Source organism: Paenibacillus sp. FSL H8-0315, from assembly GCF_038005365.1.
In the GTDB taxonomy this organism is placed as follows: Bacteria; Bacillota; Bacilli; order Paenibacillales; family Paenibacillaceae; genus Paenibacillus_AQ; species Paenibacillus_AQ odorifer.
The window spans coordinates 4,210,015-4,267,685 of sequence record NZ_JBBOTA010000001.1; the positions used below are offsets into that span (position 1 = coordinate 4,210,015).

General features: G+C 47.1%; 39 protein-coding genes (2 of these 39 only partly in view). 31 read left to right on the forward strand and 8 right to left on the reverse strand.

Annotated features, from left to right (window positions below):
• The 5 genes from MHB56_RS18310 to MHB56_RS18330 form a co-directional block, all read left to right on the forward strand.
• A protein-coding gene (locus MHB56_RS18310; protein WP_341143842.1) for an S-layer homology domain-containing protein crosses the window boundary here: on the forward strand, positions 1-2,100 show its 3' end. Its footprint begins 3,492 nt before the window's first position; 2,100 of the gene's 5,592 nt are visible here — the last part of the coding sequence; its start codon lies off the left edge, out of view; its stop codon occupies positions 2,098-2,100.
• 71 nt (positions 2,101-2,171) lie between these two features.
• Complete coding sequence (locus MHB56_RS18315) at positions 2,172-3,161, forward strand: DUF4430 domain-containing protein (RefSeq protein ID WP_341143843.1); 990 nt, start codon at positions 2,172-2,174, stop codon at positions 3,159-3,161.
• Complete coding sequence (locus tag MHB56_RS18320; protein ID WP_076130087.1) at positions 3,161-4,051, forward strand: energy-coupling factor transporter transmembrane component T; 891 nt, start codon at positions 3,161-3,163, stop codon at positions 4,049-4,051. Before MHB56_RS18315 ends, MHB56_RS18320 begins: the two co-directional genes overlap by 1 nt.
• Positions 4,024-5,694 carry an ABC transporter ATP-binding protein gene (locus tag MHB56_RS18325; RefSeq protein ID WP_076305187.1) on the forward strand — a complete coding sequence of 557 codons (1,671 nt, stop codon included), beginning with the start codon at positions 4,024-4,026 and terminating at the stop codon, positions 5,692-5,694. The genes MHB56_RS18320 and MHB56_RS18325 overlap by 28 nt, the downstream gene beginning before the upstream one ends.
• The gene (locus MHB56_RS18330) at positions 5,676-6,404 is read left to right on the forward strand and encodes an ECF transporter S component (protein ID WP_036684891.1); all 729 of its coding nucleotides are present in this window, start codon (positions 5,676-5,678) and stop codon (positions 6,402-6,404) included. Before MHB56_RS18325 ends, MHB56_RS18330 begins: the two co-directional genes overlap by 19 nt.
• A gap of 311 nt (positions 6,405-6,715) precedes the next feature.
• Here MHB56_RS18330 and MHB56_RS18335 read toward each other — a convergent pair whose 3' ends face one another.
• Both MHB56_RS18335 and MHB56_RS18340 read right to left on the reverse strand, forming a co-directional pair.
• Positions 6,716-7,990: an MFS transporter gene (locus tag MHB56_RS18335; protein WP_341143844.1), complete on the reverse strand. Its 1,275-nt coding sequence runs from the start codon at positions 7,988-7,990 to the stop codon at positions 6,716-6,718.
• Positions 7,991-8,059: 69 nt separating this feature from the next.
• The gene (locus MHB56_RS18340) at positions 8,060-8,971 is read right to left on the reverse strand and encodes an ArsR/SmtB family transcription factor (RefSeq protein WP_339281692.1); all 912 of its coding nucleotides are present in this window, start codon (positions 8,969-8,971) and stop codon (positions 8,060-8,062) included.
• Between the two features lie 318 nt (positions 8,972-9,289).
• Between MHB56_RS18340 and MHB56_RS18345 the strand changes: the two genes are divergently transcribed.
• Positions 9,290-10,642 carry an MATE family efflux transporter gene (locus MHB56_RS18345; protein ID WP_339281693.1) on the forward strand — a complete coding sequence of 451 codons (1,353 nt, stop codon included), beginning with the start codon at positions 9,290-9,292 and terminating at the stop codon, positions 10,640-10,642.
• 19 nt (positions 10,643-10,661) lie between these two features.
• Entirely contained in the window at positions 10,662-12,992 is a 2,331-nt protein-coding gene (gene gshAB, locus MHB56_RS18350) for a bifunctional glutamate--cysteine ligase GshA/glutathione synthetase GshB (protein WP_076130092.1), read from the forward strand.
• Positions 12,993-13,072: 80 nt separating this feature from the next.
• Here the strand turns inward: gshAB and MHB56_RS18355 are convergent, their stop codons facing one another.
• Entirely contained in the window at positions 13,073-13,351 is a 279-nt protein-coding gene (locus tag MHB56_RS18355; protein ID WP_341143845.1) for a hypothetical protein, read from the reverse strand.
• A gap of 113 nt (positions 13,352-13,464) precedes the next feature.
• Between MHB56_RS18355 and MHB56_RS18360 the strand changes: the two genes are divergently transcribed.
• The 7 genes from MHB56_RS18360 (at position 13,465) to MHB56_RS18390 (ending at position 20,659) form a co-directional block, all read left to right on the forward strand.
• Positions 13,465-14,019 carry a hypothetical protein gene (locus tag MHB56_RS18360; RefSeq protein WP_076179117.1) on the forward strand — a complete coding sequence of 185 codons (555 nt, stop codon included), beginning with the start codon at positions 13,465-13,467 and terminating at the stop codon, positions 14,017-14,019.
• A 239-nt stretch (positions 14,020-14,258) separates the two neighbouring features.
• Complete coding sequence (locus tag MHB56_RS18365; protein WP_081383601.1) at positions 14,259-15,623, forward strand: Dyp-type peroxidase; 1,365 nt, start codon at positions 14,259-14,261, stop codon at positions 15,621-15,623.
• A gap of 2 nt (positions 15,624-15,625) precedes the next feature.
• Positions 15,626-16,120, forward strand: a complete 495-nt coding sequence (locus tag MHB56_RS18370) for a hypothetical protein (protein WP_076179118.1) — start codon at positions 15,626-15,628, stop codon at positions 16,118-16,120.
• 64 nt (positions 16,121-16,184) lie between these two features.
• Positions 16,185-17,120 carry a catalase family peroxidase gene (locus MHB56_RS18375; RefSeq protein WP_076282591.1) on the forward strand — a complete coding sequence of 312 codons (936 nt, stop codon included), beginning with the start codon at positions 16,185-16,187 and terminating at the stop codon, positions 17,118-17,120.
• Between the two features lie 136 nt (positions 17,121-17,256).
• The gene (locus MHB56_RS18380; RefSeq protein WP_341143846.1) at positions 17,257-18,534 is read left to right on the forward strand and encodes a glycoside hydrolase family 5 protein; all 1,278 of its coding nucleotides are present in this window, start codon (positions 17,257-17,259) and stop codon (positions 18,532-18,534) included.
• 84 nt (positions 18,535-18,618) lie between these two features.
• Entirely contained in the window at positions 18,619-19,266 is a 648-nt protein-coding gene (locus MHB56_RS18385; RefSeq protein WP_340033979.1) for a response regulator transcription factor, read from the forward strand.
• Positions 19,250-20,659 (forward strand): HAMP domain-containing sensor histidine kinase, encoded by a 1,410-nt coding sequence (locus MHB56_RS18390; RefSeq protein WP_081387735.1) that lies wholly within the window; start codon positions 19,250-19,252, stop codon positions 20,657-20,659. Before MHB56_RS18385 ends, MHB56_RS18390 begins: the two co-directional genes overlap by 17 nt.
• 192 nt (positions 20,660-20,851) lie before the next feature.
• On the opposite strand, the gene MHB56_RS18395 is transcribed toward MHB56_RS18390, so the two are convergent.
• The 3 genes from MHB56_RS18395 to MHB56_RS18405 are packed head-to-tail and all read right to left on the reverse strand — an operon-like array spanning position 20,852 to position 23,904.
• Positions 20,852-21,991, reverse strand: coding sequence for a DHHW family protein (locus tag MHB56_RS18395; RefSeq protein WP_341143847.1), 1,140 nt, complete (start codon positions 21,989-21,991; stop codon positions 20,852-20,854).
• 20 nt (positions 21,992-22,011) lie between these two features.
• On the reverse strand, positions 22,012-23,397 hold the full coding sequence (locus MHB56_RS18400; protein WP_341143848.1) for an MBOAT family O-acyltransferase: 1,386 nt from the start codon (positions 23,395-23,397) through the stop codon (positions 22,012-22,014).
• A gap of 6 nt (positions 23,398-23,403) precedes the next feature.
• A complete protein-coding gene (locus MHB56_RS18405; RefSeq protein ID WP_036684911.1) occupies positions 23,404-23,904 on the reverse strand; it encodes a DUF4358 domain-containing protein in 501 nt (166 codons plus the stop codon).
• Positions 23,905-24,131: 227 nt separating this feature from the next.
• Here MHB56_RS18405 and MHB56_RS18410 point away from each other — a divergent pair, with 227 nt between their 5' ends.
• Positions 24,132-24,569, forward strand: a complete 438-nt coding sequence (locus MHB56_RS18410) for a HEAT repeat domain-containing protein (protein ID WP_036684913.1) — start codon at positions 24,132-24,134, stop codon at positions 24,567-24,569.
• Between the two features lie 11 nt (positions 24,570-24,580).
• Positions 24,581-25,159 (forward strand): SMI1/KNR4 family protein, encoded by a 579-nt coding sequence (locus tag MHB56_RS18415; protein WP_076190140.1) that lies wholly within the window; start codon positions 24,581-24,583, stop codon positions 25,157-25,159.
• A gap of 87 nt (positions 25,160-25,246) precedes the next feature.
• Here the strand turns inward: MHB56_RS18415 and mbcS are convergent, their stop codons facing one another.
• Positions 25,247-26,842 (reverse strand): acyl-CoA synthetase MbcS, encoded by a 1,596-nt coding sequence (gene mbcS / locus MHB56_RS18420; RefSeq protein WP_076130100.1) that lies wholly within the window; start codon positions 26,840-26,842, stop codon positions 25,247-25,249.
• Positions 26,843-27,011: 169 nt separating this feature from the next.
• Between mbcS and MHB56_RS18425 the strand changes: the two genes are divergently transcribed.
• Both MHB56_RS18425 and MHB56_RS18430 read left to right on the forward strand, forming a co-directional pair.
• Positions 27,012-27,533 (forward strand): GNAT family N-acetyltransferase, encoded by a 522-nt coding sequence (locus MHB56_RS18425; RefSeq protein WP_036684918.1) that lies wholly within the window; start codon positions 27,012-27,014, stop codon positions 27,531-27,533.
• A gap of 186 nt (positions 27,534-27,719) precedes the next feature.
• A complete protein-coding gene (locus tag MHB56_RS18430) occupies positions 27,720-28,424 on the forward strand; it encodes a hypothetical protein (protein ID WP_076185077.1) in 705 nt (234 codons plus the stop codon).
• 98 nt (positions 28,425-28,522) lie between these two features.
• Here MHB56_RS18430 and MHB56_RS18435 read toward each other — a convergent pair whose 3' ends face one another.
• Positions 28,523-28,648 carry a DUF4023 domain-containing protein gene (locus MHB56_RS18435; RefSeq protein ID WP_051491363.1) on the reverse strand — a complete coding sequence of 42 codons (126 nt, stop codon included), beginning with the start codon at positions 28,646-28,648 and terminating at the stop codon, positions 28,523-28,525.
• A gap of 168 nt (positions 28,649-28,816) precedes the next feature.
• On the opposite strand from MHB56_RS18435, the gene MHB56_RS18440 reads away from it, so the two are divergent.
• The 13 genes from MHB56_RS18440 to MHB56_RS18500 form a co-directional block, all read left to right on the forward strand.
• A complete protein-coding gene (locus MHB56_RS18440) occupies positions 28,817-33,223 on the forward strand; it encodes an S-layer homology domain-containing protein (RefSeq protein WP_341143849.1) in 4,407 nt (1,468 codons plus the stop codon).
• Between the two features lie 625 nt (positions 33,224-33,848).
• A complete protein-coding gene (locus tag MHB56_RS18445) occupies positions 33,849-34,016 on the forward strand; it encodes a hypothetical protein (RefSeq protein WP_341143850.1) in 168 nt (55 codons plus the stop codon).
• A gap of 88 nt (positions 34,017-34,104) precedes the next feature.
• The gene (locus tag MHB56_RS18450) at positions 34,105-39,159 is read left to right on the forward strand and encodes an endo-beta-N-acetylglucosaminidase (RefSeq protein ID WP_339281697.1); all 5,055 of its coding nucleotides are present in this window, start codon (positions 34,105-34,107) and stop codon (positions 39,157-39,159) included.
• A 178-nt stretch (positions 39,160-39,337) separates the two neighbouring features.
• The gene (locus tag MHB56_RS18455) at positions 39,338-41,161 is read left to right on the forward strand and encodes a cache domain-containing sensor histidine kinase (protein ID WP_341143851.1); all 1,824 of its coding nucleotides are present in this window, start codon (positions 39,338-39,340) and stop codon (positions 41,159-41,161) included.
• On the forward strand, positions 41,154-42,674 hold the full coding sequence (locus MHB56_RS18460) for a response regulator transcription factor (protein WP_248549461.1): 1,521 nt from the start codon (positions 41,154-41,156) through the stop codon (positions 42,672-42,674). The genes MHB56_RS18455 and MHB56_RS18460 overlap by 8 nt, the downstream gene beginning before the upstream one ends.
• 175 nt (positions 42,675-42,849) lie before the next feature.
• The gene (locus MHB56_RS18465; protein WP_076130103.1) at positions 42,850-44,352 is read left to right on the forward strand and encodes an ABC transporter substrate-binding protein; all 1,503 of its coding nucleotides are present in this window, start codon (positions 42,850-42,852) and stop codon (positions 44,350-44,352) included.
• Positions 44,353-44,476: 124 nt separating this feature from the next.
• Positions 44,477-45,382 (forward strand): ABC transporter permease, encoded by a 906-nt coding sequence (locus tag MHB56_RS18470; protein ID WP_282579979.1) that lies wholly within the window; start codon positions 44,477-44,479, stop codon positions 45,380-45,382.
• 24 nt (positions 45,383-45,406) lie between these two features.
• The gene (locus tag MHB56_RS18475; protein WP_036684927.1) at positions 45,407-46,330 is read left to right on the forward strand and encodes a carbohydrate ABC transporter permease; all 924 of its coding nucleotides are present in this window, start codon (positions 45,407-45,409) and stop codon (positions 46,328-46,330) included.
• Positions 46,327-48,621: a glycoside hydrolase family 3 N-terminal domain-containing protein gene (locus MHB56_RS18480; protein WP_341143852.1), complete on the forward strand. Its 2,295-nt coding sequence runs from the start codon at positions 46,327-46,329 to the stop codon at positions 48,619-48,621. Before MHB56_RS18475 ends, MHB56_RS18480 begins: the two co-directional genes overlap by 4 nt.
• Positions 48,622-48,625: 4 nt before the next feature.
• Positions 48,626-51,784: an alpha-mannosidase gene (locus MHB56_RS18485; protein ID WP_341143853.1), complete on the forward strand. Its 3,159-nt coding sequence runs from the start codon at positions 48,626-48,628 to the stop codon at positions 51,782-51,784.
• A 36-nt stretch (positions 51,785-51,820) separates the two neighbouring features.
• On the forward strand, positions 51,821-53,140 hold the full coding sequence (locus MHB56_RS18490) for a glycoside hydrolase family 125 protein (protein ID WP_076098666.1): 1,320 nt from the start codon (positions 51,821-51,823) through the stop codon (positions 53,138-53,140).
• Positions 53,137-56,298: a beta-galactosidase gene (locus tag MHB56_RS18495; protein WP_445667746.1), complete on the forward strand. Its 3,162-nt coding sequence runs from the start codon at positions 53,137-53,139 to the stop codon at positions 56,296-56,298. Before MHB56_RS18490 ends, MHB56_RS18495 begins: the two co-directional genes overlap by 4 nt.
• Positions 56,299-56,319: 21 nt before the next feature.
• Positions 56,320-57,671, forward strand: the start of a protein-coding gene (locus tag MHB56_RS18500) for an alpha-mannosidase (protein WP_076130107.1). Its footprint extends 1,396 nt past the window's final position; the window shows 1,352 of its 2,748 coding nt (coding positions 1-1,352); its start codon is at positions 56,320-56,322; the stop codon falls past the right edge of the window.

Sequence of the window (57,671 nt, forward strand, 5' to 3'; positions counted from 1 at the left end):
GCGTATGCTTCCAGTGCAGTACAAACACCTGGCGGCGACGGTGGTAGCGGAAATGGTGAAGGAAATGGCGGCAACAATGGTGGCGAAACCACTCCATCGAAACCATATGTAACCCTGTCCGTGGATAAGCTTACAATTAATAAGGGATATGTTGTTCCATCTGTACAGGTAGAGCTACAATCTGGTGACACGGTGTGGTCTGTACTAAAAAGAACATTAGATAGCCGCGGTATCGAATATCGAGATTCTTGGAGCGGTAAATATGGAAGTGTGTATGTAGAATCGATCGCAGGCGATGGAGAATTTGACCATGGCAGCGGCAGTGGATGGATGTATAATGTGAATGGGAAATATCCTAATTATGGAGCATCTTCATATGACCTAAGTTCCGGGGACAGAATTCAGTGGCGTTATACTACGAATTTGGGTGTGGATCTAAATGCACCGATACCAACTACAAGCCCTACTCCAAGCCCAACGCCTAAGCCTGGTGCTACTCCTGCTCCTGGTGGGGGAGCTAATCCGGAAGCCGGCGTTGATCCAAATGTGAGTCCATCTCCAACAGTGACTCCTAAGGATCCTACCCAGAACACGAATGATATTAAACAACTGTATACAGATGCTGATAAGATCTCTTCCTGGGCCTATTCAGCGATTGAAACAGCTACAGTAAAAGGATATATCCAAGGTAATAATGGCCAGGTGAATCCGAAAGCTTATATCACAAGAGCGGAGTTCACTAAGATTCTCGTTTCTGCATTAGAACTTGATATTAAGAGTGATAAAGGCATTACCTATAAGGATGTCGCTCTAGGCGATTGGTTCTATCCATATGTGAATGCTGCGCATAAGGCAGGTCTAATCACAGGCTTTAATAATGAATTTAAGCCAAATGACAAGATTACTCGTGAGCAGATGGCAGCAATTATCGTCAGAGCATTGGCCATCCCGGCGACGAAGCCAGGAACAGCGATTAAAGATATCAACACCGTATCGGCATGGGCCAAAGCAGATGTAGAGACCGTTGTTGCGACTGGTTTGATGTTAGGTGATGATAATCAATTTAAACCTAAAGAGCTTGTAACTAGAGAAATGGCGGCTGTTGTAGCTACTAGAACCCATGATTATAAGAGTGGGAACAAAGTGGTTAGTCCGACTATTCAGAATAAAGCAGTTAGTTCTTATATTCAGAACACAGCTGCCTTTTTGCAAAAAACAGTAACAAACCCGGTTATCTCCTCGGTTGGCGGGGACTGGACAGTGTTCGGGCTGGCACGTTCAGGCGTGAAGGTTCCAGATAGTTATTACACTAAGTACTACGCGAATGTAGAAGCAACTCTTAAAGAAAAAGCTGGGAAGCTGCATAGCGTAAAATATACGGAATATGATAGAGTTATTTTGGCATTAACTTCAATCAACAAAAATATTGATAAAGTGGCGGGTTATAACCTACTGGAACCGCTCGCGGATTTTGATACTGTAATTAAGCAAGGTATTAACGGACCTGTGTTTGCTCTCATTGCACTGGACAGTAATCATTACGACATTCCAGTGGTTAAGGATGTAAAGACGCAGACGACTAGAGAGAGGCTCATTGATTATATTTTGGGCAGAGAGATCAGCGGTGGTGGATGGGCACTAGGCAGTAATGCTACAGCGGCTGATCCAGATATCACGGGGATGGTCATTCAAGGCTTAACGCCTTATTACAAAACCAACGCCAAAGTAACAGCTGCTGTGGACCGGGGGATTGCTTGGTTATCCAAAACACAGACAGCAGACGGTGGTTTTGCAAGCTGGGAATCTACAAATTCCGAAAGCATCGCTCAGGTGATTGTAGCTTTAACTGGCCTTGGTATTGACCCGCATAAGGATTCCAGATTTATTAAAAATGGACATTCCGCAGTAGACGCATTGCTTAGTTTTGCTGCACCTGAAGGTGGTTTTTATCACGTGAAGCAGGGTGGAGTAGGCAATGGAGGCGCGCAACCAGGAGAAGTAGATCTTATGGCTACGGATCAGGCGATGTATGCACTGGTTTCCTATGATCGGCTCGTTAATGGCCAGACCCGTCTTTATGATATGACAGACGTCAAATAGAATTATATTTAGAGAGATAAGCAAGGGTAGCGTGTATACCCTTGCTTATTATTTAAGGTGGGACTAGAGAAATGAACAAGAAGAAATGGTTAACCGCGATACTAATCATAGGTGTATTGGCTATCGCCTTCTTTTGGGGCGGGGATTACCAGAAGAGCCCAAACAAGGTCGCAAATAGTAGCGTTGAGACACAGGTTATAGAGCCAGAGAACACTGCTTCCGCAACAAATGATGATGTTGAACCCACTGAGGCAATCGCTACCGAGACAACAGAGATAACACCGTCAGCTACGCCAAGTGAAACAGCTAAGCCCATTGAAACCCTAAAACCAAATGAATCGGCAACACCAACGGAAGCTGTAACACCAACAGGAACTGCAGCACCAACAGAAGTTGTAACACCGGTCGCAACAACAAAACCTGCTGCAACGAAGCAACCGACCGCAACGCCGAAAGCGGCTAAAACGTCCGTGCCGGAAACGAAAGCGACGGCAAAACCCGTAACAAAACCTGATTCAAAAGTAGCGACAACAGAAACCAAGCAGGAATCGAAAAAGGATAAATTTCTTACCGATCCAGTGCCGAGCGGGAAACCTAAACCAGTGGAATGGCAAGATGCAACGGTAGATAAGAAGAAGCAATTAACGGCTACCTTGTCCGTCTCAGCGGCAACAATTTTAGATAACATGGATATTTTTAATCAGGATAAGCTTGAAGTATTGCCGGCAGATGGTATCATTTATAAAGCGCAGAAGGTAACTTTTTATGAAGGTGAGTCTGTGTTTGATGTTTTACTAAGAGAAATGAAAAAGAATAAAATCCATATGGAATTTAGCATGACGCCGATCTATAACAGTAATTATATTGAAGGCATAAATAATCTGTATGAATTCGACGCTGGAGAGCTCAGTGGATGGATGTACAAAGTAAATGGCTGGTTCCCTAACTACGGCAGTAGCCGTTATGTTCTCAAAGATGGCGATGTCATTGATTGGGTATACACTTGTGATCTAGGTCGAGATGTGGGTGGTTATGTAGCCACAGGAGGAGCTCAGAAATAATGAAGGATAGCTTTTCTACCTTTCATCCGTTTGTGAATTTTCTATATTTTGTTGTTGTATTGCTGTTTAGCATGGTGTTCATGCATCCTATATTTCAAGTGATTGCCCTTATTAGTGCTGTAGCCTACTCAATTATGTTAAAAGGAAAAAAGGGCATCCGATTTAATCTGCTTTACATGATTCCTTTTCTGCTGTTTATGGCAGTGATGAATCCTGTTTTTAATCATCAAGGGGTAACGATCTTGTTCTATTTAAACAACGGGAACCCAATTACGAAGGAATCGATTCTTTATGGCGTGGCAGCGGCGTGTATGTTTGTGACGGTAATTATTTGGTTCTCCTGTTATAACGTCGTGATGACCTCGGATAAGTTTATTTATATATTCGGAAAAATACTGCCGGCACTGTCGTTGATTTTTTCGATGGTGCTTCGTTTTGTTCCTAGATATTTAGCGCAAATCAAGGTGATTTCTAATGCTCAAAAATGTATAGGTCGGGATGTCTCACAGGGAAATCTCCTCGCGCGTGCGCGGAATGGGATTACGATCCTCTCCATTATGACCACCTGGGCTTTGGAAAATGCGATTGAGACAGCGGATTCCATGAGATCGAGAGGGTATGGATTGCCGGGCCGTACAAGCTTTTCTATCTTTCGGTTAGATGCCCGAGACAAAGTAGCCCTCTTGATCATGACAGGCTTAATTGCGCTGGTAGCCGTAGGGGCAGTGATGGGTGAGAACACCATGAGATTCTATCCGTCGATTAAAGCGAGCGCAATTACGCCTTTTAGTATTCTTATATATATCGCTTATTTTGCGTTATGTATGATCCCAGTGCTCATCAATATGGTGGAGGCAATGAAATGGAAATCTATCGAATCGAAGAACTAAGCTTTACTTTTCCTGAACAAGAGCAAGCGGCTCTTTCGAATATTAATCTAACGATTGAAAGTGGAGACTTCATTACTATTTGTGGAAAGTCAGGCTGTGGCAAAAGCACTCTGCTTAGACAACTGAAAACAATTCTAACCCCACATGGCAATCGCCAAGGGGCAATTTATTATAAGGGTCAACCTGTAGAGGAGATCGATCAAAGAACGCAGGCAGCGGAAATTGGTTATGTACTCCAAAGTCCGGACAATCAAATAGTGACAGATAAAGTATGGCATGAGCTTGCCTTTGGGCTGGAGAGTTTGGGGTATGATCATTCTACTATTCGTCTGCGTGTGGCGGAAATGGCCAGTTTTTTTGGGATCCAGACCTGGTTTCATAAAAGTGTGACTGAGTTATCAGGCGGCCAGAAGCAGCTGCTTAACTTAGCCTCCATAATGGCTATGCATCCCTCGGTTCTAATCCTCGATGAGCCTACCTCCCAGCTAGATCCTATTGCGGCTTCCGATTTTCTGGAGACGGTCAAAAAAATAAATCGTGAGCTGGGAACAACCGTGATCATGACCGAGCATCGTCTAGAGGATGTTCTTCCGCTTACAGATCGGTTGATTGTGCTGAATGAGGGAGTTGTGATCGCCGATGATACCCCGCAAAAGGTGGGCGAGGCTTTAAGTAAGCTGAACCATCCGATGTTTCTGTCCATGCCCTCACCGATGCAGATTGTTGCAGGAGTAGATCATGACTTAGCGTGGCCTGTGACTGTGAAGGAAGGGCGCCAATGGTTGGATGCTTTTCTAAAGGGTAAGACTCCTGCAACGATGGCAGAAACTCAGCCTAGCACGAAAGAGGCCGGCCCTGTAGTCATAAAGTTTAAGGACGTATGGTTTAAATATGATAAAAATGGACCGGATATCATTAAAGATTTGTCGTTTGAAGTGAAGCAAGGGCAATTTTATTGTATTGTTGGCGGGAATGGAACAGGGAAGACATCGACGCTGTCGCTGATGAGCGGGATCCTTCAGCCATACAGAGGGAAGGTTCTTATCGGCGGGAGCAACCCTGCGAAGATGAATGCCAAAGCGTTGTTTACTAACAATCTGGGCATCCTCCCGCAAAATCCGCAAACCTTATTTGTGAAAAAAACAGTCGAGCTAGATTTATATGAAATGTTATCCCAGCTCTCTTTGACGAAGGAAGAAAAAACCGCCAGAGTTGAAGCTGTGGTAAAGTTCGCAGAACTGGAACATCTCCTCTCCATGCATCCGTATGATCTCAGCGGGGGAGAACAACAGCGTGCAGCGTTGGCGAAGGTGCTTTTGTTAGAACCAAAGATTCTGCTGTTGGATGAACCGACCAAAGGACTGGATGGACCCTTCAAAGAGAAGCTAGCCGTATTCCTGCAAAAGCTCAATGCCGAAGGCGTTACTATTGTAATGGTCTCGCATGATGTTGAATTTTGTGCCAAATACGCTGAGGTCTGCGCCATGTTTTTTGATGGAAGTATCATCACTACGAATGAAGCACAGAAGTTTTTTGCGGGAAACAGCTTCTATACAACGGCCGCCAACCGTATGGCGCGTCATGTATGGAATGAGGGAGTAACGATAGAGGGTGTGATTGATTTATGTCAAAGAAGCAGATAACGGATCGTCGTTTGAGTCGTCGAACTTTATTAGCGGCACTACTAATCCTCATAGTCATTCCAGCTACGATTTTATTAGGCATCTTTGTGCTAAATGATCGGAAGTATTATTTTATCAGTCTATTAATTGTTATCTATACGATGATTCCTTTTGCGATGGTATTCGAGAACCGGAAGCCGCAGGCGAGGGAGCTGATCGTTATAGCGGTGTTAGCAGCCATTGCCGTGGCGGGACGCGCAGCCTTTTTTATGTTGCCGCAGTTTAAGCCAGTGGTTGCTATTGTCATCATCGCAGGGGTAAGCTTGGGTGCGGAGGCAGGGTTTCTGGTTGGCGCTGTTGCAGGCTTTGTCTCGAATTTCTTCTTTGGGCAGGGGCCTTGGACGCCTTGGCAAATGTTTTGTTTTGGCATCATTGGCTTCCTGGCGGGCATTTTCTTCAAGAAGGGTCTGCTTAAAAAGAATAAGCTGTCGCTGTGTATATTCGGAGGCTTAGCGACGTTTTTCGTATACGGAGGCATTATCAATATAGGCTCGCTGATGATGTTCACTTCAGAGTTCTCATGGCCGGCTTTAATGACCACTTATATTTCAGGTTTTTGGTTTGATATGGTGCATGCGATCTCGACGGTGGTGTTTTTGTTTTTTATTGCTAATCCTATGATTGAGAAGTTGGATCGGATAAAAACGAAATATGGGTTGATTGAGCCTTAGGTTCTTGGTATTAGCTTTTGGACGTTGTGCGCTTTTTACGCTGGCGGACGCTCCGCTTTTCCACAATCAGTCCGTTCTCTCCGCTGCTATCAGCGCGAATTCCAAAATACAAACACACAAACACAAACTAAAGGCTCAGCGCCTCCCGCTTCAGTTTTTAGCGGAAGGGGGAGGGGAACTAGTGGCTACGAATCAGGCCACTGTGACAAGCCACTGAAAAGAGAATATACCTAGTAGTGATGCTCCTAGGTGAAGACTTATAAAAACAGGCGATGTTCCGGTATCCGGTATCGCCTGTTTTTTTGATTCACTTAACGTTCAGCAACAACTTTGTGCGGGGGAACCCCGGCATCGGGCTGATTATGAGTGGCTTCAAGTGTGGAGAGGTCGCCGTCCAGTGTTTTGAGTCCGGGGAGCAGCAAGGCTGCGCTGGCGCAGAGCATTGGAAGCAAGCCGGCGATGACAAAAAGCGCAGGCACACCATAGAGTTCAGCAATCGCGGCGCCGGCAAAAGCACCAAAAGGCTGTAAACCGCCACCGATTAAAAAACGGATGGAGTTGACTCTTCCTTGCAGATTGCTCGGAACCAGACGTCCATGGAGTGAAGAGCTTAAGGAGCCGAAGAAGGGGCCTATCGTTCCGGTGGCGAATACGGCGGCGAGAGCAAAAGAAAAACTAGGAAACAACCCCCATAATGTTGTAACTAAACCGATGGTCCCCAGACTTCCGAGCATGACAAACCGCCTCTTTTTAATTTCCCCTATCATGGAAATGACGCTTAGCCCGACTAAGGTTCCAAGTGCGAAAACTGTACTAAGTGTGCCCATCGTCGCCGCATCACGGTGGAGCACTTCGCGTACAAAAGGAACCATCATGGTCCAGACGGCAATGGAGCTTAGATTACTAATAGAGGCCATCATCATTATCGTAAGCATGGCGGGGAATTGTTTATAGAAGGTAAAGCCCTCAGCTATTTCGCGAACGTAGATGGCAATGGAGAAACGGCCTGGAGCTGGAGAGGGCTTGGGTAGCTTCTGCAGGCACAGCAAGGTAGTGATGGCCGCAACGTAACATAACATGTTGATGCTAAGGGCTGGCAGCGCGCCACTGGCAGCGGTCAACGCCCCAGCCAGGGCGGGGCCCAGCAAGACTGCTGCACTTTTGCTGCCATCGATGATAGCAAAAGCCCGCACCAGCTTCCGGCTATCGGCAACGCCGGGAATAACAGCCATGGCTGTTGGCATGAACAGGGCGGCGCAGGCCCCGCTGAGACCAGCGGCGACAAACAGATGCCACAGCTGCAGTTGGCCAGCCAGACCCATGCCAAGTGGCAATGCTATAGCCAGCAGGCGAATGGCTGCCAAGCAGGCCATAAAGCGTACCCGGTGGAGTCGGTCGGACAGCGGCGAGCCCAGCAAGCGCAGCAGCAGCTCAGGTATGCCGGAGCTGAGTGCGAGTGCTCCCATCGCTAGTTTGGAACCCGTCAGCTCATAGACGAGCCATTCCATAGCCAACAAGCCAAAAGCATCCCCAAAAGCACTTAAAGTTATGGTTGAGAGTAAACCATAATAGCTGCGTTTTATCATAGCCTGTTCGCTCCTTTCTTATATTTCTCGCATATACGCTTACAGTCCTTATAAGGACGCTTAAGGCGTTTATGCTTGATTCTCTAGATATGACCCAATCTGTTGCGGTAGCCCATTTAAGGCTTCCAATCGCAGGCTATACGATGTGCTTTTAACGTTGGTATGGACAATGACCAGTCCTGCTGCGCGCAGCGCGATCAGATGGTAGTGGATTGTACTTTTAGAAAGTCCGACTTCCCGCACGATTTCCGTGAAATTCAACTGCTTGCCTGTAAGCAAACGAAGGATATACAGCCGCGTCTCATCCGAGAGTGCCCGGGTAAGGCGAAGTAGTGCTGGAGCAGGCCGGCCAGCTTCCGGAGGGAGAACATCACAAGAGTAGCTAGTGAACACGAATTCATCAAACATAGAGGTGGTGACCAGTGGGCGGGCATGATATTGCGGAATGATAATGACCTGCTTCAGACGTTCGGTTGGATAGAGACGCATTCCGTCGGTTGCTGCTTCAAAGACTTCCATATCATTGTTCCCATTCAGTATCGTTCGTCTTGACTCGGCTTCCTGTTCAAGCCCTTTGAGGATATTAGGGTCGATTCCATTGAAGTAACCCGCGTTCCATTCGCGCAGGATGTCAGAGGCAGTGTCCCTTAGCTCGGAAAGATTAGAGGGGACCGATTGGCCGAAACGTCCAGATATTTCATACAGTTCACCCGAAGTTAACCGATCAAACCAATCCAGAAAGCTGCTAACCGAACGTTCTACTGGACAGCACCAAATGTAGGGAGCCAAACTGAAATCATCAAGTTTCTTAACGACCTCTTGCATTTTACGAAGCAACATCGGGGCAAATCTTGCTTGGACTTCACGTACCCAGAGCTTACCGGAATCCATAGCAGTATGGTTCTGCTTGCTTAGAAAAGCAGTCATACTGTTCACACATTCATACATGGGGGCAAAATCGACTTCTACTTTATATTCCATGAGCTTCTCCATCCTTTGAGTAAGTTACTGAAACATTTATTAGTTCTATAATTATAGAACTTTTTATTGGTTTTATTGTAAACGAACTATATTCCATTTTCAATAGCTTTTCGACTGAAAACAAAAGAAATTTTAATTACGAAAAAAAGACAGTTCCGGTAGGCACATTTTGTGCATTAGGAACTGTCTTTTGACGTCTACACAATTTATATACTTTTTAGGAGTTCTGAGTAGATTGCTCAAATATAATCAATTGATTATATAAGTGTTTGGTTATATAATAAATCTGAAACTCAGATGAAGAAGGTGTTTTTAGATTTGAAGGAATTTCAGGGCATGAATGATTTGACTCAGGGTCCTATTATGCCTACCTTAATGAAATTAACGCTTCCCATTATTGCGACGAATTTCATCTCCACAACCTATGGCCTCGTCGATATGATTTGGGTTGGAAGATTGGGAAGTGGTCCTGTTGCCGCGATTGGCACGGCGAGTTTTTTCATTAATCTAGCGATTGCATTGTCGACTATGATTACGATCGGTACAGGGATTAAGGTTGCGTTTTGTATGGGATCTGGCCAGATAGAGAAGGCTAAATCTTATATGAAAAACGGGTTTGCGATGTCTATTTTATTAGGACTTCTCTATATGAGTTTAGTTCTGTTGACCAACAATCAGTTGATTGGTTTTTTTGGTCTTGGAAGTGATGAAGTTGAACGGATGGCACGACAATTTTTAATGATTTCGATCTTCGGGACGGTATTTTCCATCGTAAATACTTTGTTTGCCACACTCTTAAACTCGATGGGAAATAGTAAACAACCGTTTCAGATCTTCTCTGTTGGTCTTATGGTTAATATCGTCCTTGATCCATTTTTAATTTTTGGCTGGGGCAGTTTTGAAGGTTGGGGAGTAGCGGGGGCAGCCACGGCAACATTGACAGCGAACATCTTAGTTACGGCTCTTTTTATCATAAAGACAAGAAAGTCAGAAATCATTTCGAACACATCAGCATGGGACAGTCGTCAAATGAAAGAAGTAATTCGTATGGGACTTCCGATCACAATCCAACGGGTCACCTTTACGCTCATATCGATCGTCATTGCTAAGATCATTGTACGTTTTGGGGCGGATGCGATTGCGGTGCAAAAAGTAGGGATTCAAATTGAATCTATTTCTTATATGACTATTGGAGGACTACAGGGAGCTATTGCTGCCTTTTTTGGACAAAATTATGGAGCACGCCGATTGGACCGTATAGGGCAGGGATATCGTAAGGCTTTGATCTTAACCTCCATCTTTGGCGTGATCATATCGCTTATATTTATTGCGTTCCCGCAGCAGCTATTTTCCTTGTTTTTATCAGATCAGACAAGCCTGGAATTAGGCACTGATTATATGCGCATCATTGGCTACTCTCAATTATTTATGTGTATGGAATTAATGACAGTAGGTGCGTTTAACGGCATTGGCCAAACTCATATCCCGCCGATCTTCAGTATTACATTTACTGCACTGCGAATTCCACTAGCCTTGATTTTATCCGAACCTTTTGGCCTGAATGGGGTGTGGATGTCGATTGCTCTAAGCAGTGTGTTTAAAGGGGTTATTCTTGTGTTCTGGTTTAGAAGATCTTTATTCAAAATGAACAAACAGCAGATAAACTACTAAGCAAAGGATGATCGTTGAAATGGCTTTATTAAATCGTAAACTCATACAGCTTCTGAGGGATAACCATTTGAATAAGGAGCTTTTTCACGGCGAATTTGGACTGGAAAAAGAAAATGTCAGAGTGGATCCAGAGGGAAGGCTTGCGCTGACACCACATCCTAAAGCTTTTGGCAACAAAATGGAGAACCCGTATATTCAAACCGACTTCTCAGAGAGTCAAATTGAAATGGTCACCCCCTCTTTTGATTCTATTGATGAGACTTATAACTTTCTGGAGGCGCTGCAGGATATTGTGTCGCTTGAGCTCAAGGAAGAATATCTGTGGCCAAGTAGTAATCCTCCAAGGCTACCGAATGATCAGGACATCCCCATTGCCAAGATGGGTAATCCGATTGAGGATGAATACAGACATCAGCTAGCAGACAAATACGGTCGCAAAAGACAATTGCTGAGCGGAATCCATTACAATTTCTCTTTTGATGAACAATTTCTGAGACAGCTTCATGACATAGCAGATCCACAGGTGAGCTTTAAAGAATTCAAAGACGCTACCTACTTAAAAATAGCCCGTAACCTATTGCGGTACCGTTGGCTTCTTATCTATTTAACAGGCGCCAGCCCTGTTTTTGATAAGACTTATATGGAACAATGTGTTGCACGCGGGGAATCAGATGACGACAAAAGCTTTTATTATCAGAATATGAATTCACTGCGGAATAGCGAATGTGGGTATCGAAATGAAAAACCTCTTTATGTATCTTTTGCTTCGTTAAGGGATTATGTTCATGATTTACAAGCTTTGATCGAATCGGAAGAATTATTAAGTGTAAAAGAGTTTTATAGTCCGGTTAGAGTGAAGACAGCAAGAGGCAAACACCCTTTAGAGGAACTGATGCAAGATGGGATAGCTTATTTGGAGCTTCGGTTTATTGATCTGAATCCACTCTACAAAATAGGAATCGGCAAAGAAACGATGATTTTCATTCATCTTTTTATCTTGTATATGCTGCTGAAGGAGGACGAACCGTTCGGAGTAGAGGATCAGAAGATGGCGAATCTTAATCATGATCAACTAATCATGGAAGGAATAAAGGGATGTTTGCATGATTACGGGGATTCATGTACAACGATGGAGCAGCAGGCAGTAACTTGTATTCATGAGATGCAGAATATGATCCAACTGTTGAACCCGGAGAATGAAGTGTTTTTGAACGTATTGCATGGAGCTAAGAATAAAATTGTAGAGCCAGACCGGAGTTTTGCAGCTATTGTGAAGTCGGAAGTTCAACAATCCTCTTTTGTACAATACCATCTGAATAAAGCTAAACAATATGCTAAGGAAAGTCTTGCGAATGGATACCGTTTTGTGGGATATGAGGATCTGGAGCTATCTACACAGCTTCTTTTGAAGGCAGCGGTTAAACGTGGCATTAAGTTTCAATTGATCGATCGGGAAGAGAACTTTGTAGTTCTTACGCAAGGTGATCATAAAGAATATATTAAGCAAGCTACGAAGACCTCCCTTGATTCTTATAGTACGGTATTAATCATGGAGAATAAGATCGTTACGAAAGAAGTTCTTAAACAGCAAGGCATTCGTGTTCCCGCAGGAGAAGCTTTTCGAAATCTGGAAGAGGCAATGAATGCGCATGGCACTTACCGTAACAAGGCTATTGTGATTAAGCCCAAATCAACCAATTTTGGACTCGGCATTACTATTTTTACAGACGACTTCTCTAAAGAAGATTATCAAAAAGCCTTCGAAATCGCCTTCGAGTTTGATCGAACAGTGCTACTAGAGGAATTCATGACGGGTAAAGAATATCGTTTTCTTGTCATGGGTGATGAAGTAGTCGGAGTATTGCACCGGGTTCCTGCAAATGTGATTGGAGATGGTGTACATACGATTGAACAACTAGTGCACGAGAAAAATAAGGATCCGTTAAGAGGCCGTGGGTACAAGACACCACTTGAGAAAATTCAGATCGGTGAAGCAGAAGCGATGTTCTTGAACAACCACGCTCAGGCTTGGAGTGATATTCCTCCATTAAACGAAGTCATCTATCTTCGGGAGAACTCTAATATTAGCACGGGTGGTGACAGCCTGGATTTTACGGATGAGATCCCAGATAGTTATAAGGCTCTGGCGATTCAAGCGGCTAAAGCTGCGGGCGCTACTTTTTGTGGAGTGGATATGATGATTGATGACATCAAGGAAGAAGCCAATGATACGAACTATAGCGTTATTGAGATTAACTTTAATCCAGCGATTCATATTCATTGTTATCCTTATAAAGGGAAGAACCGAAAGGCGGATGAACGGATTCTGAATCTATTATTTGGGGAATAAACAGAAGCTCAACCAGTACCTTTGGTTGAGCTTCTGTTTTTAAAGGGGCAATTCGCTCCCTCACCCACTACATGTTCATGTTAGGAGTTACCCGCAGCTGCAACGCCACTAAAGTTTCTGGCTTGGACATTATTAAAGGGATCTGTTGCAGCTGCATTTGTGAAGATCTCTGCTGTGTACTGAATTTGACCTGTTGCGACAGCCGCTGGTGGTGGAATATCTACTGCTGTAAAACCGAAGGCTTCATTTTCTCTGCTGATCGCAACCCCAAATGTCGTGGTGAAAATGATTATATTCACCTCATAGAAATAGAATATGATAGAAGGAGAGTTAACTCTTGGATTTGCTATATAATTCATCAGCTACCTACTTGCATGGCTTGATGATCAAGTGTTAAATGGAAGAAGGCTTAGAAGTTTAAGGAAAGGCGGGAGCTATTATCAAACATAGGAATAAGTCTAAAAGGATATTATTGATTTCATTGATGCTGTTGGCAGTAGTTATCATTGGTGCGGTGGTGCTTGGGGAACGCGGAGGAATAATGAGTAAATCCGAGAGCTCTTTCAAAAGTCCTGCTGAACCGTCGCCCCTTATCATTACACATGAGAATAGTACAGATGCTATAGAGAATTATGTCATTCTAAAGACGAGCTGGAATGGAGCGGACTATGATCGGGCTTCCTTTTACTATACGGCTTGGCATAGTGAACCTACGCTTCTAACGGGGCTGCATCGTTTGAAACCAGGGGAGAAACTGCAGGTCGACTTTGGAGATTACGCACCGAGTGAAGTCACAGTAAAGATGGCCTATCTAACTGAGAGCTTTGATGAATCGCAGCTTCCAATTGTAGAAGTTCCTGTAACACTCGTCGAAGGGAAATATGAATTTGTGAACCCTCCAGCATCCACCAGTGATATTCCCACTTCGGGTCGCGTCTTTAGTGTTATAGCTAGATGGGGTGAGAACATCTGCGAATATGTCTTCGCATCAGATGGCAAGTTTGATAACTATGAATATGATTTGTGAGGTTAGTCGAAGATAAGAGATGTTCTAAAGCCGGTCCGGTTTTAGAATATCTCTTTTTTGTCTCGATTTTAGACAAATCTAACGATATGTCTATTTTTTAGACAATGTACCGTTATTGTCTAGTTGGGGAGGACTGTTAACCTGATTAACCATTTAGGGCTAAGTTTAATTAGATCGAGAGACGGATGAGAGAATACCCGTTTTTAATATTATGAAAACAACTTTAAGACGAGGGAGGAGTGAGCGTCATAGGTACAGAAACGGAAGAACTGAATTATGATGACATTCAAGGAATCGTCTTACAAGAACGGCCTACCCCCTACGTAGGAACCTATGTATTGCTGTCTATCGATCATCAACAGGACGGGAAAGTGATGCTGAAGCGGCTTCTCGACGAAGTGACGTCGGCCGGACAGTGGAATAATCCTCACGAAGGTGCTTGGGTCAACGTTGGTTTTACCTATCAAGGACTCCAGAAGCTGGGGATTCCCAAGGAGTCACTCAACAGCTTCGACCTGGAGTTCCGGGAGGGCATGGCTGCCCGGGCAGCTAAGCTAGGGGATGTAAACGAAAGCAGCCCGGAGCACTGGGAAGACCCGCTGGGTACTGACAAAGTCGATGTGGCACTTGCTCTGTTCGCGCCCACCAAAGAAGCGCTGCTACAAGCAGAAGAAGCAGCCCGTCGAATCCACTGCGAACTGAATGGTGTATCCGTCGTTTACCAGCTGGATGTCGGAATGAATCCTGACGGACGTACTCATCTGGGCTTCATGGATGGAATCAGCAATCCGAGAATCGAAGGAAACCATATACCCAATGCGGTGGGACAGGAAGCGGAGATTAAAGCCGGTGAATTCCTGTTCGGGCATTTAAATGAATCCGGCACTATAACACAGGGACCACAGCCGGCAGAACTTGGCCACAATGGCAGTTACCTCAGTTTCCGCAAATTGCATATGAGGGTCGCGACTTTCCGTCGTTATTTGCGGGAGCATGCGGATAACCGGGAAGAGGAAGAACTTTTGGCCGCTAAAATGGTAGGAAGATGGCCGAGCGGAGCCCCTTTAAGTCTGGCTCCTGAAGCAGATGACCCGGCACTGGGCGAAGACGTCAGCCGACGGAACGCATTTACGTACGGGGATGATCATAAAGGGTTGAAATGTCCGGTAAGCTCGCATATCCGTCGTGCATTTCCCCGAGACAGCTTGCAGGATTCGGTTGTTAATGTGAACATTCACCGGTTGCTCCGGCGGTCAACGATGTATGGCCCTATACTGCCAAAAGGTGTAATGGAGGATGATGGTCAGGATAGAGGCCTTATTTTTGCAGGTATATGCAGCTCATTGTCCCGCCAATTCGAGTTTATCAAGAGCGATTGGTTAAATGGAGGCAATTTCGCGGGCATGTCAACCGAGAAAGACCCTATTACCGGTAAGAATGAGGGGGAAGGGATGTTTACCATTCCGGACAAACCTATTCGCCACCGGATGAAAGAAATTCCAAGTTTTTCAATCACCAAAGGCGGGGAGTATTTCTTTGTTCCCAGCATGACTGCATTGCGGTGGATGGCAGAGTTGGATCAACATACATCTAAGGAGGAATAAACATGTTAGAAAGACAAGATCAGACTAATCCAATTACAAGCGCTGGACGTGCCGGCCTGCGGGAAGGTGAAATATCTGAGCTTACCATCATTGCGCCGCTTAAAGAAGGTGGGGCGGATCGTCTCCGTGAGAAGCTGAAAAAAAGTGCATCGAGACAAGCCGAAACGATGGCGAAGATCGCGACCGTTCACGACATGCGCTTCGTAATCTTTGATAACGACACGCGGCTGTTGTTCGCGACGGCTTATGATGGAGATTGGGATAGTTATATCGATGATTTTGGAACTGAAATTCCAGAGTTGTTGAATAACATGTTTAATGAAGTGAAGGATTTTCCGGGAATTGAATCTTCGGAAGCGAAAGACTTCATCGCCAACCATCAGATCACTGCATCCGGCTGGTACAGTGCTTATCCCGATGCCACGGTCAGAGATATTTGGCGCGGACAGCGAATTACGAAGGCCTGGAATGACCTGCTCGACGCATCACAAAGCTAAAAAACTAGAAAAGGGGGCCTTGTCCCCTTTTCCTTCCTGATAAATTACAAAGAGGTGAACGAAAATGAACAATAATAAATCAGTGTCGTCTGAACTCGCAGAAGAAGCGGTAAACTCCATTGAGGAGGTAGCAGGCAAATATCCGGGTTATCGACGCGCGCACGCCAAAGGTGTTGTCTACCAGGCGGTGTTCACCCCTAACGGCCAAGCGGGTCCTTTAACAACAGCGCCACATTTGCAAAATCATGAGGTGCAAGCTCTTGTACGCTTCTCCAATAGCTCGACTAATCCGTCCATCCCTGATGTTTTTTCGCCTGCAAAAGGAATGGCGGTTCAGTTTGTATTGCCTGATGGGGGCGTGACAAGTTTGGTGACAATTACATTGCCGATCTTTTTTGCCAAAACACCGCAATCCTTTATTAATATCTTACGTACAATTAAAGAAAATTCGTTTGAGGGAGCGACCATTGCAGACAAATTCAAAGCCGTTATGGAGAAGTATTCGGAAAGCCGGGCTGGGCTTCAAGCCGTGAAAATGCTGCAACCGCCACTCAGTTTTGCAACCAACCTTTATCATTCCATTCATGCCTATTACTTCACCAATGCTGCTGGCGAGCGGCGGGCTATTAAATATGAGTGGGAACCGGAAGCGGGTCTGCACTTTCTGGCCCAGGAAGAGGTGGAGAATCGATCTCCCGATTATTTGGAGGATGAACTAATCGAGAGACTGTCCAAAGGTCCGGTGGCGTTTCAATTGACAGTAATCCTCGGGCAGGAGGGAGATCCTACGGATGACCCGACGTCTGCTTGGCCTGAAGACCGGGAACGGATTGTTGTCGGCCATTTGTCGATCACCGGCGTGGCAGACGAGAAGGCTCAAGAGTACGTCTTTGATCCGACAGTTGTACCTGCCGGCATTGAATGCTCTGAAGATCCTATTCTGAACTTTCGTCATGATGCCTATGCGGAGTCACATTCCCGTCGAAGTATTAATCAGTAAGCATTTATTTTATATTCTATGAATATGATCGGGCTGTCCTAGAATGTCTGCCGACATCCTTAGGGCAGTCTTTTTAGGTATGTCTTGTGACACTCTTGTAACAGAGATTGGCTACGATAGGTTACGAGGTGAGAGAATGAAGAAGTTTAAAGGATTTATCGTATTGATTTTGTTGGCAGTCGTAGGATGCAGTGCAGCAACACCACAAGCAAATCTTGAACCGGAGAAGGAGGTGAAGAAAGAGGTCAATGAGAAGATCGCTTTCTGGGATCAACAGCGTAAAGGAACAAATTTCATGAATTCCAAATCTATACCCGAAAATTATGATGCAGCGAAAGAAAATAATATAGAGTTCATTCGACTTGCGCCAGATAAATGGGCAAAAGATAGTGATTTCCTGTTTAACGATCAACCGGATGCCAATCCAGATAAAGACTTTTTAATAGGGAATGCAGATAAATATGAGGGGCTTGTTGAGGATGATTTTACAGCGTTAAAAGCAGACTTGGATGCAGCCGAGGCGCGGGGTTCAAAAGTAGTGCTGACAGTCCTTAGTCTGCCCGGAGATCGGTGGCGACAGTTTAATGATTATACAAATGATGATCGAATCTGGAAGGATTTCAGTTATCATGAACAAGCGGCAACGTTTTGGAAGGATCTTGCGGAAAGATTAAAGGATCATCCTGCGGTGGTCGGCTATAATCTGATTAATGAGCCACATCCTGAACAAGCTACTGGATTTAATGATTTCTGGACAGAGGATTACAACGAATGGTATAGCTCAGTGGAGAATACTCCGGCGGATTTGAATCTTTTATATGAGACTATTGTGACAGCGATTCGAACCGTAGATACGGAAACCCCTATTATCGTCAATTCTGGTCTGTATGCTACACCATGGGCCTTTAAATATTTGAAACCCATCGATGATGCGAATGTATTATATGCTTTTCATATGTACGAACCCTACGAACTCACCAGCCAAAATAAGAAAAAAGGCTTAACCCATGAATATCCTGGAACAGTTAAAGTAGGTGAGGAGAAGACGGAAAAAGCATTCAATAAGAAAGCCTTAAAGGATTTTCTAGAACCTATCGCACAGTGGGCAGAAAAAAATAACATCCCTGCTAATCGTATTGTCGCTGAAGAATTTGGCACGAACCGGCTTGTAAAAGGTGCAGATCAATACTTGGCTGATTTAATCTCGATTTTTGCTGATTACGGCTGGCACTGGGCGTTTTATGCGTTCCGGGAGGATACTTGGGATGGCATGGATTATGAACTTGGCACTGAGCCACTAACCTGGGAGTATTGGGAAGCGATAGAGAAGGGTGAACAGCCTGATCGAAAGACGGTCGATAACCCGATATGGAACGTACTGACGAAGGGATTAGGTGTAGAGAAGTTGCAATAACGTAGCATGAAAATATATGAAAAGGTGAAACCTGTAAAGGATTTCGCCTTTTTCTTCTGATAATTATAGGAAGGAGAATCTACTTTGAATATTTTAATTGCGGATGATGAGAAACATATGACCACTATATTGAAGACTTATTTTCAAAAAGAAGGCTATAACGTTTGGACAGCAGCGGACGGTGAAGAAGCGCTTGAGCTCTTTTTTTCGAATAGGATCGATCTTGTGGTGCTGGATTGGATGATGCCTAAGCGAAGCGGGCTTGAGGTTTGTAATGAAATCAAGAAGGTTAGTTTGGCTAAAGTTGTAATGCTGACCGCAAGGTCTTCCCATGATGATGAATTCAGTGCCTTGGATATAGGGGCAGATGAATATATAAGAAAACCATTCGACCCAAGGATTTTGATGCTTAGAATTAAAAAAATGCTAGGCACTGAAAAAGTGGCTGCGATTAGGGATTTAGAAATCGATTTTGAGCGGAAGAAAGTGTACAAGAATGGGGCCGAACTGGCGTTATATAAAAAAGAATTTGAATTGCTAACCTTCCTGTATGAGCATAAAGGACGTATTTTATCCAGAGATGCCTTATTGTCTGCGGTTTGGGGAATGGATTATCTGGGCGAAGAAAGAACGGTAGATACGCATATTAAGAGGCTGCGCGATAAGATTGGGGCCGACCACGTGATCACGCATAGGGGAATGGGGTACAGCTTCCATGATAAAAATTCATAAAATAAGTACGAAGTTATTGATCATGGTGAGCATTATTTTGCTGATTGTTTTTGGTACGTCTTATTTCCTGCACAACTATTTCTCAGCAGATTATTACCTATACAAAATGAAAACCAAGATCAACACCATTTATGACGAAGTAAAGGATCTCCGTTTGGATCAACTCATGGAAAATGAAAGCAGGATCGAGAACAATAATAACGTAACGATTGTTAGGGTTGAAAACAGTGGAAGTACAGCAGAAATTAACGAAAATATTCAATTTGCGTTGTTTAAAGATAAGGTGGCACTTAATAAATTTTGGATCACAGATGAGGTATTACAAAAAGTAAAACAAGGCAACACGGTTAATCTTTTATTTAATCAGGGCAAATTGAAATCGAGTCTGTTAACGAAAATATACGAGCAGGATAGCAGTCTAATCCTCATAGGAACTGTGGTTGTGCACAATACAGATGCCTTGACCCTCGTAAATCAATTCAGCTTTTACTCCATTCTACTGGGGATTATTATCAGTTTGCTGTTAGTGGCTTATTTTTCAAAAAAGATCATTACACCGTTAGAACAATTACAGGATGTCGCGAAGGATATATCCAATCTCGATTTTAAACAAGTGACGATTCAAACGGGGGATGAAATCGAAGAGCTCTCGAAAAGCATCAATCAGATGAGTCAGCGTCTAAAGAGCACCCATGCCAAATTAGAGGAGAAAAATCAAAGTTTAAATACCCTTATCTCAAGCATTTCGCATGAAGTGAAAACACCATTATCCTTAATCCAAGCCTATACGATTGGCATTCAGGACGGTCTGGATGATGGCACGTATACGGATATCATTTTGGAGCAAGTGAAGTATACGTCGGATATGGTGGATTATTTAATTAAATTGTCCAAGATCCAGAAGTCAGAAGTGCATAAAGAGCCTTTTGATCTTAAAGAGCTTCTGCTAAAAGTGATCTCACAATATAATATTACGTTAAAAAATAAAAACATAACCTTAATGAGCGACTTTCATTCGCTTGAATCCTCAATCGTTGAAGAAGATATCAGCCAAATCGAGATAGTATTCAACAACTTAATTAGTAATGCCATTAAATATGGTGAAGAGGATTTTTTTGAAATAAAACTAGGGAGTGACACTACTCGTACATTAAAATTTACGATCTCCAATAAAACCACTCGCCTGAAAACGGAGCATTTAGCGTATATCTGGGATCCATTCTATGTAATTGAAGAGTCTCGAAATAAAGAAATCTCCGGTACTGGACTTGGTCTGTCCATCGTCGCGGAGATTCTTGGCAAAAATGATCTGAAATACGAGTCCAAATTAGAGGACTCATATATTAGTTTTAGTATTTGGTTTGAAGTAACGGAGGGAATTTTGGAACTGTAGGAGCGTTAGCGTTCGCCTGAAAGCTTTCCGAAGGAAAGCTCGCATCGGAAGCATAAGCTGTCTCCGGAGGTTATCCGCTGATAGCGGTAAAATCAAAAACATCTGGAGACAACAGCGACCGAAAGTCCAACATTCCCGCAGTTACGCACAACACCTATTAAAGATCTTTTCACCGCATCCATCGCAATATCATTAATTTAACTTCAATAGCGCCGCATTATCAATAAAAGTAGCCGTATTAAAAAGCAGCAAGACATCCTTGATATCATTTTGAGCCATATAATCACTGATGTTTCCATTATAATAACGGATATCGATCACATGGATTTCAGGCACATGCTGAGTCAGGAAAGGAATAACGCTATGTGCATAAGAGTCCTTGATGACGAGCAGCTTTTTCTGTTTGACCGTTGTTGGATCAAGCTGGCTGGTGATTTTCATGAGCGCATGTACGCCCCCTAGGAAATAAGAGTACTTATCCTTTTTCACCAGATAACTTAGGTCATACATACTTTTTAAAGTCTCACCGGTATCTTGAATGTACATTTGGGTGGATACCTCATGATTAGGTTTGTACATTTGAATGGAATCAGGTGTGACCCCGATAAATTGCCCCCGGGTATGATAGCTTCCGAGAAATGAATTACTCACAGTCTGAATCTGGTATTCGCTCTGGGACAGAGGCTGCCAGCCCATGCTTTGAGCATAGGCTACATAAGCTAAGTAGGCACCGTAGGTTGTCCAGTGATGGTCGGTCCGATAGTAAATGGGCTCTGCGGCATGTGGGCTAAGAACATCAAATCCATTTATAAAAGTAAGGCTATCTCCTACATCCTTAGCTATTGTTTGATTCACCTCAGCTTGCGAGTAGACAGGAGCTAACCAGGGTAGACGTTCCTTGGACAAGCCAACCGATGTAGGTGCCAATAAGAAAGTGGTGTTTGCATCGGGATTGTTATCGGCAAAGCGTTTCACAGCTGCTGCATATTGCTGAACTTTAGTGTAATCAGGTGCTGCGAATTTTTCGAAAAGATAGCCGTCTTTTCCTTTATAGATTCCGTTATTCTCTTGCTGTAGCCTCATCTGTTCCACCGCCGATTTCACCCACACCCATTTGGCCCGAAATGGAAAATGATCAGTTACAAAGCTTTCGGCCTCTTCCGCATAGGTGTGGGATAATAAATTGTCCCATGTCAGATGGGGGGCCTTTTGCAAATACCGGTTCTCAAGCTCAGAGAAACGCTGAACAGGCAGTAAGAAAAAGAGGATAGCGACCAGAAATAACGTTGCAACAAATCCCCCAACCAGGATTCGATCCGTCTTCTGCTTCATAAACAATCACCCCCTAATGGTTAGAACCGGAAATATAAAAATGGATTAAAGGTTGCATCTACTAAGTAGGCAACAGATAGGAACAATAACACGCCATACCAAACAAGAGCAGGAACCGATCTAGAATCCATCCGCTTGGAGAGCTTCACAGGTGTAGAGGCAAAGGTTAACACCACGAGTAGAATCGCGTTCGTGTAAGTGAAGTATAAAGTGGTGTTATTCCATAACGGCTGTCCATTAAAGCCAAGCATCGCTTGTAAGTAGCCAATGACCAGAGGAAGTTCTTCAAAAGCGAATAAGACCCATCCGATGAGTATAAGTACTACAGCATATAAATGTCTTGTCCAACGGGGGAGGCGGCTTAATAGCGTTAATCCCCACCATTTTTCAAAGATAAGAATGACCCCGAAGTATAATCCCCAGAGCAGAAAATTCCAGCTGGCCCCGTGCCAGATTCCCGTGAGCAGCCACACGATGAGAATGTTGCGCACTTGAACGCTTAACCCCCGGCGGTTGCCTCCAAGCGGGATGTAGACATAGTCACGAAACCAACTGCTAAGGGAAATATGCCATCTCCGCCAAAAGTCAGTAATACTCTGAGAGATATAAGGTTTGTTGAAGTTCTCGTTAAAGCGGAAGCCGAACATGAGACCGAGACCAATAGCCATATCCGAATACCCGCTGAAGTCAAAATAGATCTGAAAAGCAAACGCAATAATCCCAAGCCAAGCGGTAAAAGCAGGCAGGGAATCTAGATTGGAGCTGGATATGGTGTGCCAGAGCATACCGATGTTGTTGGCGAGCAGTACTTTTTTGGCTAATCCGATTATGAATCTCCGTACACCTTCTGCGAACATGGAGATATCGACCGTACGTTCACGTAGTTGCCCGGCAATGGTGTTATATTGAACAATCGGACCTGCTACTAACTGTGGAAACAGGGCTACAAATGTACCGAAATCAATCCAATTGCGTTGTGCTTTCGTAGTTCCTCTATAGACGTCAATAATGTAGGACATGGATTGAAAAGTATAAAATGAAATCCCAATAGGTAAAGGTAAATCCGTTAAAGGAATATGTGTACCGAGGAGTCCATTTATATTTTGGATGAGAAAATCTGCGTATTTAAAATACGACAATAAGCCTAGATTAATAATGACGGAACTAACCACAATCCACTTGCGCTGCACCGCAGTCAGCTTTGGTCTGCTGAGCAGTAGACCAAAGCTGTAATCTGTAATGGTGGACAGCAACATGATTACAATGTAGACAGGTTCGCCCCAAGCATAAAAAACCAGGCTGCTTAAAAACAATATGAGGTTTTTGATTCGCCAGGGCGAAACATAATAGAGCGCTAGGACAGCCGGCAGGAATAGGAATAGGAAAAGTAGGCTGCTGAATACCATGGTTATTTATTTTTCTGTGAAGTAAGTATCGAAGTCTGCTACGAGTTTATCTTGATCCGCAGGATCAGCAATAACGAACAGGAAATAGTTACCCTTTTTAATGAGTTTATAGTTTTTAGCATTTTCGTATTGATCAGGCAGATAGGTTTCGAATTGTTTTTGAACATCTGTTGCACGCGCTTTGATGGCATCCTCAACAGTGGTCATATCTTTTACATCTTTAACTTTCAGAACCGCAATTTCGTTAGTCTTCACATTCATCATAGGCATTCTAATGCTATAATCTTCAAGCAATTCTGGGTTCAGATGATATAGCTGTTCAACTGTAGCCGCATCAAGCTCCATTAAAGATGGCTGCTCTACTTTGCTCAGCATTTGATCGACCATTTCTTTTGCAGTTAGATTCGTTTCAATGGCAGCCCCATTGTTACTGTTGTTGCTGGAACAGGCGCCAAGCACCACACTTAGTACAATGGTTAACGCTAGCATGAAGGTATGCTTTTTCAACTTAGGTCACTCTCCTTGATGTATTGTCTGAATTTCTCTAGTTACTAACGTATATAGTCGATAGAATGTTGCGCTGGGGACTTACTCCGGATACTTTACCCATATTTTTGCGGAAATATGATATTCACATGAATTCATGCAAAGATCTTCCTCTCTTAGCTTGCGCAATGGTTGGTTATACTGTTACTGTAAGATAGATAGTTTTTAATAGAAGGGGATTGAACGGAATGATCGAAGAACTGAACAATGAACTACCGGAGAATTATGAGGAATTAAAGAAAGCTGCCAACCGCTCTGCGGATTGGAGAGCGCGTCTAGAAGCAGTTGAAGAGCTGGGACAGACCAACCACAAACAAATTATCGATATCCTGACGCGTTTAATGGAGAGCGATCCTGTATATACAGTTCAAGAAGCTGCTTACCTTAAGCTGAAGGCTTTTGGTGAAGACGTTAAGGTGCCATCGAAGAACAAGCCTGAACTAGTTAAAGGCGTATCCAAGATCCTGCTGAGAATTAAAAAGAGCCTGCCAAGAGATCATTCTTACGAGGACTTCAAAGAGAAGCTGAAGAAGATGAGAGTTGACGTGTACGACGCTTATGAAGGTGAAAAAGGCGCTGACTTCGATACGTGGCTGATGAAGATGTGGACTTCCGCAAATAAGTAAAGGATGACAATATGCACACCAATAAATTGACAGAACAATTTCAAGAATACCTTAAGCTGTCCGCAGAATTACGCCCTGATTATATTGCCAGCTTGGGCAAGGGTGGTAACGAAGCAAAGATTACGGCTGTTTTGCCGGAGACTCCTGAACTGCTGAAAGCTATTTATAGCACTGTCTCAGGGACAAGCAGTGAGGAAGAGGAACCAAGCCTTATCGAATTTATTCCAGGGTACCGCCTGATTCATATGGATGAATATGAAGAGGAGATGAAGGTATTAGCTGGGATATTGGAGGAAAAAGGTCAACATCCTGATGGAGTTATCTTGCCTATCTTAACGAACTATGGCAGTGATTTCATTTGTTATTATAAGTCTGCTGAGGGTGTGGAACAGGTATGTGACCTGCTCCATGATTTCGGCGATTTAATTGTGATGTATGATTCGCCTGATAAATTCCTAGAGACCTTATGCGAGTTCTACAAGCAGGAGGTTTATTTCCTGGATGAAGAGGGCTACCTCGATTGCGATTTAGTATTAGAAGGCGAAGTTGGTGCGGCACTGAACCCGGATGCGAAATATTGGTCCGAGTAACGACCTGATGCCAAATAAACAAGAGCAGCAGTCCATTTATGGACTAGCTGCTCTTTATTTTTAAATAAGGTGATCTTTATAACAATGTTATTCCTGCGCAGCTTGGTTCTCTTGCTCACGAAGCTCTACTCGCCGTATTTTACCGGAGGTCGTCTTCGGAAGATCCTGAATAAACTCGATTTTGCGCGGATATTTATAAGGGGCTGTCCACTCTTTAACATGGGATTGCAGCTCTTTTACAAGCTCTGGTGAACCAACAATCTCATCCTTAAGCACGATAAATGCTTTAACAATGTGCCCACGGATTTCGTCTGGACTGGCAACGACCGCACATTCCTTAACGGAGGCATGCTTCATCAATGCTTCTTCTACCTCGAAAGGACCGATAGTATAACCTGAGCTAATGATGATGTCATCCCCACGACCCTCGAACCAGAAATAACCATCTTCATCCTTCTTTGCCCGGTCGCCGGTTATGAAGAATTCGCCGTGTGTGGAGCTTTCTTTTCTACCGGGATCTTTGTAATAAGTGTGGAACAGGGCTGGCATACTCAAATGTACGGCAATATCACCAACCACTCCAGCAGGCAGTGGCTTGCCGTCTTCGTCCACAACCTCGACTAAGCCGGGAGCGATTGATTTACCCATAGAACCAATGCGTATTGGAGTATCTTTGAGTGTTCCGATAATTAGGGTGCTTTCCGTCTGGCCGTAACCATCACGGATTGTGATATCGAACTCACGCTGAAAGGTGTTAATGACCTCTTGATTTAATGGCTCTCCGGCAGATACTGCACAGCGCAGGGTAGACAAGTCGTAACGACCTAAGTCTTCTGTTTTAGCCATTAGACGATATTCCGTTGGGGTGCAGCATAATACTTGAATTTTGTGATCCTGCAATAGCTGCAAATATTTTTTGGGATGAAAGGATCCACTATATACAAAACCTGTAGCTCCGTTGCCAAGAACGGTTAAGAAGGGACTCCAGATCCACTTTTGCCAGCCGGGAGCTGCTGTTGCCCAGACGGTGTCAGATCCTTGAATATCCAGCCATTGAGGTGAGGTGATCCGCAAGTGAGCATAACCCCAGCCGTGACTATGAACGACCGCTTTAGGGTTGCCAGTGGTACCTGAGGTGTAGGCGAGAATAGCCATATCATCCCGGCGGCTTGCGACTGCTGTGAAGGTCTCTGGTTGTCCAACCATCAGACTTTCTAGATCCAGCCAGCCTTCACCGAGTTCGTCTGAGCTGCCAGATACGGAAAGACGGTAATCGAGAGCAGGAAGATCCTCTGAGATTTTATTCACTTCCCCGGTTACTTCGGACCAAGCAATAACGGCTCTGGCTTCAGAATGGCGCAGGCGGTAGGATAAATCTTTGGCACGCAGCATTTCTGAGGATGGAATGATGGCAAGTCCTTGTTTCAGACAAGCTAAATAGATGACATAAGCGATGATGCGGCGTGGAACCATAACAAGAACACGATCCCCTTGTTGCAGCCCAAGCTTCGCAAGTCCTCCGGCCAGCCGGTTAGCTTGTTTGCGTAATTCACCGTAAGTAATTTCCTCATAATCTCCTTGCTCATTTAACCACTTAAGCGCAATCTTCTCAGGAGCATGGCTTTCCATTTCCGAAGTGAGATTGTAGAACTCAGGTGCGATCCATTGCTGATTATCCAATATGAACCTCTCCTATATCAAACAAGATGTGTATAACTGTTCTATTTAGTATATCACGTTATCCTAGTACCAGGTACTAGTACCTTGAGTTCTTAATGAATTTCGGGTTAAGATAATATGTGTAAGGTAAACTTATAATAGACCACAAATCCAGAAAGTGAGAACTTATGTTATGAATCACACAACTTTTGATGAAATATTCGCTATTATGGAAGCCTCATTTCCTACTTCTGAGATCAGAACCTTTGAGGGACAACAGGAGTTATTGGACGTTCCAGATTATCGTCTCATTACCGAGATGAATTCTGAGGGTAAAATTGTTGCTTTCATGGCCTGCTGGGAGTTCCCCGGCTTTCGTTTTGTAGAACATATAGCAGTCGACCCGAGCATCAGAGGTGGAGGAATTGGCAAAAAGCTGATGACTGAATACATCAGTCTATCTAACAAGCCTGTCCTTTTGGAAGTTGAGCGGCCACTGGGTGAAATGGAGCAGCGGAGAATCGGCTTTTATGAGCGGCTGGGCTTTCATTTGAACCCTTACGATTATGTGCAGCCTCCTTTGCGTGAAGGAAATGAAGATTTACCACTCTTAATTATGACTTACCCTAACCCTGTTGATGAAGAAGAATTCCAACTTTATAGAGAAATTTTATATTCAGAAGTGTATAAGGTTACAACTCCGTATCAAGGTTAAAGCCCTCAGCAATCCGTTAAATCCTTATGGGATAAGCGGGTTGCTGTTTTTCTTATACAAACCAGAGCTCCAGATGAATAGTTTCTTTACAAATTGGGTACAAGTTAAATACAACTTAGAGACATATTCCTTTAAAACTTGAGCTAAAGTAAAAACCGAGATTGATCTTCTAAGGAGGCATAACATATGAAAAGTAAAAAGTTCATTATAGCAACGATGGTATTTGGGATGGCAATTACAGGTTCGGCTGGTGTGTACGCAGGAACTAAGCTGCAAAAAATCACAGCATACCTCAATCACAGCATTGGATTTAAAGTGAATGGTGCAGCTTATACGCCTGTTGATAATAAAGGTAACACATTAGCTCCGATTACTTATAACAATACAACCTATCTTCCTGTACGTGCCTTGGCTGATGTGTTGAAGGTGCCAGTGACTTTTGATGCGGCAGCGAATCAGGTCATTCTGGGTACTGGAACTGTGGTGCCGGATAAAGATACATTAACACCAGTACAGTACAGCAACGCTCAAAAAGAACAAATTTCTAAAGCTTTTGCAAATTTCGATGGGTTTAAAACGGTTTATGCACCAGCACAAATGGTGAGTGGAGACGCTTTTCAAAAAGCAGCTAGCTCTGAAGATGGAGTGTACTTTTTGTTCGACCATATGAGGGTGAACGTTTCTCCACGTGACTACTCCTATGATTACAAAGGCGATGCCGTAAAGCTTTCCAATGGTACAGAAGCTAAGTGGTACAGCCCTACCAGCGATTCATTGTTTTTGACCTATAAACTGGATGATCGTTTTGTGACGATTAGTTCTCCAGACAAGGCTTTGAGCAAGGCGCAATTAGAGAAGGTAGCAGTGAATGTGGTGAAATGGAGTAAATAACTCCTTTAAAAGCAAAGCTCAATTTACAAAAAGTAAAGCAGCAAGTCACTCCGATCCGGGAGGGCTTGCTGCTTTTTTTGTTTTCGTGTCTGCGTGTTCTATTTACTGTGCTGTTTATTAGGCAGCTTTTGGCTTGGTGTTCCTTTACCGTGATTCTGTTTGTTCTTTTCTGCTTTCTTCTGGGTGTCGTGTACTTTGTCTACAAAAGCTTGAGTATCGTCCATGTTTGTCCTCCTTGATCATAACCTTGCCGTTACTGTAACCACTTTTGCCTGATTAAATACACAAGCCGTTTTTACAAACTAGTGGATCAATCCGTACATTGTGAAAATATTTAGTAGTTACTATGAATGGATGCAAGCATTTCATAATAACAGTAAGGGAGACTGATTATGAACAGGTTATTAAAACAAGCAGTATCCATGACACTAGCCTTCGTTATGGTACTGGGACTTACATTTACAGGAATGCCAGCTTTTGCAGAAGACAGCAATGAGGATGCTGGATTACTGCAATTACAAACGCTAGAGCCAATAACACTACTGGCGGGCAATTCTACATGGAAATATCTAGATAACGGAACGGATCAAGGTTCGGTATGGCGGTCTGTTTACGATGATTCTACATGGGCATCAGGCCAAGCGCCGCTTGGTTATAAAGATTCTGGAGCCGGAGTCAGCAGCAAGCAATTTGGTGCTCTGAATACAAATATAAGCTACGGCACGGATAAAAAGAAGAAATATCGTACTTCCTATTTCCGGACAAATGTAACTGTGAATAAGGAAGAAATTACGAAATCGGATAAAGTATTAGGTAATTTTGCATTTGATGACGGAATAGTGCTGTATCTGAATGGTGCAGAAATCTACCGCGAGGCTATGCCAGCTGGTGAAATCGACTATCAGACACTTAGTACAACTAATGGCAGTGATCCAAATGAGTATACAAAGGTTGACCTAACGGAAATCGTAAAAGCCAATCTGAAGGATGGAAGTAATGAGCTTTCAGCTGAAGTTCACCAGACGGGCGACACTAGCTCTGACCTTTATTGGGATATGAGCCTGATTGCTTATCCTGTAGTGGAGACAGTAGAACCCGGAGTTGGGAAGCCTGATTCTATCGCAATTACTTTTAATGGCAACCCGCAGACTAGTATGGGATTCAACTGGTATGCACCTGAAAGTGTGACTGGCACCAAACTGGAAGTAGTAGAAGCTTCTAAATTGGAGAATGGCCAGTTTCCTGCGGCAGGCGCTCAATCTTATGAAGGGACATCCGTTACAACTAGTGTGTATATGACAAAAGCGGATAAATCAGCTAAAAAACCAGTTGTGCTAACCAGCCATAAGGTAATAGCGGATCATCTGCAGCCGGGAACGGAATATGCTTACCGTGCTGGGGATGGACAAGCTGATAACTGGAGCGACGTAGGAACTTTTAAGACAGAAGGCTCCAGTAATCAGGCTTATAAATTCTTATATACAACGGATTCCCAAGGAACAACTGAAGAAGATTTTGATATCTGGAATCATACCCTTCAAGAAGGATTAGCTAAATTCCCGGAAAGTGAGTTTATTCTGAATTCTGGTGATTTGGTGGATAACGGTGATATTGAGGAGCAATGGGGATGGTTTTTCAATAAGCCTAAGGATATTTTAGCGAATATTCCGTTGGTCCCTTTGGTAGGCAACCATGAAAGCAAAAATTATAGCAATTATAGCGCTCATTTTAATTTGCCGAATGTTTCGAATACAGGCGCGAAACCTGATGGTTCTGTATATTCTTTTGACTACGGTTCAGCACACTTTATGGTAATTAATACAGAATATTATGGTGCAAGCTCGAATCTTGAGAATAACGAAATTTACAATAAACAAGTGGAGTGGCTTCGTAGCGAAGCGGCAAAAAGCAATCAGAAATGGAAGGTTGTGCTTCTGCATAAATCTCCTTATTCCGTTGCCAATCACACCAATGATACAGATGTACTTTTTTACAGAGCGCAATTAACGAAGGTATTTGACGAGCTTGGCATTGACATGGTAATTGGCGGGCATGACCACACCTTTGCTAGAAGCTATCAGATGTACAACAACAAGCCATTGACGGATATTGTTCCGGACTCAAACGGAGTAGTAACTGATCCTAAGGGTACTTTATACCTGATTACAAATGCAGCGGGCAACAAGAAATACAACGTAGCTTCAGGAACATTCCCGTTTGCAGCTAAATACGGACAGCCTGGTAAGGAAATGTTCACGGGGATGACGGTAACGAATGATGAGCTTTCTTACGAAGCCTACACCACAACAACTGGTGGTTCTACAGACTTGTATGATAACTACAGCATTCATAAATCGGAAGTAGCAGTTAAACCTGTGCAAAATGCAAAGGCTACTGCAGCAGATGGTGGTAAAATAACGTTGACTTGGGATGCGCCAGCTTCCGGTGCACCAGTGTCTGGATATCGTATTTATGAGCAAAATGATCTGGTATCGGCAAATTGGACGGTCAGTGTTCCTAATGAAGAAGGTAAAGCTTCTTATACTTACACTGTAGAAAATACTAATCCAAACCAAACCTATCAATTTGTTATCAAAGCTGTAAGTGACAGAACAAATTCAGAAGCTGCTATCGCTTCAACGGATTCGATTAAAAAAGTTACAGTTACCTTTAATGGCGACCCAGTGAGTGCAAAAGGCTTCACTTGGTACACAGCGTTGAAGTCTACTGGAAACGATCTGCAGGTTGTAGAAAATACGGGCGTTACTCCAGACTTTGCTAAGGCTGCTGAGTTTACAGGACGTTCGGCGGTTTCCAGAAATTCAAAGGATGAATTAGTTCATAAAGCGGAAGCTTCTGGCCTGAAAGCTGATACAAAATACTACTTCCGTGTAGGTGATAAAGCACTAGGCCTGTGGAGTGCAGTGGGAACTTTTGAAACTGCCGCTAAGACAGGAGCATTTACTTTCATCGATTTGGCTGATACACAGGCTAAGACCGAAGATGAAGCGATTCTTTCCGGTGAAACGATGGCAAAAGCACTTACGACGTTCCCGAATGCTGAGTTTGTGGCGATTAACGGAGATATCGTGGATACCGGAACTAATGAATCCCAATGGAATTGGTTGCTTGGTCATTCGCAAGACACCCTGCTTAACACGACCATCGTGCCAGTGGCAGGGAATCATGAGGATAAGGCAAATGCCTTCTATGAGCACTACAATATTAAGGAAGCACCGGGCTCCGCAACAGAAACAGGAGCTTATTATTCCTATGACTACAGCAATGCTCACTTTGTAGTCCTGAATACAAATGAGAATTCCGATGAATTTGCTAACTTCAGCCAAGCACAGTTGGATTGGATGAAGGCTGACGTAAAAGCAGCGAAAGCTGCTGGAGCGAAATGGATTATCGTAGCTATGCATAAAGGTCCGTACACAACCTCTAACCACGCTACTGACAAAGACATTATGGGTACAAATGGAGAAAGAGCGAAGGTTGCTCCAATGATGGCTGAACTGGGCATTGACTTGGTTCTTCAAGGCCACGACCATATTTATGCCCGGACCAAGCCAATTAAAGCTGATGGAACTGCGGCAGACACAGTGAAGATCAAGGAAAGCTTCAAGGGTCAAACTGTAGAGTACACAGTAAATCCAGATGGAACGATCTATCTGATCCCGGCTACAGCGGGAGCGAAGGTTTACTACAAGAACATGAAACCAGAATTGGGAGATGCGTATTATAATCTCTTTGAAGTAGCAAATGAGAATACAGCTGCTAAATACGGGCCGGACCCAAGTGATGCTACGCGTCCAAAACGCGGTCAAGTTCAGACCTTTGTAGGTATTACTGTAGATGCTGGCAAATTAACAGCTGTATCTTATGAGATCGATCAGAATATTAATGATGCTAAACCATACGTTCTGGAAGAGTTCGGTATTATTAAGGAAGCAGATCCTGAAGTAAACCCAACACCAGAACCGACAACAACGCCGACAACGGAACCGACAACAACGCCGACAACGGAACCAACAACAGCGCCGACAACGGAACCAACAACAGCGCCGACAACGGAACCAACAACAGCGCCGACAACGGAACCGACAACGGCGCCAACGACAGCACCAACAACAGGATCATCAACAGGACCAGTGGCAACAACAAAACCGACAGCAACGCCAACGCCAACAGTAGCACCAACAGCTACACCAGCACCAACAACGGTGCCTACACCAACTGCAACACCAGTAGTCAAACCATCATTGACGGATACTGGCAGCCATTGGGCAGCAGCGGCTATTGAGAAAGCAGTAGCAGGGGGCTTCGTTAGCGGTTATCCGGATAATACTTTCCGTCCTAATCAGAAAGTAAATCGGGTTGAATTTATCACTATGCTGGCTCGTGCCCTGCAATTGCCGGACAGTGGTAGCACTTCAAGCTTTAAAGATTCAGCGAAGATTCCGGCATGGGCCAAGTCCTTTGTAGCTCAGGCAGTAGCTTTGCAAATTATCAGCGGCTATGATGATGGTACCTTCCGTCCTACGCAGGAGCTTACTCGCACTGAATTAGCAGTTATGGTTGTTAGGGCTCTGGGTATTACAGTAGATCCAAAAGCGACCTTAACCTTCAATGATGCTAAGGATGTACCCGCATGGGCAGTACCATATATTGCGGCAGCAGCAGAAGCGGGCATTGTGAATGGCATAGGACAAAATCGTTTCGCACCAAACCAGGTAGCGTCCCGGGCCGAAGCAGTAACAATCATTCTGAACCTGCTGGAGAAGCAAGGAAAGTAACTAAATCGGATGGTTTGAAAAAAGATTGCCTCAAGGTCATCGTTGATGACGGAGAGGCAATCTTTTTTTCGTAGCTGGGTAGTGTGAGGGAGGCGGCGATACGGTGGTGCGGCGTAAAAGAGAGGCAAAAGTGCCTCTGAAATGAGCGATTGCGGCGGATTAGCGTGAAAGAGAGGCAAAAGTGCCTTTGAAATGAGTGAATTCGGAGGAGTGGTGCGAAAGAGAGGCAAAAGTGCCTTTGATTTGAGCGAATACGGCGGATGGGCGTGAAAGAGAGGCAAAAATGCCTTTGAAATGAGCGAATGCGGCGATTGGCGGATATGAGAGGCAAAAGTGCCTCTGATTGGAGTGAATATGGCGGAGTGGCGTAAAAGAGAGGCAAAAATGCCTTTGAAATGAGTGAATGCGGCGGAGTGGCGGAGATAAGAGGCAAAAGAGACCACGCTCCTTCATCCTCTTTATATTTTCAACCAACATATGTTTAACGACCCACTCATTGCCAGGATATCGAGCCCTGATAGCACGATAATCTTTAATTTATCCAGCATATCTTTAATTTTGCGGCTATTTGTAAGGAAAGATCTGGGTTAGATTAGGGTGGACTAATCAAAGTAAGGCAGGAGGGTTGCCGACAAAATTGAATGCGCTTGCACGATCGGGGTTGAATACAGAATGTGCTTGCACGAATGTGGTTGGATACAGAATCTGTAGGCAGAAGAGAGTAGAAGAAGAAGAAGAAGAAGTAGAAGTAGAAGAGGGTAGGAGCAGCAGAGGGACGGGACAACAGAAGTAATCTACTTGCTGTTCGGCGACATAGTGAGACACATTACGCTTCATGGATGAGAGTAACCGAAACAACTACAGGACGAGGAGAGTGGAAAATGAACCTTCACACCGGTAAAAAGGCGCGTCGTAAGCTGACATCAGCTGTTCTGGCGGCAGCTTTGCTAGTTTCAGGACTTCCCCTAACGGCTTACGCCGGCGATACGTGGCCTTTTACAGGAGACAGTGCGCCGGGTGCCAATCAGCCTAATGTACATGGATATACGAGCAGCCATATTGCGAACTGGAGTCCGGCAACCGATCCGGATGCAGAGCTGTTGAGATCGCGGGTGCCGCTGCAGAAGCGGAATGCCCCATTTGCTGCAACCCAAGCTAACCCAGCGCTTAGCGCAGATACACAGATGATCAACGTTGCTGGCGACTACGGGAATGCTTTTATTGAGAACGCGCCGTATACGAACAAGTTTGCGCAGTATCATTTTAACTTTTGGCAATATATCGATTACTACTCCTACTGGCATGGTACAGCGACTGCGTATACCCCGCCGGAATATTATGATGAATTGGCCCAGAAGGACTGGCAGCAAAAATGGTTCGAATTCGGCATGCTGAACATCCCGAACCCTACCTACACCGATGCAGCGCATAAAAACGGCGTGTTGTCATTGGCGGGGATCTTTTTTTCCAATAATGACCGTGGACAGCAGACGTACAAACAAATGATAGTTAAAGATGAGAATGGTAATTTTCCGGTGGCGGATAAACTGATCGAGATGGCCGGGTATTTCGGGTTTGACGGTTATTTTGTAAATCAGGAAGAGATGAATCCGAATGTAGCGACCCAGGATATCCCCGATTACATCGCGTTTATGAAGGTGCTGCAAGAGGGCGGCCTGTATGTACAGTGGTACGACTCGCTGAACACCAATACCGGTGCTAATACGTTCGCCCGGACGATTAATGATACCAATATCTCCTTTTTAGTGGATAAAAGCACCAAGGAACCCGTCTCCAATTCGTTTTTCTTCGACTACGGGGCTGGCAATACACAGATTACCAACGCGGCTAGTTACTTAAGCAATCTGAATGCCAGTCTGGGAACAAGCTACAACTTGTTTGAAGTTGGTTTTGCAGGGCTGGAAGCAGGCCGTGACCGGTTCAAGTCCGTTAACGGAACAGCGTTGATGAACAAGCTGGACAGCAATGGCTTGCCACGGCTCAGCTTGGCTACACTCGGTGCGGACTTTGTTCATGCCGGTCTGGATGAGGACATGAACCTGTCTTACCCGGTCTCGCACAGATCCGAAAATGACTACCAATGGATGACAAAACTGCGTGAGCAGCTATGGTGGTCAGGCCCGAACGTGGACCCTAAGAATACGGTCAAATCGGCAACCAATACCGTTGCCGATGTTTATGCCGACAACCGTTACTGGCCGGGAATCTCGTCCGTCATTGCGGAGCGTTCGGTGATTAAGGACAAGAACTTTTACACCAATTTTAACACTGGACAGGGCTTGTCCTATTCCGTGAACGGTGAAGTATCGAACCCGGATGAGTGGTCTAATATGAGCCTGCAGGATATCCCAGTGACTTGGCAGTGGTGGCAGGATACTGCTGGCAATAAGCTTACTGTAGATTTTGATTATGGACCGGAGTACAACCTTGCGAGTACAAACCGTTACAACTATGAGCAGATCGGTGCGTATAACGGTGGCAGTTCACTGGTGGTGAACGGCAATCTGAATGCGAAGAACTTCTTGCGTCTGTACAAAACAGAGCTGGAGGTCAATGGCAACTCCAAGCTGTCGATCAGCTTCAACAAGCCATCTGCCACAGATGCTTCGGCGATGGCAGTAGGACTCATCCTGGCTGATGATCCGAATACCGTCGTAGAGGTCGCTGTTCCAAACAGTGGTCAGCACTCGGACGGTTGGTTGACAAAGGAGCTGGACCTCAGTGCATACGCGGGTCATAATATTGCAGCCCTTGGACTGGTCTTCGATCCCGGGCAAGGAACAGCGTCCACCTACCAGATGAACGTCGGACAGCTGCGCGTCTATGACGGGTCTGCCGTAAAGCCCGCAGCTCCTGCGGAATTAGCAGTTGCGGAAGCTTTTACAGATACAGGTGAGATGGTTGTGAAGTGGAAGCTAGATCCCGATTACACTAAGATCAAGCAATATAATGTGTACGTGAATGATGTATTTATGGGCGGCAAATACGATGAGGTGTTCTACCTGAAGCATCTCCCGGTGAAATCCGGAACCCTTAAAGTGGTTGCAGTGGGTGCGGATGGAGTGGAGGGTGAAGCGGCAACGCTGGCTTTTGATCTGGATGCGGCGGTTTCCGGAGTGAAGGTGGATTCAAGTCCGGACGGGGAGTTGACTGTGAATTGGACGAACTCCGCCCAAGCTTCCGGTGACATTACCGTTCGAGTGCAGTCTTTGAATTGGATTACGACATCCGAACCGGTGTCACAGCAAGTGGTTGTCCCGGCAGGTGCAAGCACTGCGCTGTTCACGGGGATGCCGGTAAACGGCGATGATTACATTGTCACCGTTACCGCAGGCAACACCGATCCCGTCTCGGTCAGCGGCCAGTTCATCGACACGGTTGCGGAACCTTACGCGGAAGAATGGTCCTGGACGGACGGTAAGCTGAATCTGCCGATGCCGAATACTAGAGACTGGCGGTATATGTATGTGTATGAGGATGGGAATGCAAAATCTTTTGCCACAACGTATAGCTCTGGCAATAAGCCGATGATTATCCGTGGACGGACAACTAAGGCGAGCTTAAGCTTCACCTCGTCGGCAAAAGTTGTGCATGTGGTGATGGAGGATTATGCAGGCAACCGCTCCAAATCTGTCTATCTGAAAGGAAGCTATCCCGTTCTCTTTGATGCTAATGGGGGTGAACCAGCAAATACTGTGGCCGAGGCTGTGTATGGCACTTTGCTGATGGAGCCTACAGGCATTGCCAGAGAGGGTTATGACCTGGAAGGCTGGTATGTTGGAGAAGGAGAAGGTGCGCGAAGATGGAATTTTACCGAAGATCTAATAACCGGTGAACTGAACTTGCAGGCGAAGTGGGCCTTGCAAGCTCCAAAGGTGCAGATCGTAGGGGAAGGTTCCTTCCGTGAAAATACGTCCGCGACACTAACGGCAGTTGCCACTGGCGCAGGGCAGCTGACTTATGCCTGGTATGCGGACACAGGCAGCGGTTATGGAGATGCGTTGGGAGTGTCCGCCTCCTATACTATCCCTGCTTTGACTACCGGGATGGATGGCAATAAGTACAAGGTCATCGTCACCAATGAATCTGGTGACAGCAGTGAAGCAGAGTACACAATTAACTTAACTCCGGCTGAAGCACCATGGGAAGCGCCTGATTTCATAACCGATCTTCCGTCTGCACTTGATGTCATTACTGGTGAAGAAGTGAAGCTGTTCGTACAGATCCGCGGGGATGTGGAATCGGTTCGCTGGGAGACGAAGGCAGCAACCGCAGAGGAATGGACTGTGGCGGAGAGCGTGACTTCGGCGGTATACGCATTTACTGCTTCTGAAACAGACAGCGGTACGCAGTTCCGTGTGGTTCTGACTGGAAAAGAGGGAACGGAGCCTTCAACAAGAACCGGTAATGAACTTACGGTGACAGTACATCCGGCACCCGATGCGCCAATTATCACCTCTAATAGTGTAGATAAGAATCCGGCAGTTGTAGGTGATAAGGTGTCTTTTGCCGTAGTAGCTTCTGCAGTTTATGGCGAGTTAAGCTACCAATGGTTGAAAGACGGGCAGGCCATTGAAGGTGCTGTGGAGCGTAATTATACGATTCCTTCTGCAAAAGAAACAGACAGCGGCGAGTACACGGCCGTAGTCACCAACACCAAAATACTGAATGGTCACCCTTATACGGCTGTTCAAAAGAGCGGAATTATTAATTTCAAGGTCCACAATACTCCTGTATCTACACCGCAGCCGACATCGGCTCCAGGGACAGGTACGGGAACTGGTGGGACGACTCCGGCAGCGACAGCAACGCCGCTTCCAAGTCCTACTAGCACAACTTTGACAGTTCCAGCAAGTGCACTCAGTACATCTACTGAGAACGGCAAATTGACGGTAAAGGTGCCGGCAGGCGTTACAGCTATCGAGCTGCCTGTAAATGCAGGTGAGTTGCTAGGGATCCGTCAACTTGAATTGTCCGCTTCGGGAACCACACTTGGTATTGCGCCGGAATTGCTGGTGCAATTGAAGGCTCTGCTTAATGAAGCCCAAGCTTCAGGCAGCAAGATTCAGGTGAAGCTCAGCCCGGAGACTTTGAACATGAGCACACTGAAAGCAGAGCGTGGGGTGGTCTTGCGGGGTACGGGTATGACGTTTGATCTGAGCGTCATCGCGGGGAATGGCACATCTAGCCGTCTTCCAAGCTTCAGCAAACCAGTAACCTTACAATGGAGTGCAACAAATACGGATTATAATACTAATTTGCTTGGTTTATATGCTATTGCTGAAGGGGGTTCGCTTACCTATCTCGGCGGAGTGTATGCGAATGGCTTCCTGCAAGGGGAGTTTAGCGGAACAGGCAGGCTGGCTGTGCTGGAGTACAATAAATCCTTCGCTGATGTTCCGTCTACTCACTGGGCTGCGGACACTATCCGCCAGCTGGCGGCTAAACATCTGGTACAAGGCACTTCCGAAAATGGATTTGAACCCGCCCGCAGGATTACAAGAGCGGAATTTGTGAAGCTGCTGGCTGGCGTGCTGGGACTGCAAGATCAGGCGGAATTGAAATTTAGTGATGTGCCTTCTGGTGTCTGGTATGAGCAGGACCTGGCGCGTCTGGTCCGGGCAGGTATTGTAGGCGGACGCACTGCTGAGCAGTTCGATCCGAGTGCGAACATCAGCCGCCAGGAGATTGTCACTATGCTAATGCGTGCCTATGTACTGGAGCATGGAGCGCTTCAGTCATCAGCCCCGGCAACATTCACCGATTCCGGTGAGGTAGCAGCCTGGGCGGCAGACAGCGTGAATGCTGCTTCATCACTGGGTCTGGTGAATGGCCGCACGGACGGGAAGTTTGTTCCCGGTGGCTTGGCGACCCGTGCCGAGGCTGCGCAGTTCATCTTGAATTACATCCGGTAGATTATATAGCCTCACCACGGTCTGCCCAAGGAGCCCTTTGCTCCATGGGCAGACTGTCTTTGCTTGGCGGAGGATTGCAAGCTTTTACCAGCCACAGGCAGGAAGCACCTCATGCTATACTTTATTCATAATGACAAGCAGCGAAGCTTAGTCTTCCCCCTGCTGTAGGAGGTTGCTGATGTTTCCGGGGAAATTGTACAGAAAGTATCTGAAGAATAATCTGTTTATGAAAATCATCCTGCTCTTCTCAGTCATTGCCGTGGTCACCATTATCACCTTCTCCTACCTGATGTTCTTGCTCATGTCTCAGGCTGTAGTGCAGCGGCAGATGGAGATTCAGAAACGTACCGTGGAGAGCATCAACAGCTATATTGAGCAGAAATATGACTCTGTACAGTCTATGATGCGGGACGTGTACCGGGACACGGAGCTGACTGCTAATACGTCGTATTTGCTGGAGCATCCGTATGAAGATTACGTGAGGTACCGGCTGGACCGCTATTTCAACGAAAGTAATGCTACGACGGATACCGTGCAGTTTTTTCGCAATCAAGTTGAAGATGATCCTGATATCCGCAGTTTAATGCTCTACAGTGCAGCTGAGCAGCAGTTGTATGTCTATAACGACCAAGGCAAATTTCAGATTATTTCCACTAATGCAGCCCACTCTTTTGTACCGGATGCGCTGTATCTGGAGGAGGAAGGCAGTGTCACCGCCCCAAACACTTGGGTCAGTCAGGCGATCTCATCTCCGGAGGGGCCGATGTTTACGGTTCGTACCCCGGTCAATAACAAGATATCACTGCGCAACATTGGTCAGCTTCTAGTCTATTTTGATGCCAGCGAGGTCTGGGGGAGTATGGGCAATTATAAGGATGACTTCAAGGGAAAGATTCTGGTGCTGGCAGCGGATGGGGATGTGTTATTTGATACCTCGGGCACCTATTATGAAAAGCGCTATCCTTATCCCGAGCAGATGAATTCTGCCTATACAGATGGTGAAGAAGTCGGCGGGATGATCATTACTAAGCAGACTCACACCCAAGGCGGATTTACTGTGTTGAGTGCTGTACCTAAGCAGGAATTAGCCGCCACTTATAGGGGATTGCGGAACATGATCTTCATTATCTGCTTGATCTGCCTGTTGTTTGCGATTATTACGCCCACTTTATTTATCAATAATTTTGCCAGAAGGACTCATAAAATTATCAAGTTCACCCGCAAAGTGAAAAACGGTGACCTGGATGCCCGGATTACCGATGTCAGAGAAGACGAGCTGGGGCAGATCTCCAAAAGCTTCAACGATATGCTGGATGAGCTGAATCTTCATATAGACCGTGTGTTCAAGGCTGAAATCAAGCAAAAACATACCGAAATCGCCGCGCTTGAAGCCAGGGTAAACCCGCATTTTCTCTACAATACCTTGGAGGTGATCCGAATGAGGGCAATCTCTCAAGGAGCTTCAGATGTCGGGGAGATGATCTACAGCTTGTCGGTGTTGTTCAAAAGCTATGTTCACCAGAAACCCAAGCATACGATGAAGGATGAACTAGAAGCCTGCCGTTTATATCTGGAGCTGTTCCGCATCCGTTATAAGGATAAATTCTCTTATACAATGGAATGCGGGAAAGAGCTTACCGGAAGAGTTGTACTCAAAATGTCGCTGCAGCCCATCATTGAAAACTACATTCTACATGGGATGCGCGTGGACAAGAATGATAATCACATCAGTGTGGCTGTGGCCAAGGACGGCAAATATTTGCGTGCGGTAGTTACAGACAATGGGCGGGGGATTGCTCCGGACAGATTGGTCCAGCTCAAAGAAGGTCTTTTGCAGCCAGATGAACAATCGGAATCATTTGGTCTGCGCAGTATTCATGAGCGTTTGAAGCTGCTTTATGGCAGTGAGTATGGCATTGAATTACAAAGCGAAGCGGGTACCGGCACAACCGTGACTGTGTATTTTCCCGATCTGGGAGAGGATGATCCAAACCATGTATAAAATTTTCATTGTGGACGACGAGCCTTTTATTATCGAAGGATTATATGACATTGTGGATTGGGCAGCACTGGGGATGGAGATTGTCGGCCACGCCGAGAACGGCCAGGAAGCGCTGGAGTCGTTGCGGTTTGTCCCAGCAGATATTCTGATTACGGATATTTCCATGCCGCTGATGAACGGGCTGGATTTGATCCGGGCTGTGCGGGAGATCCAGCCGGAGATCAAAGTTGTTATCCTCAGCGGCTTTGATGAGTTCGGTTATCTTAAGGAAGGAATGGCGCTCGGCATTGAAAATTATCTGCTCAAGCCTATTAATTTGCAAGAGTTCCGGGCAACATTAGTGACTGCCGCCGAGAAGCTGGGTGTCTCCCGTCAAGAGAGTCAATTCAATGCGCATAGTATTTCCATTCTGCGCGATAATGTGATGTACCGTTGGCTGCGGTGCCAGATTGGTCCGAAGGAATTCAGCGAACGGACTGATTTTCTGGGACTTAGACTAGATAAGCCGCTGGTGCAGGTAGCCCTGCTTCGCCCTGAACAGGACGCTGCCGAGCTATTTCAGGCGGTGGAAGAGGTTGTAGGCGGTAACCCGTCTTTGATTGCATTCCGGGATATGGATGGAGATACCGTGCTGCTGCATCTGCTTAGTGAGTATCAGCAGGGTAAAGAAGCGGTGGAAAGGCTTCATGCGCAGCTGCTGTTATCCCTAACTGGCGGTCCGCCAATGCGTCTGTCCGTAGGAACGGTGGAGGAGATGGAGGAGGCGGCGGCTCAGAGTTACGCCCATGCAAAGATGACTCAGGAATATTTCATGCTGTTTCCAGAGCGGAATTTGCTGCATTATGAGGAAGTTCAGGACAGGCATGAGGTTGCCGTCCAAGGTATGCCGCTGAATTGGGAAGATGATCTCAAGCTGATTATGGCGAAGGATAAGGAAGCGCTGCTGGTGCGGATCCAGGATCATTTTGAGCAGCTGCGGCGGATGGAGGGGATTACACCTGTGCTGCTGCAAGGCATTGCCATGGAATGGTTGATCCGCTTCAAGATGCAGCTGCAGGAGATTCGTCATGTGGAAGAACCGGAGCTTTTCGCAGACGGTTTTGGCCTCATTCGCTCTACAGTTTCCATAAATGAACTGACTCAGATTATTCAGGAAGCCGCTACCATTACGGTAGACGCCTTAGTTCGGGATGTAAAGAGTCCAGTCGTGCAGCAGGTGCTGAATTATATCCATGAGTCCTACAATGAAGATGTGTCACTGAAGACCCTCGGTGCCCAATACCATATTCACCCGGTGTATTTGGGACAGCTGTTCCATAAAGAGGTGAATGAGTCATTCACCGAATATATCAATAAATACCGTATTGAGAAGGCGAAGGAGCTGCTGCGGAATACCTCACTTAAAGTTCATGAAATCGCTCTCAAAGTAGGCTATTGGGAGACCGGCTATTTTTACAAACAATTTAAGAAGCATGTCGGGATATCTCCTACGGAGTACAAAGGGCTTGTCTAGCGGACCCCCGCTGCAAGCTTTTTCTTTATTTTCTACATGATTTATTTAGTTTAGCTTCTGTTTGAAAATGCTTTCATAAATTACAGTAAAGATAGTCCTTGAAGGAGAAAGCTGCTGGTTTAATTCCGGATTAGGCCAGCGATCTTGAGGTAAACAAAGGGGAGGTTATACAGGAATGGGCAACAACAAAAGAAAAAGGTTTTCCCTGTTACTGACATCACTTATGGCATTCTCGCTTGCGCTCAGCGCATGTGGCGGCGATTCAAACAACGCGGCAACTAACAGTTCAGGAGCGGGCGGCGACGGTGCATCATCCGAGAAACCGGTCGAACTGATCTGGTACACGATCGGCGGACCGCAGAAGGATCTGGACCGTGTCGTGGAAGAAGTCAATAAGTACACTAAAGAGAAGATAAATGTCACCCTGAAGATGAATATGATTGATTTTGGCGATTATACACAAAAAATGCAGGTCAAAGTAGCCGCTGGGGAACCCATGGACATTCTCTTTACATGCTCCTGGGCGTTCGATTATGTGCAAAATGCCCGCAAAGGCGCTTTTATGGAATTGGACAGCCTGCTTAATGAATATGGAAAAGGCATCGTAGACACGATTGATCCGGCGTTCCTGGAAGGCTCCAAGGTAGATGGACATAATTATGCCGTACCTGCCAACAAAGAGCTTCCGGCGCAAGAAGTTTGGCGCTTTAATAAAGAGCTGCTCGACAAATATAACCTCGACATTTCCGGGGTGAACACAATGGAAAGCATTGAACCACTGCTGAAGACGATCAAAGAGAATGAACCGGGCATCACGCCTTACGCTATGGTGAAGGATTTCATGCCAGTGCTGCCGTTCGACTACATCATTGAAAAGATGCCAATGGCTGTTTATATGGACACGAAGGATTACAAGATCGTGAACATTCTGGAAACACCAGAACTCAAAAGCACTCTTGAAACCGTTCGCAAATATTACAAGGCAGGTTATATCTCGCCGGAAGTAGCAACTACAACTTCGGTGGATGATCTCTACAAATCTTCCAACTGGTTCATGGATCGTGCAGCTACCCAGCCGATGGCGGACAATCTGTGGTCGGCAAGCTACGGCTATCCTGTAGTTTCCACGCCAGCTGGCAAACCTTACATCTACAACTGGTCCGTTATGGGTTCGATGCAAGCCATCTCGGCTAACTCCGCATATCCGGAGAAAGCGATGGAGTTCCTGAACCTGCTCAACACCGATCCGGTGCTGCGCAACATGATTGACTCCGGAATCGAAGGCGTGCACTACGAGAAGACTGGTGAGAATTCCATGAAGAACCTGGATGAATCCAAGAACTATGACATGCCAACCTTCTCGCTGGGCAATATCATGATCAACTATTTGAACGAGGGTGACCCTGAGAACAAATGGGAAGAGTTCAAAAAGTTTAATGAATCCGGTGTAAATGCACCGCTGCTTGGTTTTAACTTCGACACTTCCAAGGTGACTACTGAAATCGCTGCGGTTCAGAACGTAAAAGAAGAATACTGGTCACCACTGATGACTGGAACCGTTGATCCTGACGAGTATCTACCGAAAGCTATTGAGAAATTCAAGGCAGCTGGTTTGGACAAAATTATCGCTGAAGCGCAATCGCAAATTGATGCCTGGAAAGCGTCCAACAACAAGTAAAACATCAACGTAAGAGAAGATCGGGGCAGGGGCGTGGCCTCTGGACCCGGTCTTTTTTTGAAATATAAGGACATACAGGAGGGATCTAAGTGTGAAGACAATCAGCGGATTTATAAAAAATATTATGAATAACAAGATTATGCTGCTCATGGTTTTACCAGGTGCGCTTTGGTTTCTCTTTTTCTCTTACCTGCCGATGATAGGGACGATTATTGCATTCAAAGAATACCGCTTTAGCCGCGACGGCTTCTGGGCGAGTATTATCAACAGCAAATGGGTGGGGTTAGACAACTTCAAGTTTTTGTTCACCACCAATGACGCGTACATTATTACCCGCAACACCTTGCTCTACAATGGAGCATTTATCCTGCTTGGCTTGATCTTGTCGGTTCTGATGGCGATTGTGCTGTCCGAGATTGTGAACAAGAAGTTGGCCAAAGTGTATCAGACCGGCATGTTCCTGCCCTACTTCCTGTCATGGGTCGTTGTCGGCTATTTTGCATTTAGTTTCCTGAGCTCCGAACGCGGGATGCTGAACCAGATCATGGGCTTTTTTGGCGCAGAGTCAATTCAGTGGTATTCGGAAAAAGCCTACTGGCCGTTCATCCTGATCTTAGTCTATCTGTGGAAAGCGGTTGGTTACAACAGCGTAGTTTATCTCGCAGCTATTATGGGGATCGACAAGTCGCTGTATGAAGCGGCGATGATCGACGGAGCTAGTAAGTTCCAACAGATTCGCAATATTACACTGCCGTTGCTGAGTCCAATTATCACGATCATGACCCTGCTGGCCATCGGTAAAATCTTCTACGCCGACTTCGGTCTCTTTTACCAGGTGCCTCGTAATTCCGGTACGCTCTACAGTGTCACGAATGTTATTGATACCTATGTCTATCAAGGCCTCAAAACAACGGGTGAGATTGGTATGAGCACTGCCGCAGGTCTGTATCAATCGGTTGTCGGCTTTACGCTAGTCATGACCTCCAACTATATTGTCCGCAAATACAACAAGGATAGCGCTTTGTTCTAGAACCTCATGAAAGGAGTGGGCCATATGTCTTCCATTACTAAGACTAAAAAAGAACGTGATTTCCACCATCTCTCGACGCCCTGGAATATCACTTTTAATCTGATAGCCGGCATCTTTGCGTTTCTGTGCGTGTTTCCGTTTCTGTTCGTCGTGATCATCTCCTTCACCGATGAGGTGGCGCTGGCGCGGGATGGCTATAAGCTGATTCCGGCAAAATGGAGTCTCGGCGCATACCGTTATGTGTTTGAATCCGGAGATATGCTGCTGCGTTCTTATGGTGTGACGATTTTTGTAACGGTGATAGGGACGATTATCAGCCTTTTGTTTATCGCTTTTTATGCGTATGCCATTTCCCGGAAAAGCTTCCGTTACCGCAATTTTTTCTCGTTCTTCGCGTTTTTTACCATGCTGTTCAACGGTGGACTTGTGCCGACTTATATTATCGTTACGCAGTTTCTAAGCCTGAAGGATACGATCTGGGCGCTGATTTTGCCGCTGGCGGTGAATGCTTTTTACATTATGATTCTGCGCACCTTCTACAGCACGAGTGTGCCTGATGCCATTATCGAATCCGGCAAAATCGACGGGGCGGGCGAGTTCCGTATCTTCCTGAAATTGGTGTTGCCTTTATCACTGCCCGGTCTGGCTACGATTGCTTTGTTCAGCACCCTCGGCTATTGGAATGACTGGTTCAATGCGCTGCTGTACATCGACAACCCGAATTTAGTCCCGCTGCAATCGATGCTGATGCGGATCGAGACCAGTATGCAGTTTATTTTGCAGAACTCCCAGAACAGTTCGCTCAGTCTGGAAGCTCTTCGCTCCATGCCGCAGGATACATCGCGGATGGCGATGGTCGTGCTGGCGACAGGACCGATTATTTTTGCCTATCCGTTCTTCCAGCGTTATTTCATTCAAGGTCTTACCGTAGGGGCTGTTAAGGAATGAGTTATACAAACCCGAATTTACCTGCTGAAGAACGGGCGGAGCATCTGCTCGGACTGATGACTTTGGAAGAGAAGGCCGGTCAGCTGATTCAGCCTTTTGGCTGGCAGGCCTATGAACATAGAGACGGTAAGATGACCTTGACAGAAAGCTTCAAGGAGAAGGTTGCCGGGGGCGGCGTTGGCTCGCTTTACGGGATGTTGCGCGCTGACCCGTGGACCGGTGTGACGCTGGCTACTGGCCTGTCTCCGCGTGAAGGTGCGGAAGCGGTGAATACGCTCCAGCGGTATGTGCTGGAGCATTCGCGGCTGGGCATTCCGGTATTGATCGGCGAGGAATGCTCGCATGGCCACATGGCGATTGGGGCCACCGTATTCCCGGTGCCCCTGTCGCTCGGCAGCTCCTGGAATGTAGAGCTGTATCGTGAGGTCTGCCGCGCCGTAGCGCTGGAGACACGCAGTCAGGGCGGCGCGGTTACGTATTCGCCGGTGCTGGATGTGGTGCGCGATCCCCGCTGGGGCCGCACCGAGGAGTGCTTCGGCGAGGACGCTTACCTGATCAGCGAGATGGCGGTTGCGGCTGTTGAAGGTCTGCAGGGGGAATCCTTGCAGAGCGGCGGCAGCGTGGGGGCTACGCTGAAGCATTTTGTGGGATACGGCAGCTCAGAAGGCGGCCGGAATGCCGGGCCTGTGCACATGGGCTGGCGTGAACTGCTGGAAGTGGATCTGCTGCCCTTCAAAAAAGCGGTCGAAGCGGGTGCAGTCTCCATTATGCCTGCTTATAACGAAATAGACGGCGTGCCTTGCACGACAAATACAGAGCTACTAGAGGATATACTCCGCGAAGCATGGGGGTTTGAGGGTCTAATCATTACCGACTGCGGAGCTATAGAGATGCTGGCCTCTGGCCATGATGTGGCTGAAGATGGCATGGATGCAGCAGTGCAGTCACTGGAAGCCGGCATCGACATGGAGATGTCCGGAGAGATGTACGGCAAATACCTGGTGGATGCCGTTCGTGAAGGCAAGCTGGACCCGGCACTGCTGGATCGTGCGGTCCGCCGTGTGCTGACGCTCAAGTTCAGGCTGGGCCTGTTCGAGCAGCCATTCGCTGATCCCGATGCGGCTGAACGCGTCATCGGCAGCAAAGCGCATCAAGAGCTGGCCCGGCAAGTGGCGGGCGAGAGCATCATCCTGCTGAAAAATGAAGCAGGTGTGCTGCCATTGTCCAAGACCGCCGGCACGATCGCCGTCATTGGCCCTAACGCCGATGCCGGGTATAACCAGCTCGGCGATTATACCTCACCGCAGCCTCCGGCTAAGGTAGCGACCGTGCTCAGCGGCATCCGCAGCAAGCTGGCTGCAGAGCCGGAGCGGGTGCTCTATGCACCGGGCTGCCGGATCAAAGGCGATTCGCGCGAAGGTTTTGAAGCCGCGCTCGCTTGTGCAGAGCAGGCCGATACCGTTGTTATGGTCGTCGGCGGCTCCAGTGCACGCGATTTCGGGGAAGGCAGTATCGATCTCAAGACAGGCGCGTCCAAGGTGACGGAGAATGCCTGGAATGATATGGACTGCGGCGAAGGCATTGACCGGGTGTCATTGACCCTGTCGGGAGTGCAGCTGGAACTGATCCAGCAGGTTCATCAGCTCGGCAAACCTGTGATCGTTGTTTATATTAACGGCCGTCCGGTGAGCGAGCCTTGGATTGACGAGCATGTACAAGCCATTCTGGAAGCCTGGTATCCAGGCCAAGAAGGCGGGCACGCTGTTGCGGATATCCTGTTCGGCGATGTGAACCCGTCCGGGAAGCTGACTGTATCCGTGCCGAAGCATGTGGGCCAGCTCCCGGTCTATTACAACGGTAAACGTTCCCGTGGCAAAAGATATCTGGAGGCCGATTCCCAGCCTCAATATCCGTTCGGCTTCGGGCTTAGCTACACTGAATTTACGTACTCCGGGTTGAAGGTGGAGCCGGAAGTAATTGCGGCCGGGGAGACGGCTATAGTTTCCGTGGACGTTCAGAATACAGGAGACCGTGAGGGCGCAGAGGTGGTGCAACTGTACATTTCTGATGTCGCCAGTAAGGTCACCCGTCCTGCCAGGGAATTGAAGGCTTTTGACAAAATCAAGTTGGCTCCGGGTGAGAAGCAAACCGTGTTGTTCACGGTAGGGCCGGAGCAATTGCAATATATCGGACCGGATTTAAGACCAGTTGTAGAGCCAGGAGCGTTTAAAGTGCTGGTGGGTAAGCATGTAAATGATACACTGAGCACCGATTTGACGGTGAGGGGGTAAAGACATGGAACGCATTAAACGCTTCATCCGCGAGCTCTCCGAGCAGCAATGGCTAGAGGTGCAGGAATTGCGCGATTGGGAGATTCTGTCCTCGGTGTATCAATTGCCGGGACAGTATGACAAGCTGCAGCCTTATAAGGACGGCAGCAATTATGATCTGTTCCCGAGTGTGCAAGGAACGACCTATTTCTTCCGCCGTACTTTGGAGATTCCGGCTAACTGGCTGCCGGGCCACATCGGGCTGATTTTTGCTTCAGGTGGGGAAGGGCTGCTGCGGGTGAACGGTGAATCGCGGCAAGGACTCGACCGCAATCATACCTTTGTAACTCTGGCAGGTGATCCATCTGGCCGTCCGTTGGACCTGGAAATCGAACTCTTCGATCCGGTCCCCGAGCCGGTGGACCCATTAAATCAACAGGCGGTGATCCAGCCGCCGATTCGGATGATCCACAGCCAGCTGGTGCTGGTGAATAGACCTGTGCAGAGTCTAATGTACACGGCAGTAGTGATTCGCGATTCGGCAATTCTGCTGCCTGAGCAGGACCAGCGCCGTAACCGGATGCTGGAAGCTTTGTATGTGGCAATGGATGAATTCGTTAGCCTTACCACGCAGGAGATCCGCGAGGGTGGTGAGATTACGCGAATCGAGCAGAAGCTGCGGGGCAGAGTCGGGGAGATCGGCGGTCATGCCGAAGGAACAATCCACATGGTGGGCCAGTCCCATATCGATATTGCCTGGCTGTGGCCTGCGCGCGAGACCGTGCGCAAGACGAGCCGGACGTTCTCGACGGTGAATGCCCTGATGGACGAATATCCTGACTATCAATATGCGCAGAGCCAGCCGCTGCTGTTCGAATATTTGAAAGACAATGACCCGGTACTCTATGAGAAGGTCAAGGCACGCATCCGTGAAGGACGCTGGGAACTGGTCGGCGGGATGTGGATCGAACCGGATCTGAACATTCCGAGCGGAGAATCGTTGATGCGGCAAATCCTATATGGTCAACGCTTTTATCTCGAAGAGTTCGGGCGCACCTCGCAGATTGAGTGGCTGCCGGATACCTTCGGCTACTGTGCTTCTCTGCCGCAGATTCTGCAGCATGGTGGCATCAAATATTTTATGACCACCAAGCTGGGCTGGAATGACACAAATGTCTTCCCTTACGATCTGTTCCATTGGGTCGGCATTGACGGCACGCCGATGTTGTCTTACCTGAATCATGGGGTCAATGAGAATACGCTGCCCAAAGATGTGCATGAACACTATCAGTCCTTCCGCGAAAAAGATAAACATAATGAGCAGATGCTGCTCTATGGGCATGGTGACGGCGGCGGCGGGGTCACCCGCGAGATGCTGGAATATATCCAGCGTGCCGAGCTAATGGTCGGCCAGCCGGAGAGTAAATACAGTAATGCCGCGGATTTCTTCGCAGGCATTACACGCTGTCAGCCGCAGCTGCCGCAGTGGCGGGGCGATCTGTATCTGGAGCTGCACCGCGGCACCTACACTACGCACGGCCGCAACAAGCGGAACAACCGCAAGGCGGAAGTGTTGTACCGTGAAGCGGAGCTGTGGCAGACATTAGCTTCGCCGCAGCTGGACACGGAGCAACATGCCGTAGTTGCCGGGCAGCTGCATCAGGGCTGGAAGCTGATTTTGTTGAACCAGTTCCATGATATTATTCCGGGCTCGGCGATTACCGAAGCTTACGAGACCTCGGAGAAGGAATACGCAGAGGTATTTGAGCTTGGCCGTGATGCGCTTCAGCCGGGGCTTGCGGCATTGGCCGGGAACATTAACACGACAGGCGAGGGTACACCTTACATTGTTTTTAATGGTTTGGGTTGGATGCGGGATGCCTTGGTCGAACTTGCCCTCAATGAAGAAGGAGTCGCTAGCGGAAACTTTGCGGTGTATGGCGAGGATAACGTACTGCTGGAAGCAGATGTCCTGACGGAGGAGACAGCAGTTTCTGGTGTCTCGGTTCTCGTTCCGGAGATTCCAGCCTTTGGTTACAAAACGATCTGGATTCTTGATCTGTCTCAGAACACATCCGTTGAAAATAATGCAGAATCTGCCGCTGCTGAACATAATCAAACAGCTATAGGAGTTGTTCCCTTCGGCGACCGTTGGGAGACGGACTATTATCGTATTACCTTTAACGAGCGGGGAGAAATCACCAGTCTTTTTGATAAAAAAGGAAACCGGGAGATCGTAAAATCCGGTGAGCCGGCGAACCGCTTCCACTTTTTCCACGACCGCCCGACGCTTTGGGATGCCTGGGACATTGACAACCGTTATGAAGCCCAACCCGCCGGGGAGGCTGAACTTATAGAAAAGGCAGTGATCCGCACTGGTGCGGTGCAGGATATTTTGCGCTTCCGCTGGAAGCTGGGCCAATCCGAGATTACTCAGGATATGATTCTACATCACCATAATCCCCGGATTGATTTCCAGACGCATGTGAGCTGGAACGAAGCCCATAAGCTGCTTAAGGTAGGGTTTCCGATTGATGTTGTCGCGGATAAGGCGACTTACGAGATTCCATTTGGTGCGCTGGAACGTCCGACCCACCGCAACACCAGCTGGGAGCAGGCGCAGTATGAGGTTTGCGGGCACCGTTTTGCCGATGTATCCGAACGTGGATATGGCGTCAGTCTGCTGAATGATTGCAAATACGGCTATGACATTCAAGGCAGTACCATTCGCTTGTCGCTCCTGCGCGCGCCGAAATGGCCGGATGCTACTGCGGATCTCGGCGAGCACGACTTCACCTATTCGCTATATCCGCATTGTGGGGATTGGCGGGAGGCTCATACTGTTCGCCGTGCAGCAGAGCTAAATCATGAGCTGTATACTTTTGCCGCTTCATCAACACAGGGGCAGCTGCTGCCAACAGGCTCATTTATCGGATTCTCCGGTGAGCATGTGGTGCTGGATACGATTAAGCCATCCGAGGACGGGCAGGGGACTGTTCTCCGTTTCTACGAATCCTCGGGAGGCCGCGAGCGGGTTCAGCTCAAATGGCAGTATCCAGTTCAGAGCGTCTACCTGTCCAATGCTCTGGAAGAGCAGCTGGAACTGATCGAACATACGGCTGGCGGTGAATTGGAACTTCACTTTACCCCTTACGAGATCAAAACAATCTACATCAGAAAATAAATAATCACATCACAGATGCAAAGGAGCATAACTCACTTGGAACAATTCCGATTACCCAAAATAGCAATGCCCCAGCTGCCGCTGCCGCAGGCCGTACAAGAAGTGCTTGCCGAAGCAGAGGAGAAGCTGGCACATCGCCCGAAGCTGTTGCAGCTGTTCAAGAACTGTTTTCCGAATACGCTGGAGACGACGACTAAACTGCTGGATGACGGAACCACCTTTGTGATTACCGGCGATATTCCGGCCTCCTGGCTGCGTGATTCAGTGGAGCAGGTAATTCAATACGTGCCTCTGGCCAAAAACGATCCCGATCTCCAGCGCATTATCGGCGGTCTTATCAAACGCCATATTCAATATATTCATATCGATCCTTACGCCAATGCATTTAACGAGTCGGCCAATGACTGGCACTGGAACACTACGGATGTGACCGAGATGTCGCCATGGGTGTGGGAGCGTAAATTTGAGATTGATTCGTTATGTTTTGTTGTGCGCCTCGCTTATACCTACTGGAAAGAGACGGGCCTGACTGATTTCTTCGACGCTGGGTTCAAGTCGGCCATGCGCCAGATTTTCGATTTGTTCAAAAGAGAACAGCGGCATTTCGAGCAGTCTCCGTACCGGTTCAGCCGCAATAACGGCATTCCGGAAGATTCTCTGCGCAATAGCGGTCTCGGCATGCCGGTGAACTATACCGGAATGATCTGGTCGGGCTTCCGGTCCAGCGATGATGCCTGTGATTTCCACTACAACATTCCTGGCAATATGTTCGCTGTTGTCGCGCTGCGCCAGATGCAGGAATTCGCGGAGTGGGTCTTCCGCGATCTAGACTTCCTGGCTGAACTTAAAGAGCTGGAATTTGAAGTGGATCATGGCATCAAGCTCTATGGCATTTATCGCCATCCGGAGTTTGGTCCGATTTATGCTTATGAGACCGACGGCTTCGGCAATTACTGCCTAATGGACGATGCGGGAACGCCCGGACTGATCTCCATTCCGTATCTGGGTTACGCTTCGGCGGATGATCCCATCTACCAGAACACCAGACGTTTCGCATTGAGCAAAGAAAATCCGTTCTATTATGAAGGCACAGCTGCCAAAGGGATCGGCAGCCCGCACACTCCGGAGAACTATATCTGGCATATGGCGTTGTCTATGCAGGGCATTACGGCTCAGACTGCCGAAGAGAAGCTGGAACTGATAGCGATGCTGGAAAGTACGGATGCCGGAACCGGATATATGCATGAAGGCTTCCATGTGGATGATCCTAGTGTATTTACCCGCAGCTGGTTTGCATGGTCGAACAGTTTGTTCTCGCAGCTTGTCTATCGGGCGATGAAGGAAGGTATTCTGTGAGCGGGGGCCGTATCATCCTGTTCGCGGACCCGTCTTTTCCCGGGTATACCGCAGCGGGCGGACTGACAGCGGAACAGGTACAGTCTATAGGAATACATCATACTGCCCCTCCTGTTCATGCAGCACAGCTGGCCGAAACGCTGGACAGCGCCAAGGCCGGGGACTGCTTCGTTAGCTTCCATGCTCCGTACTTCCCGAAGGAGGCTTGGCCTTCCATCGTCGCCTATTTGAGCAGAGGCGGCAGCTTGATCAGCATTGGCGGTGCCCCGTTTAAGCATCCAGTCCGCCTAGTCGCTGAAGAGTGGCGGGTCGAAGCTGAGCAGACTGCCTATCACCGCCAGCTGCATATCCATGAAGCGCTGCGTGTGAGCAGCGCAGATCGCATACAGCAGCATGTCGCGCTTAGAGACATTCCGCTCTTCGTAGGCGATGAGCAGCTGCTGGCTCTGGCGGATACCTGGAACCTGGTGCCGCATGTCACTAAAAGCAGTGACTTGCCGGAGCAGATGGGTTCCAGTGGACCCATGGACACGCGGATCTATCCGCTGCTTAAGGGCATTACCGCCGCCGGAAGGGAAGTTTCAGCTCCAGCTGTGCTGTGGGAGCATATCGGCGGGCCTTTTGCCGGTGGCCGCTGGATCTTCATCGGCCAACCGCTTACGCCTGATTTCTGGAATCAAGGCGGAACGGAAGCATTAACCCGCTGGGCAACCTTTGCCGCTCGGGGAGTAACAGAGCTGTGGCTGAAGCCTAACTATGCTTCTTATGAAGAAGGCGAGCGGCCGCTGCTGTTTTTGCAGGGTCAGCGGCTAAGCCGTAGCCAATCGTCACCGACAGCAGCGCAGTGGACCCTGAACATCACTCTGAGCAAAGACGGGGAGTCTATTCCATGTTTCACTCATGAGTGCAAGCTTGAGGTCAGTCGCGAGCTGAACTTCCTACGTGTACCGCTTGCTGTAGAAATTCAACCTGGCCTGTATCATCTTTCTTGCCATGCTGTATCGGAAGAAGGCGAAGTGCGGATGTTGCGTCAAGGCTTTTGGGGATATGACGTGGGCCTGTTATCGCAGGGGGAACCGATTAAGGCTGGAAGAGATTATTTTATCAAAGACGGTCAGCCTTTACCTGTTGTCGGCATGACTTATATGACCTCTGACGTAGCGCGGAAATTTCTATTCCTGCCAAATGCTGATGTGTGGGATCGGGATATGGCACAGATGCGGAAGGCAGGCATCAACTGGATTCGTACCGGCATCTGGACAGCCTACCGGAATATTATGCAGGTAGACGGTCACGCCTCGGAAGAAGTGCTGCGGGCGATTGATGCTTTTCTACTGACTGCGAAGCGGCATGAGCTGCAGGTTACCTTTACGTTCTTCTCCTTTACGCCGGAGACTTGGGAAGGGACGAATCCTTATCTCGATCCGCGCAGTGTAGAAGCGCAAAAACGGTTCATCCGCTCCATCATCGCACGGCATCGCACGACAACCCATGTCGATTGGGATTTGATCAATGAACCGTCAATGTTCGATCCGCCGCGGATTTTCTCGGACGGACCGAGCTCGGCGCGAGATAAATATGAACACGCTGCTTTCTCTGCTTGGCTGGAAGAACGCCATGGTGATATAACTTTGCTGCAAGAGCGCTGGAATATGACGCCGCTGGAATTGCCGGATTTTGCGGCTGCACAACCTCCTGAGCGAGAAGAGATTAACTTTAGTGTGCAGGATATTCATTCCGGGAAGCGCGGCACACGTTGGCTCGACTACTGCCTGTTCTCCATGGACATGCACAACGTATGGGCAAGGGAGCTTAGCGGGACTATCAAGGAACTCTGCCCAGATCATTTAGTGACCGTAGGGCAGGATGAGGCTTTAGGTGCCCAACGGCCATCGCCGTTCTTTTATGAGCGCGATGTCGATTACACCACTGTTCACAGCTGGTGGTTGAATGACAATCTGCTCTGGGATGGAATTTTTGCCAAAACCCATCATAAACCGAACCTCATTCAGGAGACCGGCATCATGTACGTAGAGACGCCAGACGGACGGGCTAAACGCAGTGAGGAAGAATTGCGGGCCATGCTGGAGCGCAAATATGCCTATGCGTTTGCTTCTGGAGGTGCCGGGGCTGTGCAATGGATCTGGAACACGAACTTTTATATGGATAATGCCAATGAATCACAGATCGGTGCGCTGCGGGCCGATGGGACTGAGAAGCCGGAAGCGGATGTGTCTTATGATTTTGGGCGGTTCATCGGCGAAGCCGGGGGATTATTTGACGGGCGGAAGCTGGAAGAGATTGCCGTGGTTTTCCCTTACTCTAATGACTTCTCTAACCGGAAGCTCGCCTATGATGCGACTACCCGCCTGACGCGGATCTTATCTTATCAGCTTCATTTGCCTTTCCGCGCCGTATCGGAATACGATCTGGCTCCGCTGGAGGCAGAGCCGGCTAAGTTGATTCTCCTGCCGAGTGTGCACAATCTGGATAATGACGCCCTTCAGCAATTGCTGGACATAGTGGAGCGTACAGGTGCCGTTCTGCTCATTACTGGAGCATTGGGGGTTGATGCGTATTGGCAGCCTTCGGATCGTATGGACGCAATAGTAGGAGCCCGTAAACTTGGTAACATGCGCCGTGAGGAGCAGCTTCTATTGAACGGACGCAAGTTTGCGGTGTCCTATGGACAGAAGCGAATCGCGGAGCTAGTCAAAGAAACGCCAGCAAATGCAGATGTTGATTCGTCTAGCTCAGGTGGTGTGGGTGATCACCTCATCGAACGCCAGCTTGGCACAGGTCGCCTGATCTGGTGCCCGCTACCTTTAGAACTGAATGACCGCGACGAGCCGATCGCCGCGCTCTACCAATATGCTGCACAAGCCGCAGGTATCGAAACCGGGCTGGAATGGATCAGCGGTGGAGACCTGCCAGGTGTGTACGGGCGAAAGCTTGCTTTTGCAGAAGGTTCATTGTATATCTTCGTATCTGAATACGCCTGGGATGCCGAACTTGAAATAAAAGATCCTGCAACTGGAGCTCATTACTCATTTTTACTGGAGAAAGAACGTTCGGTGTTGTTTGCAGCTGATTCAGCGGGCAAGCTGGTAGCTGTCTACAGACCTGAAGAGGTTAACATTACGCTTAATAAATGCTGAAGAACTGAGGTGTACACACAGATGACCCACACAACAACCAAAACAGCCCATATCGTGTCCCATACTCACTGGGACCGTGAATGGTATTTGCCCTATGAGAAACACCACGTCCGTCTGGTTCAGCTGGTGGATGCACTGCTTGCGAAGCTGGACGGAGATTCCGCCTTCCGCAGTTTTTACCTCGATGGGCAAACCATTATTCTGGAGGATTATCTTCAGGTTCGGCCAGAGAACAAAGAGAAGCTGGAGAAGTATATCCGGGATGGGCGAATCTTGATTGGACCTTGGTACATTTTGCAGGATGCGTTCCTGACGAGCGGCGAGGCAAATGTGCGGAATATGCAGATCGGCCATCAGGATGCCGAGAAATACGGCGAGCCTTCCAAAATCGGCTATTTTCCCGATACGTTTGGATTGGTCGGACAGACTCCGCAGCTGATGTTGCAGTCAGGGATTACGAATGCTTTTTTTGGACGCGGGGTGAAGCCTACGGGATTTAACAACACTGTATCGGATGCAGGTTATGAGTCCTCTTTCTCCGAGCTGATCTGGGAAGGGCCGGATGGATCCAAAATTCTCGGTATCCTATTTGCCAACTGGTATTCTAACGGCAATGAAGTTCCTGTTGAGGAAGGTGCGGCTCGGGAATTCTGGGACCGTAAGCTTGCGGATGCAGAGAAGTATGCTTCAACGGGGGAGTTATTGTTCATGAACGGGTGCGACCACCAGCCTCTGCAATTGGATTTGCCGGAAGCTATCCGCACCGCCGAAAAGCTATACCCTGAAGTGAAGTTCGTGCATTCAAATTTCCCGGACTATCTGCAAGCCTTGGATCAGCAATTATCCTCGGGTCAGCGGGAGCTCTCCACCGTTACAGGGGAACTGCGCAGCCAGCGTACTGACGGATGGGGCACCTTAGTGAACACAGCCTCAGCCCGGGTTTATTTGAAGCAGATGAACCAGCTGGGCCAGACTCTTTTGGAAAAAGTAGCCGAGCCGCTGGCCTCCATCGCCCGCCTGTCCGGACAGGACTACCCGCACCATCTATTCACCTATGCCTGGAAGACGCTGATGCAGAACCATCCGCATGACAGTATCTGTGGTTGTAGTGTGGATGAAGTGCATCGTGAGATGGTAACTCGTTTTGATAAAAGCCGGCATGTTGCTGAGAGCATCATAGATGACAGTGCTAAGTTTATCGCAGATCAAGTGGAGACTTCTGGCTTTTCCGCATACGGGGAAGATGCAGTTCCTTTTATAGTGATGAATACCACGGGGTGGAAGCGTACGGGAACGGTAACTATAGAGCTGGATGCTGAACGGTTATATCTGCGCGAGGGTTATCCTTTGGATGAGACCGCCCGCAGAATGCT

Coding starts and splice junctions, on each gene's coding strand:
- MHB56_RS18480 (WP_341143852.1), top strand. CDS start 46,327: ATGAGTTATACAAACCCGAATTTACCTGCTGAAGAACGGGCGGAGCAT.
- gshAB (WP_076130092.1), top strand. CDS start 10,662: ATGGCTTTATTAAATCGTAAACTCATACAGCTTCTGAGGGATAACCAT.
- MHB56_RS18380 (WP_341143846.1), top strand. CDS start 17,257: ATGAAGAAGTTTAAAGGATTTATCGTATTGATTTTGTTGGCAGTCGTA.
- MHB56_RS18410 (WP_036684913.1), top strand. CDS start 24,132: ATGATCGAAGAACTGAACAATGAACTACCGGAGAATTATGAGGAATTA.
- MHB56_RS18465 (WP_076130103.1), top strand. CDS start 42,850: ATGGGCAACAACAAAAGAAAAAGGTTTTCCCTGTTACTGACATCACTT.
- MHB56_RS18435 (WP_051491363.1), bottom strand. CDS start 28,648: ATGGACGATACTCAAGCTTTTGTAGACAAAGTACACGACACCCAGAAG.
- MHB56_RS18485 (WP_341143853.1), top strand. CDS start 48,626: ATGGAACGCATTAAACGCTTCATCCGCGAGCTCTCCGAGCAGCAATGG.
- MHB56_RS18375 (WP_076282591.1), top strand. CDS start 16,185: ATGAACAATAATAAATCAGTGTCGTCTGAACTCGCAGAAGAAGCGGTA.
- MHB56_RS18475 (WP_036684927.1), top strand. CDS start 45,407: ATGTCTTCCATTACTAAGACTAAAAAAGAACGTGATTTCCACCATCTC.
- MHB56_RS18320 (WP_076130087.1), top strand. CDS start 3,161: ATGAAGGATAGCTTTTCTACCTTTCATCCGTTTGTGAATTTTCTATAT.
- MHB56_RS18440 (WP_341143849.1), top strand. CDS start 28,817: ATGAACAGGTTATTAAAACAAGCAGTATCCATGACACTAGCCTTCGTT.
- MHB56_RS18325 (WP_076305187.1), top strand. CDS start 4,024: ATGGAAATCTATCGAATCGAAGAACTAAGCTTTACTTTTCCTGAACAA.
- MHB56_RS18315 (WP_341143843.1), top strand. CDS start 2,172: ATGAACAAGAAGAAATGGTTAACCGCGATACTAATCATAGGTGTATTG.
- MHB56_RS18415 (WP_076190140.1), top strand. CDS start 24,581: ATGCACACCAATAAATTGACAGAACAATTTCAAGAATACCTTAAGCTG.
- MHB56_RS18400 (WP_341143848.1), bottom strand. CDS start 23,397: ATGGTATTCAGCAGCCTACTTTTCCTATTCCTATTCCTGCCGGCTGTC.
- MHB56_RS18425 (WP_036684918.1), top strand. CDS start 27,012: ATGAATCACACAACTTTTGATGAAATATTCGCTATTATGGAAGCCTCA.
- MHB56_RS18370 (WP_076179118.1), top strand. CDS start 15,626: ATGTTAGAAAGACAAGATCAGACTAATCCAATTACAAGCGCTGGACGT.
- MHB56_RS18450 (WP_339281697.1), top strand. CDS start 34,105: ATGAACCTTCACACCGGTAAAAAGGCGCGTCGTAAGCTGACATCAGCT.
- MHB56_RS18395 (WP_341143847.1), bottom strand. CDS start 21,991: ATGAAGCAGAAGACGGATCGAATCCTGGTTGGGGGATTTGTTGCAACG.
- MHB56_RS18460 (WP_248549461.1), top strand. CDS start 41,154: ATGTATAAAATTTTCATTGTGGACGACGAGCCTTTTATTATCGAAGGA.
- MHB56_RS18340 (WP_339281692.1), bottom strand. CDS start 8,971: ATGGAATATAAAGTAGAAGTCGATTTTGCCCCCATGTATGAATGTGTG.
- MHB56_RS18330 (WP_036684891.1), top strand. CDS start 5,676: ATGTCAAAGAAGCAGATAACGGATCGTCGTTTGAGTCGTCGAACTTTA.
- MHB56_RS18335 (WP_341143844.1), bottom strand. CDS start 7,990: ATGATAAAACGCAGCTATTATGGTTTACTCTCAACCATAACTTTAAGT.
- MHB56_RS18455 (WP_341143851.1), top strand. CDS start 39,338: ATGTTTCCGGGGAAATTGTACAGAAAGTATCTGAAGAATAATCTGTTT.
- MHB56_RS18355 (WP_341143845.1), bottom strand. CDS start 13,351: ATGAATTATATAGCAAATCCAAGAGTTAACTCTCCTTCTATCATATTC.
- MHB56_RS18390 (WP_081387735.1), top strand. CDS start 19,250: ATGATAAAAATTCATAAAATAAGTACGAAGTTATTGATCATGGTGAGC.
- MHB56_RS18430 (WP_076185077.1), top strand. CDS start 27,720: ATGAAAAGTAAAAAGTTCATTATAGCAACGATGGTATTTGGGATGGCA.
- MHB56_RS18470 (WP_282579979.1), top strand. CDS start 44,477: ATGAATAACAAGATTATGCTGCTCATGGTTTTACCAGGTGCGCTTTGG.